The sequence below is a fragment of the Anaerococcus provencensis genome (assembly GCF_000312365.2).
Classification (GTDB): Bacteria; Bacillota; Clostridia; order Tissierellales; family Peptoniphilaceae; genus Anaerococcus; species Anaerococcus provencensis.
On record NZ_HG003690.1, the window covers coordinates 1 to 44,267 of the forward strand.

Sequence of the window (44,267 nt, forward strand, 5' to 3'; positions counted from 1 at the left end):
GCAGTTTATTTATTGCTTCTTTTTACTGACTCTCCCGTAAACGGGTCATAGTATTCCTTGATACTTATTTGATCCGCATAATAGTCTTCTTTTAGTTGATTTTGTATATATTCTTTTATCATTTTCTCATTTCGCCCTACTGTATCCACGTAATAACCTCTACACCAGAAATGTCTGTTTCCATATTTATATTTTAAGTTTGCGTGTCGATCAAATATTATTAGTGAACTTTTTCCTTTTAGATAACCCATTATTTCTGAGATACTATATTTTGGTGGTACTTCTATAAGCATATGGACATGATCTGGGCACAGCTCCGCTTCTATTATGTTTATTCCTTTTCTTTGACATAGTTCTCGTAGTATTTGACCTATGTCTTTTTTTAGTTTCCCATATATTTCTTGTCTTCTAAATTTAGGGGCAAATACTATATGATATTTACATCTCCATTTTGTATGTGATAAACTATTGTTGTCCAATTTATTCTCCTTGTTTTTATTGTGCATGTGGTTATCACAATTATATTACAAGTGAGAATTTTTTGGTCTTGAAGCTAAAGCTTAATTCCTCCACCTGCACAGCAGGTGGTTTTTTGTTTCGCTCACATCCGTTCGCTCAACTCACTTAAGTGAAGCAATAAAAACGCAGTTAAAGCAAAAAACTCCAAATACAAACATTACTGAATCCCCCAAAAAAGGAATAGCAAATGTATCAGGAGCCATTGTTATTTAACCCTTTGCAGGAGCTGTTCTTAAATAAACTAAAAGAAATTAATAATTAAAGGGCCTTATGCTAATTTTCTGCTAATCGGCTCTTTTAGGATAATATTATTAAATATAAATCTTAATAAAAAAAGTTTAACTTAAAATTAGTGGGTATAAATATATATGAAAAGAGCGAGTAAATAGGAGGCTTATAATGAAAAATAATTTAAAGAAAGCTCTGGCTATAGCATTAGCTGCAGGAATGATTTTTCCCGTAAACAACTCATTTGCCGACCAAGGTGAAAAAGCCGACAATAAAGAAAAAACAAACACGGAAGAACCAATAAATGTTGGTAAGAGAGATTGGAAGTATACAAACTATAAAATAGCTTATAAATTAGATGGCAAAGATTGTCCACTAGATACAATAATAGCAGATCTTATTCCTGGATCCGGATATGACTATCACCTAGTAAATCTAGATGAATTCGAAGGTGCCGTTAAGGATACTAATTTTGACTTTGAAATCATAGGAGAAGATGAAAACGAAATCGAAATAAAAAAGACAAATTCAAGTGATACAAATTCATACAAAATAGGAAAACAAACACACGATGGCAAGAAATACATAGATTTACTAGATTTTGTTCATAAGTTAGCTTTTAGAGCCTATTCTTTGGAAAATAATTATCAAAACTATGAAAATATGGTATTTGTCTTAAAATCTGATAAGAGTGATATAGCTAGTCCAAGCCTTGACGAATTTAAAAAAGAAGTGCAAAAGCACGATTATACAGTAATTTTCCCATACAAAGCTATTAAAACAGAAAATCCATCAGTTAATAACTATAAAATTTTAGCTATGGAAAAATATATTGAATATTTGAAGAAACAAGAAAATTACGATGTAGGTGTAATTGGACTTGTTACAGATTACGAAAATTTCACCAAAGATGACATCAAAAATTTATACGGTTCTAAAGGTCCACAGTGGACAGTTTTTGGTCAAACTGATGAAATCAACAAATATATAAACGAGAAGAATGGAAATTACGACCCAAGCTATCGTTTTTACGAAATTTATATGATGGATAAAGATTTAAATATATTAGGTGAGCCTTACCAAAACTATAGAGAGAAGATTTCAGATATCTACCTTAACCTTGGAAACCATGAAGAAAAAACTAATCCAGAATTAGACCAAGTAATAGATGATATAGCAAGTGCTAACTTCATTGACTATACAGTAAATGGCAAAACACCTAGTGAAACTGATATTAAAGACTATAAAAAAGCAAATACAAAAAAAATTATAGAGAATTTAAAATCATCTTTAGATGAGAACAGAGTTAAATGCGAAGCTGCAAAATTGTTATTAGATAAATATCCAAAAACAATAAAAAGCGTTAAGGATAAAGTCAAAAAATTAATTGATGAATCAATCAAATATCAAAAACAAGCAGAAGAAACTATAATAGAACTAGAAAAAAGTTTATAAATTAAAAAAAGGAGCTGTTGCAATCCTGGCAACAACTCCTTTTAAATTTATTCTTCCTCATCTGATAGGTAAGAAACAACTACATAACGTTTTGGTTCTATGCCTTCTGAGTGGCTAGTTACATTTGCATGTTTGCTAATTTCTTCGTGAGCTAGTCTTCTTTCGTAGGAGTTCATGTATTTTAAGTTCCAAGATTTCTTGCTTCTTTGAACCTTTCTTGCTGTGTCTGCTGCAAGTTCTACAATTTTTTCATCTCTACGTTTTTTGTAATTATTGATATCTACATTTACTCTGAGGTTGTTTGCCCTTGAATCAATAGATTTTCTAATCAAAAGCTCTATGGCATCTAGGGTTTGGCCGCCTCTACCTATGGCAATGCCTGTGTCATTTTCATCAACCTTGGCATCAAGTTTGATGATTGATCCTTCTAAGTTGCCATAAACTGTAGCATTTTCAAAGTGCATTTGCTCTAAGATTTCTTCTAAAAATTCCTTGGCCTTGTAGTACTTATCAATGTCAGATTGTTGTTTTTCTTTGGCAATATTCACCTTATGAGAATCTGCACCTGCAGTAAATACTCTTGCTATTGACTCATCTTTGCTTTCTTCATTTGATCCTTCTATTGAATCTTCTGCTAAATCTTCACTAGATTCTTCTATAGATTTCTCTTCTTCAAAAACTGGTTCTGGACGTCTTTCTATCTTGTAGCCATCCTTTGTTATTGAGTCAATATTGTGGTCTAAAACTTGGGATAAGTCTGGATTTTCCTTTTTTCTTTTGATGAATTCTCTTGGTAAGAATTGATTTTTTGAAGTCTAGAGTATTCTCCTAAGTCTTCTTCTTCGCCTCTGATACTTTTTATAGAATCTTCAAAGGCATCAGAATCATATTGGTAGTCTTCCTTTTGGCTAGGAATTTCTTGCTCTTCATCACTTTTGTAATTTGCAGAAGCTTCGTTTTTGTAATACTCTGATCTTTTAGAAATATTGTAAGATTCGTCATTTCCTTTAGAGCTATCTCTTTTGATTTCTTCTTCAAAATCAAAAAGACTTTCTTCTACACTTTCATCATAGATTACTTTTACAACAGCATCCTTGCTGCCAAGACCCAAAAATCCAGCAGATCCTTCTTCTATGACTTCTATTTCAACTTCTGATCTGTCTTTACCAATTTCATTTAAGGCTAAGCTAATAGCTTCTTCTTTATTTTTTGCTTGTTTTATTATTGACTTTTTCATCTTTTACCTCATCTAATTGTTTTGGTTTTTTAACTGTGAAATGCATTATTACCATAATTATAAGTCTGATAAGAGAACTCATTGTATAGTAAAGTGGAAGACCAGCTGGTAGTCTGATAAAGGTCATAAAGAAAATTAGTGGCATAAATAAGAAAGATTTATTCATGGCACTCATTGGTCCTTCACTCATTTGAGGGTTAGTCTTCATTGAAAATAGGGTTACCAAAAATTGGGATATACTTGTAAGTAATGGCAAACCGAACCATAGTGGGTCTGCAAGTGTTAGATCTGGTACCCAGTAGAAATCTCTTCTAAGATTTTCTATGCCCTCAGGGAAGACAAAGGTTTTTGTATCGTTCATAACTCTAAATAATCCAAAGAGGATTAAAAGTTGAAAAATCATCATAAGACAAGATGAAATACCTGGATTGACTCCCTCTTCCTTATATAGCTCTTGCATCTTTTTTTGCATGATCTGTTGATCGTAGGAATATTTCTTTTGGATTTCATCCATCTTAGGTTTTATTCTTTGAGTTTGTTCAGCCTGCTTTTGGCTGGAAATTGTAACTGGTATTGTGATTAGGGAAACTAAAAGAGTCATAATAATGATTGCTATGGCATAATAAGAAATGTTTTCTGGTTCTACACCGGTTGCTGATAGCGAATCATATATCCACCTCATTAGCTTGCCCAAAATGCTAGCTAAAAAATTTATCATAATCTCTCCATATAATATAAATTAAGGGACAGGGTCATATCCACCCTTGGAAAAAGGATTACATCGTAAAATTCTCCACACAGACATCAAAAATGCTTTTACAAATCCATACCTTCTAAAACACTCAATAGCGTAGCTAGAACAGGTCGGATGATATTTGCACTTTCCAAAGCCAAGTTGTGGAGAAATGTAGTTTCGATAAAATATAATGATTTTTATAAAAATTTTATTTAACATAAAAAATCTTATTCTTTTTAAATGCTTTGCTAAGTACGTGACCTAGAGATTTCTTAAGTCTGATGTAGTCAAATTCTGTGACATGCTTTTTTGGAATGATAACAATATCAACTCCATTGAGATTTTTGTAATTATTCCTTACTATATCGCGTAGTTTTCTCTTAAGTCTGTTTCTTTGGTTGGCCTTACCAATCTTTTTGCTTATAGAAAAACCAAAGCGGGGATGGGAGAGGCCATTGTTTTTGATCAATACAGTAAAGTCTCTATTAAAAAAAGCTTGATTCTTTTTGTATACTCTCTGAAAGTCAGTATCTTTTCTTAAACTTATTCGCTTTTCCATCTATGTCCTTAAATCTAAGTAAAAAAGCAAAACTTATAGCTTATAAATTAAGCTGAAAGTCTTTTTCTGTTTTTCTTACGTCTAGCTTTAATAACGCGTCTGCCACCTGGTGTTGACATTCTTTTTCTAAAACCATGATCTTTAGCTCTTTTTCTTCTATTTGGTTGATAGGTTCTTTTCATTATTACACCTCCTCATAAATTTTGACTCATATTATTATATGTAGAAATAGCTATTCTGTCAAGGTTTTTTAGCTCTTTTGATCCTAAATTAACTAAGAATATTTACCATGAATAAAAATTCTAGGATTTTCCTTATAAATATACCAAATATCAGAGAATTCCCTTATATTTTTTCAATGTGGATAAATAATTTAGGAAATTTTTTTATCAACAATTTTTGAACACTTATCCAAATGAAAAAAAATTAATATATGTGAGTATAAAAAAATCAAAATCCCATTATATGGACAAAGGCAAAGTAAAATTATAAAAATCATAAATAAATACACAGACTTATCCACATATCAACAATAATAAATCTTAATTAATAATTTTCTTGGGGAGTTTTCCCAAAACTTATTAACAAGATGTGGATAACTTGTACAAATCTCTATTTTAGAGTATAATTTGAGGTGTAAAAATATATGGAAAAGCCAGTTTTTGCTTTTCATAGGTTATATTTTTGTGGAAAAGTTTTAATTTTTTTATTTTTCTCGATTTTTTATAATTTTAATCTCATAAAATAGAGCTTTATTTAAAAATTTTCGACTTATCCACAATTTAATCCACATTAGTGGATAAGTCCTATTATTTGGTCTAATCCTTTAAATATAGGTCTTTATACTTGTGGAAAGATTTTTAATAAGAAAGGCTTGATGATGATCAATTTAGAATACATTACAGATGAATTAAAAAATGAAATGAAAATGAATATTCCAGATGAGAGTCAATATTACACATGGATAGATATTTTAAAACCATTAAATCTCTATGAAAATACTCTGTATTTGGAAATACCAAAGTCCAATATGATTTTCGTTTACGATAAGATATGGACCCCGTCCCTCCAAGAAAGCTTGGATAGGATTACAAAAGATGAGCCTGGCCACTATAAGGTCGTGGTTGTTGCAAGGGATTCTGATTCATATTCAAGGATCTTGACCTTGGGCAATAACTTTGATGACGATGGACAAATGAGGATAAAGGGAGTAAACAAGTATCCAAAGCCACTTTTGGATAGGAACTATACCTTTGAAAACTTCATCCAAGGCAAATCCAACCAATACGCCCTAGCTGTTGCCAGTGCAGTTACTGAAAATATCATAAATGGCCACCCAAATAAGGTCTATAACCCTCTATTTATATATGGAGATTCGGGCCTTGGCAAAACTCACTTGATGCAGGCCATAGCCCATAAGATCCTTGAAGAGCGTGACGACTTATATGTCATGTACATATCTAGTGAACGCTTTACCAATGAGCTTATAGCAAGTATCCAGCCAACGAGCAGGTCCAAAAACCAAAATTTAAACCAAGAATTTAGGGACAAGTACAGGTCAGCAGATATCCTCCTTATAGACGACATCCAGTTTCTATCTAATAAGGAAGGTACACAAACGGAGTTATTCCACACCTTCAATGACCTATACTATGCTGATAAGCAAATAGTCCTATCATCAGATAGGCCTCCTCTTGAGATCAAAGACTTGGAAGATAGGTTACTTTCAAGGTTTTCTTGGGGCATTACCGTTGATATTCAAAAACCAGATTTTGAGACTAGGGTTGCCATACTTCAGAAAAAATCTGATGAATTAGGTGCCTTTATAGACAATGAAATATTGACCTATATAGCTGAAAATATCGATACAAACATTAGAGATTTGGAAGGTGCTTTATCAACAGCCATTGCCTATGCCAAGGGAGATGGAAGAAATACCATAAACCTTGAAGATGCGACAAAGGGCATCAATACAAGGTCCATCAACAAGAGAAAGCACATCAATATAGGCGATATACAAAAAAAGGTAGCAGAGAAATATGCTATAAAAGTTTCCGACCTAAAGGGCAAGAGCAGGAAAAAGGAAATAGTAAACCCAAGGCATATAGCCATGTACCTATCAAGAGATTTGACCGATTCATCCCTTGTTACTATTTCAAATGCTTTTGAAAGAGATCATACTACCATCATGCATGGCATAGATAAGGTAAAAGATCAGATGGAAAGCGATGAAGATTTTAAAACAGAAGTAGAAGATTTGAGAAATTCTTTGACTGACTAAGGGCAAAATGTGCATAACTTTTGGGATAAGCTTGTGGATAAGTAAATTTAAAATTTATAAAAATAATCTCAAAATAATATGTGGATAAAGTCCAAACTTATCCTTGGCTTATCCACAGGATATTTTGTATAAGTAATGGCTTGATATAAAGATTTGCTTGACTTTTCCACATATATACAGGCCCTACTACTAATACTACTAAATATATATAGTTATATGAGGAGACACCATGAAATTTGAAGTTAAACAAAATGAGCTGATAAATGCTATCAATATTGCCAATAGGGCAGTATCAAAAAACACCAATATACAAATTCATGAATTAATATACTTTGAAGCAAAAGAAGATAGACTCTCACTGACTGCTTTTGATGGAGAAATCACAATCAAGACCTTTATAGAAGCAAGAGTAATAGAAGAAGGTGAGATGGCCTTAAAGGCAAATCTATTTACTAATATCATTAGAAAACTTCCTAATGACATTGTAAAGATAGAAAGTAAGGATGGCAAAATATCTATAAGAAGTCAAAATTCAAACTTCAACCTCCTTGCCTTTGAGTATTTTGAAAAACAAGACCTAGAATTGCCAGATACATCTCCACTAGAGATATCAAATGATAAATTAAAAAGATCAATCCTTCAAACAGAATTTGCTACAAGCTTAGATGAAACAAAGCTAGCTCTAACAGGAATTCTATTTGAGCTAAAAGATGCTAGCCTAAATATGGTGGCCCTTGATGGCTACAGGGTAGCCCTAAAGAAAAACTCCATGGACTACCAATCAGAATACGAAAATAGCGAATTTATCATACCAAAGAGATCTCTTATGGAATGGTCTAGGATTATAGCTGATGATTCTATTACAAAAATATATAAAAATGAAAATGACTTAGTTTTCCAAGCTGAAAACACTACTATGTATTGCAGAGTAATAGATAAAAACTATATAGACTACAGAAATATCATAAATAAAACATCAGAAACGAGTGTTATAGTTGACAAGGCTAAGCTAGTATCTGCCCTAGACCGTGCCCAAGTTTTGTCAGATCCAGGTAGGGCAAATCTTATTAGAATAGAAATAGCTGAAAACCACATGATTATCAAATCAAATTCTGAAATAGGGGATGTAAAAGAAGTTATAGAAATAGACCAAGAAGGACCAGACCTTAACATAGCCTTCAATGCAAGATATATGCAAGAGGGTGTCAGAGCCTTTGACAGTGACAAGATCAAACTTAACTTCAAATCTTCCCTAAATCCATGCTTGATAGATCCAGTTGACAGCAAATACGAAGATGAAGAATTTACCTACCTAGTTCTTCCAGTAAGACTAGCAAATTAGGATAAAACTATGGAAGAATTAGAATTTCAAACAGAAATGATAACATTAAAAGATTTGCTAAAAGTTACTCAACTTCTCCCATCGGGTGGTATTGCAAAAGCAGTCATCAAGGATGAGGGAGTAATAGTAAATGGAGAAGATTGCTTTGTTCCGGGCAAAAAACTCTACAAAGGCGACTGGCTAATCTTTGATGATGTCAAAATTACTATTGTATAATGTGGATTAAAAATATTAGCTTAGATTCATTTAGAAATTATGATAAGGCAGATGTAGGATTTTCTAAGGATATAAATATCTTTATAGGCGATAATGCCCAAGGCAAGACAAATTTGCTAGAATCCCTCTACTATTTGGCCAATGCTACAAGCTTTAAAAAGATTAGAGATAAGGACATCATTTCCTTTGATAGGGATAATATGTCCCTTGAGGGCATTATTAGAAAAGATAAGTATTTTAAACACGTTTACATAAATGTTGACCAAAACAATAAGAATATCTATGTAAATGAAGTAAAATATGAGAGGAACAAAGACTTAAAGGCTCTCTTTTCCTTGGTGCTTTTTACACCGGAAGACTTGCTTATAATAAAAGAGGGACCAAATTTAAGGCGAGACCTAATTGATGATATAATAATAAGTGTAGATTTTTCCTATAAGCAGATCAAAAAACAATATGATAAGCTTATTTTTCAGAGAAATAAACTTTTGAAAAACCAAAAAAGTCCATATTTTGAGGACCAAGTAGGAGCCTTCGACAAAAATCTTTGCCGCTTTGGCTATAGGATCTACAAGAAGAGGGCTAAGATTACTGAACTTATAGGAAAATTTGCCAATGACTATCATGATTTGCTCTCAGAAGGCAAAGAGGATTTAAAAATAAACTATAGACCTGATATCATGGCCACTAGCCAAGAAGATTATTATCAAAAGTTTATAAAATCCTATGACCTAGACAAAAAGTATCAGACGACCCAAGCTGGCATCCACAAAGATGAGATAGAAATCACCATAAATGATAAGCTAATCAAAAATTTTGGATCTCAAGGCCAGCAAAGATCAGCAATACTAAATATAAAACTAGCCCAAGTAAGATTGATAAGGGAAGTGACAGGTGATAAATCTGTCATTTTATTTGATGATGTTTTCTCAGAACTTGACGAAAAAAGATCCCATTTCCTCTTAGAAAACCTAGAGGGCTACCAGACAATTATAACAGCTACCAATACCAAGAGCTTGGATATGGTGGATGAATCTTCCCTTAGATACATTAAGAATGGCAAAATATACCAAAGCTTGAGATAAGGGAGATTTTAGAAAGGAAAATTATGACAGAAAATAATTACGATGCCGGTAATATTAAGGTCTTAGAGGGACTAGAGCCAGTTAGACTAAGACCTGGTATGTATATAGGCTCAACTAGTGAAAAAGGTCTACACCACCTAGTTTATGAAGTTGTAGATAACTCTATAGACGAGGCTCTTGCCGGCCGTTGCGATTACATAAAAGTGACCGTATCAGAAGATAATATTATAACAGTAGAAGATGACGGATCAGGTATACCAGTAAAAGAACACCCACAAACTCACAAATCAACCCTAGAGACTGTTCTTACAGTTCTTCACGCTGGTGGTAAGTTTGACTCATCAGCCTATCATTTTTCAGGTGGACTTCATGGTGTAGGTGTTTCTGTAGTAAACGCCCTATCAGAATACCTTATAGCAGAAGTCAAAAGAGATGGCCACCTATATCGCATGACCTTTGAACGTGGAGTTGCTACAAGTGATTTGGAGATCTTGGGAGAAACTAACGAAACTGGTACAACTATAAGCTTTAAGGCTGACCCAGAAATCTTTGATACAACAGTATATGACAAAAAGACCCTAGAACGCAGATTCCGTGAAATGGCCTTTCTAAATTCTGGTGTGCAAATAATCTTTGAAGATCAAAGAGATGAGTCTTCTCAAACATTCAAATATGACGGTGGAGTTAGTGAATTTGTTGGTTACTTAAACCGCAACAAAGATGCTATAATGCCTGAAATCCCACACTTTATTGGAAGCCAAGAAGATACAGAAATAGAAATTGCCTTCCAATACACAGACTCATATTCTGAAAACATCCTAACTTTCGCAAATAATATCCTTACTCCAGAAGGAGGTACCCACCTATCAGGCTTTAGGTCTGCCTTAACTCGTGGAGTCAATGACTATGCTAGAAAGTATAAGTTTATCAAAGAAAACGAAGAAAATCTCCAAGGTGAAGATGTCAGAGAGGGTATGACAGCCATAGTATCAGTAAAGATATCAGAACCACAATTTGAGGGTCAAACCAAGGCAAAACTTGGTAACTCTGAAGTTCGTGGGGCTGTGGATAGCTTCTTCTCATCCAAGCTAGAAAGCTTCCTTGAAGAAAATCCAAAAGTTGCCCAAACCATCCTTGACAAGGCTCTCCAATCAAGAAGAGCAAGAGAGGCTGCAAGAAAGGCAAGGGACTTAACTCGCAAGCGTTCTATACTTGATAGCGCAACACTTCCAGGAAAATTAGCTGATTGCCAATCTACAGATATTGCCGAAAACGAAATATTTATAGTCGAAGGTAACTCAGCTGGTGGTTCAGCAAAGGGTGGACGTGATAACCGCATCCAAGCTATACTTCCTCTACGTGGTAAGATTCTAAATGTAGAAAAGGCAAATATCGACCGCATATTAAATTCAGAAGAGATTAAGGCAATGATCACAGCCTTTGGTACAGGAGTTGGTAAGGAATTTGATATATCAAAACTTCGCTACGGCAAGATAATCATCATGACAGATGCCGATGTCGACGGTGCTCACATCAGAACCCTACTATTGACATTCTTCTATAGATATATGAAAGATTTGATAGATGATGGCCATGTTTATGTTGCTCAACCTCCTCTATACAAAATAACCCACGGCAGGTCTGAACGTTATGTATACTCAGATGCCGAAAGAGATAGGGTCATAGAAGATATCAAAGGCGAAAACTACAAGATCAACCGCTACAAGGGTCTTGGTGAGATGAATGCTGAGCAACTTTGGGAAACAACCATGAATCCAGACAACAGGATATTGCTTAGGGTCTTAGAAAATGAAGAATCAACAAGTACAGACGACACCTTTAGCCTACTTATGGGAGAAAAGGTAGAACCAAGACGTGAATTCATAGAAGAAAACGCCAAATACGTAAATAATATTGACGTATAGGAGGCAAGATGACTGAAATTAACAATGAACACAATATTATAAATGTAGACCTAGAAGAAAAGATGAAGGATGCCTACCTGGATTATTCTATGTCTGTAATAGTATCTCGTGCACTTCCAGATGTACGTGATGGACTAAAACCAGTACATAGAAGAATCCTCTATGGTATGGAAGGTCTAGGTCTTGATCCAAACAAACCAACCAGAAAATCTGCCAGAGTAGTTGGTGAGGTAATGGGTAAGTATCACCCTCACGGCGATACAGCTCTTTATGATGCCCTAGTACGTCTTGCCCAAGATTTCTCAACCAGATATCCCCTAGCCCAAGGCCAAGGTAACTTTGGTTCTGTAGATGGCGATGATCCAGCGGCTATGCGTTATACAGAAGTTCGTATGTCAAAAATCGCCAAGGAAATGCTAAGGGACCTCAATAAAAATACAGTAGACTTTGTACCAAACTTCGACGAAGAAGAAAAAGAACCAGTAGTCCTACCATCAAGATTTCCAAATCTTTTGGTCAATGGCTCTAACGGTATAGCTGTAGGTATGGCTACAAATATGGCTCCACATAACCTTAATGAAGCCATAGATGCTTCTATAGCCTACATGAGAAACCCTGAGATAAGCATCCAAGAACTAAACAAAATCATCAAGGGGCCAGACTTCCCAACAGGGGCAAAGATCCTCGGCAAAAAAGGAATCAAGGATGCCTACGAAACAGGTCGTGGTAAGGTTAAACTTCGCGGTATAGCTAGTATCGAACCTTTCAAGAAAAACCGCGAGAGAATCATAGTTACAGAGATTCCTTACCAAGTAAACAAGGCCAAACTCATACAAAAGATAGCTGACCTTGTAAAAGAAAAGAGAATAGATGGTATATCTGATATCCGTGATGAATCAGATAGAAAGGGAATGAGGATTGTAATTGAAATTAAACGCGATTACAATGCCAATATTGTCCTAAATAACCTTTATAAATACACCCAACTAGAAACAACATTTGGTATCATAAACCTTGCTTTAGTTGATGGTATACCAAGAATTCTAACCTTAAAAGAATTGATCAAATACTATATCGACCACCAAAAAGATGTAGTTACCAGACGTACACAATTTGACCTAGACAAGGCAAAGGCTCGCAAGCACATAGTAGAAGGTTTGATAATCGCTATAGATAATATCGACGAGATTATCAAAATCATCCGTTCTTCCTATGATGACAATGAGATTAAGGCAATATTTTTAGAAAGATTTGGCCTAACAGACCTCCAATCTCAAGCTATCCTAGATATGAGATTGAAACGTCTATCAGGACTAGAAATTGAAAAACTTAATGCAGAAAATAAGGAACTTGAAGAGACAATTACCTATCTCCTATCAATTCTAAACTCAGATGAAAAGCTTATAGACCTAATAGAAACAGAGTTAAATGAGATTAAGGAAAAATATGGAGATGAACGTCGCACCAAACTTGCTCCAGATGAAGGTGAAATAGATATAGAAGAGCTTATAGAAGAAGAAGATATACTAATCACCCTTACAAATGATGGATACATCAAACGCCTACCAGTAGATACCTACAAGGTACAAAACAGGGGAGGCAAGGGAATTTCTGCGGCAAATACCAAGGAAGATGACTATATCAAACGCATCATGACTACAAACACTCACGAAGACTTACTATTCTTCACATCCTTTGGTAGGGTCTATAGCTTAAAGGGCTACGCAATCCCAGAAGGATCTAGGACAAGCCGTGGTCAAGCTATAATCAATATTCTATCCCTAAACTCAGGAGAGAAAATAACTGAGATTATGCCATTATCTGAGCTAAGTGAAGAAGATCAGATTGTACTTCAAACACAAAATGGTAAAATTAAGAAAACTGATGCCGATAACTTCACATCTATCCAAAGAAACGGAATCATAGCCATAGGCCTTGAAGAAGGCGATAAACTAATATCTGCCCGCCACATAGAAAAAGAAGAAGAACTAATAATATCAACTAAAAACGGTATGACTATCCAATTTAACACCGAAGATGTGAGAAGTATGGGCCGCCAAGCTCGTGGAGTCCGTGCTATAAAACTAGCCAAAGATGACGAAGTAGTAGCAATGAACATCAGAGGCGAGGAAACCTACCTACTAGTCGTAACAGAAAATGGCTTCGGCAAGAAGACATCATTTAACAACTTCAAAAACCAAAACAGGGGCGGCAAGGGAATCAGATGCCACAAGGTAACAGAAAAAACAGGCTTTGTAGTAGACACTATCCCAGTAGATATAGACGAAGATATAATGATGGTTTCCTTAAGAGGTGATATAATAAGAATTAGAGCAAAAGATGTCTCTATAACAGGAAGAAACACCATGGGAGTCACCCTCAAAAATATGAAAGATGACAAAGATAGAATAGTATCAGTAACCAAATACGACGATGGCGCATACGATGTCCAAAGAGAAGATATTAAATAGGGGAAGAAGATGTTTGATAAAGAAATAAAAATTGAAGATGATATTCAGACAGTAAAACTTGTTGGCGACCTAGATGTGTATTCAGAAGAAGACTTCAAAGAATTCATAGAAGAAAAAATAGATGTCAACAAGGACCTAGTATTTGACCTAAAGGACCTAGACTATTTAGACTCAACAGGCCTTGGTATGTTTATGCTTATCTACAATAAGCAAAAAGAAAATGGCAAATCAGTAAAAATAATAAACACAAAAGAAAATATCAAAAAATTATTCAAAATAACTGATCTATCCGATCTATTTGATATGGAGTAAATAATGGATAAAATTACCATAACAATCCCCGCTCGCAAAATCTATCTAAAATCCATAAGATTGTTTACCGCTTCCCTTGCAAGTGATCTAGGATTTAATATAGAAGAAGTTGAAGACCTTAGAGTTGTAGTAAGCGAGGCTATCAACTACAAGCTAAGCGATGAGGACGTAAAAATAGAATTTTTGCCAGAAGATAAAAATCTTCAAATCAAAGTTATAGGCAAGGACAAGAGCCTAGACGAACGTGCACTCAAAATGCGTGATTTAATTTTAAAAGAACTTGCAGATGAAGTTGAAATCACAAGTGGAGAAATTAAAATCATAAAAAGGGCAAACTAATGACAAAGCAAAAAGATCTAACTGATCAAGAATACAAAGAGCAAATCAAGAAGAAATTTGAAGAGTATTACCAAACTCGTGACAAAAAACTTCGCGATGAACTAATAGAAGAGCATATGTATATAGTAGATATCCTATCCAACAAATACGTAGGAAAGGGCATTGAGAGAGAAGACCTCTACCAAGTAGCAAGCCTTGGACTAATCTATGCAGTAGAAAGATTTGACCCAAGTAAGGGCTACGAATTTTCATCATTTGCAACACCAACAATAATGGGTGAGCTCAAACGCTACTTTAGAGACAAGGGTTGGGTCATCAGAGTCCCAAGAAGAATTCAAAACCTCTACAAAAAAATAAATAATGCCAAAAAAGTCCTACCCCAAGAACTGCAAAGAACCCCAACAATAAAAGACATAGCAGACTATCTGGGAGAAGACGAAGAAACAATACTAGAAACCATGGAAGCAAGCAAAGTATACGCTCCACAAAGCCTTGATATGAAATACCAAGTCCAAAAGGGAGAAAACTCCATAGACTTGGCCGATATGATAGGAGAAGAAGACAGAAACTTCGACTCCATAGAACTATCAGATCTTATAGAAAAATCAACAGCAAGGCTAAACGATTTGGAAAAAGAGATCCTAGAACTAAGATACTACGAGGGCAGAACTCAAATAGACATAGCCAACACCCTAGACATCTCCCAAATGACAGTAAGCCGTATAGAAAAAAAGATCTTGCAAAAATTCACCATGGAACTAGAAAAAATGGAAAATATCTAAGAAACCACACCAAGCGATTAAGCTATGGTGTGGTTTTTAATACAAACAAGTAGTAGAAAGAGAAAATCAAATGGCAGAATATGATTACATAGGAAGTGAAGTAAAAAGAATTAGAAAAGAAATGGGAATTTCACAAGCTGAACTCGCAGAAAAGTCCAGTGTTTCTATTGATACACTCAGGAGGCTTGAGAATGGATATACCTTGCCTAGATTAGATTCAATTGTTCCAATCTTTAAAGTTTTAGGTATAGAGTGGGAATTACTACTTAAAACAAAAAAAGGATCATCTTGGCAAGATGTACAGAATATTTTAGAGAAAGCAAGCCAAGAACTTGATCAAAATAATTTAGATAATGTTTCTGAATATATTAGTCAACTTATTTATTACAGAGATACATTACCTACTAGCTATAAAATCAAATTAGACCAGTATCTATTGTTTTTCCAAGCTTGTTTGTCAAGATCTAAAGATAAAAATTTAGTATTATATAAAAAATATTTAGAAGATGCACTGAGCTTAACTAAAAAATCAGAAGATTTATTAAGTGAGAGCTCAAATTACAATGAACTAGAAATAAGAATTCTTCAATCTCTATCTGAATATTATATAGATATAGAAGATAATGAAAAAGCGTTTAACATATTAAATCATTTAAAAGAAGTAACACCAACAGAATCAAAACTATTTCCAAAGATTTGTTATAATTTGGCTAGGTATTACTATATTGAACAAAAATATAATGATACAATACTTTTGTGCAAAATTGGCTTAGAAGAAGGATCAAAAATAAGTAATTATAATAGCTTTCCTTTGCTATATTATATGATAGGAATATCTAAATATAAAATTGGAGAACTTGACTATAGATTTTATTTAGATTCCTCATTAAAACTGTGTGATTTATTATTAAAAAATGATTTAAAGAAAGTTCTAATTTTAAGTATTGATGAAATTTTACAAGAATAATACCTGCTTAGACCTGCACAAGTGCAGGTTTTATATTATGGAGAAATTATTTATAATTATATCAAGATATCTAATTAAACTGACAAATTAATCATGATTAATTGAAAAGCTAATATTAATAATTTATCGTACATGGCGGATATGGGTAAGTTTAGTGACTTAGAATATTGTGAAAAGGATCAGCTGGTAATAGAATGAAAATCTTATTAAGAAATTTTTTATATGTAATTTTTTCTATATTATATTTTTTTGGATGAGGGGCAATTTGTTAAAAAGTAGTGGGCGTGTATTGCCAACTAGCAAATTATGCTTGTATCAGATAAACACCTGTATGTATATCTAGAATTACAAATTAAAATTATGAAATATATATAATATGAAAAATATGCATGCAATTATTATTGTTTGCATGTTTTTTATTTACCGATTAAAATAAAGTTAAATAATCACATTAATGAGCTATCTAATGGTAGGTACAGAAAGAGAAGCTAATGATAAAAAACAGTACTTTTAAAATATTCAAGATAATTAAGTCTTATGGACAATATTTTTTTATATTAAGCTTTGTTTTGGAAATAATATCTGCTTTGATTTTTCCCCTAAGTTTACTACTTATGGAAAAGTTTGTTAATACAAGTATAGATTATTTCCTAACAAGGGGTAATTTAAATTTACTTATTAGATATTTACTCTTATTTTTAATTACATTTTTTCTAGTTTCAAATTTTGACTTATTTACAAATAGAGTGGACATACACTTGCAAAGAAATATAAAGAAAAATATTTCTTCTGAAATTACGGATAAATTCTATAATATCACTTATGAATGCTTTGAAGATTCAAACTTTAATAATACTTTAAAAAGGATGCAAAATAATCCTGATGAAAAAATTTTTGATATATACAAATCTTATATGTCTATTATTAAATCGCTAATAAGTATTGTATCAGTTAACATTATAATATCAAAGATTTCACCAATATTTTCTTTAACCTATAGTATTCTTATTGCAGTTATATGTTATTTTGACTTTATGGCTATGAACGAGATGAATACTATGTTCAATAATCAATCTTATTCAGAAAGAGAATCAGACTATTTTAAAAAATTACTATCAGATAAACACTCTTTAGTTGATCTTAGAGTTTATAAAGCTATTAATTTTATATATGAGAAATTTTCTAAGGCTAATAAAGATAAGATAGATGAAAGAATTTCTACTAGTATAAAAAATCAAAAATATTATATTGCTAGCAATATTTTAATTAGTATATGGGTCATAAGTATTCTTTATATGGTGTATAAAAATATAATGGATGCGTATATTAATATAGGTCTTTTCGTAGCTGTAATTACAAGTATAGATCAAATTTTATCTTTAAGTGAAAACATATCCTATGATTTTTCATTTATATCTCAAAATATTTTAAATTTAGAACATTTTGAAAAATTCATGTCTCAAAAAGAAGAGGATGACAAAGTAAGTCAAAGTAAAATAGACCCCTCTTTTATTGAATTTAGGAATGTTAGTTTTACATATCCAAATACTAAAGATAAGGTTCTAGATAATATTTCTTTTAAAATAGATATGGATAAAACTCTTGCTTTAGTAGGGAAAAATGGATCTGGGAAATCAACCATTATAAAACTAATTTTAAAACTATATAAAGCTGATAGTGGAGAAATCCTAATTGGTAATAGAACTATAGATGATATTTCCAGAAGTCAATTACAAGATTTATTTTCTGTAGTATTTCAAGATTTTTCAAAGTATGAGATTACTGTTAGAGAAAATGTAGCCTTATCAGATATTAGCAAGATAGATGATGATATGAAAATAAGGAATTGCCTAGATAGTTTTAAGCTTAGCGAGTTAGGTAATCTAGATCAAAATCTTGGAAAAATAAGGGAAGACGGTATAGATTTGTCATTTGGTCAATGGCAGAAATTAGCACTTGCTAGAGCTATTTTTAAAAAAGCACCATTTACAATATTTGATGAACCTACTTCAAGTCTTGATCCTATATCAGAAAATAAAATGTATGAAAATCTTCATATTTTAAGTTCAACGCATGGATCAGTTTTTATATCTCATAGACTGGCATCATGTAAAATGTGTGACAAAATTATTTTGATTGATAATGGTAAAGTAAAGGAATACGGCAGTCATAAAGATTTAATTTATCAAAATGGCTTATATAAGAAAATGTACGAAGAGCAAAGTAGCTGGTATGGGGAAAGTGATAGAAATGTTTAAGAAATTACTAAAGACAATATTTACATTTATTCCAATCGCAAGTCTTCTTGTAACAATAAATTTTATCATTGAAGCACTAGTTCCAGTTAGTATAACTTATATAATATCTAAACTGGTAAGTTCAATAAACTTATATTTTAATAATAATTCAGGGATTGATGATATAAAATATTGGATGTGTATCTTTGTTGGCGTATTTATTATAAAGGGGATTAATAGCTCTATTTATAGTATTAGTTTAAATGCTTATTTGTTTGAAAAACTAAATAATATTTTGGAAATCAATTTGGTTAGAAAAGCATCAAAAATTAGCATCTTATCATATGAAAATCCAGAAGTTTTAAATATAAAAAGGAGAGCAGAGTCTGCAGTAGAAAATGAAGTTATATCAATGGTATATTATAAATTTTTAGAAGTTTTTAAAAATCTTATAATATTTATAAGTATGATTGTAGCTTTATCTACCTTTGATTATAGGCTAAGTTTTATTTCAATTATTGCAACAATTCCTCATTTTATAAATAGATTAGTTAGAGGAAAAGAGTTTTATAAGATTAAAGAATTCCAAAGTGAAGATGAGAGAGAAAAGAATTACTTATACTCTTTAATAGCAGGTAAAGATACTAACAAAGAGCTTAAAGTATATGATAAAGAAAAATATATAAAGCAAAAATATATGAATGCATTATTTAAGCTTGAAGATGAATTATGGAAATTTAAGCTTAATGATAATAGAAACTTCGCTTTATGTGAAATCTTAGTGATTTTAGGTTTTGGTATATCCTTAAGCCTATCTTTAAAACTAATGGTTGATGGAGCTATAAATGTAGGGCAATTCTCAGCTCTTATTTTAGGGTTAGAAAATCTAAGTGAGGCTAGCAAGAATTTTTTAATAAATGTTGGAGCCATACCATCATCATTATTATTCGCCAATAATTATTTTGATTTCTTGGAACTAGAAGAAGAAGATCTGGACGAAGGATATAAACTAGCTGAAATTAGATCAATTGAATTTAAAAATGTTAGTTTCACTTATCCGAATACAATAAAAAAAGCAATATCAAATGTAAGCTTTGAAATTAATAATGGAGAAAGCATAGTAATAGTTGGAGAAAATGGATCCGGGAAAACAACTATTAAGAATTTGATACTTAATCTATATGATAGTTACAATGGAGACATTTTAATAAATGATATTAACATTAAAGAGATGTCTAAAAATTCATTATATGCCCTTACAAGTACAGTTAATCAAAATATAGTAGATTATAAATTAAAGGCAGATGAATCCATACTATTAGAAGAAACAGATGGAAAAAATAATAAAGAAATCGATGATAATTTGTCATATCTATCCCTTGATCACCTTAAAGATAAAGAAGGATATAAAAGATTGGGAAAAGAATTTAATGGATTAGAATTATCTACTGGACAATGGCAAAGATTGGCATTAGCTAGATCTAATATAACAAATAGTAAATTAAAATTATTTGATGAGCCGACATCTTCATTAGATCCATTAGAAGAAAATAAGATATTAAAAGACATAATAAAACAAAGCAAAAAAGATCCATTAGCTATATCAATAATAATTTCTCATAGATTAGGTCTTGCTAAGTTTGCTGATAAAATTCTAGTTATGAAAGAAGGTAAATTGGTAGGAGTTGGAGATCATAACACTCTGATAAAAAATAATCCAGAATATATAAGACTTTATAATTCCCAATCAAAATGGTACAAAGATTAAATTGTAAGCATAAACAGAAAAATTTTATTTTGCATAGTTATTTATAATGGTTGAATTAAAAACAACAATCAAAACAAGGTTTTCAATATTCTAATACCATATGTTATAATATAAACAAGAGTTTATAGTTTAAGTTAGGTGGAAAAAGTAAGTTGGATAGATTATTTTTATTACCGGAGAATAGATAATGAAAAATTATATACGAAAATTAAAAGCTCCCATTATAATACAAATCATATTTACTTTATTGTACTCAATTACTGTTGCTATTTTTCCTCTTATTAATAAATATTTATTTGATCATATTTTAGAAGAAGGTTTAAGTCTTGTTTTTAAACTTATAGGTCTTTATGTATTATTGATTCTTCTAAATTTATTCTTTCAATACATATCTAGGTTATACGAGTGGAAAGTTTCTAAGTTATTTTTTGTAAAGATTAAAGATGATTTGTTTAAGCATATTTCTTCTTTAGATATCCACGAATTTAATAAAAGAAAAGTTGCTGATTACTTGGTGATTTTTACTGAGAATGTGGAAGCAATAGACGAGGATTATCTAAGTGCCTACATAGATCTCTATAAATCTATCCTTAATATTATAGTGTTTTTAACAACCTTGCTAGTTTTTGTGGATTATAGGATAAGTATAGTTGTCCTATTATCTTCTGTCTTAATTGTATTTATACCTAAAATATTTAAAAAGAGATTGTCATTTTTAAGAGGAGAGCAAATAGCAAGCATAAAGAGATACTTTGATAAGGTTCTTGACTTATTATCTGGTAAATCACGAATCAATAGAGTAACTTTTAAAAATATTAATAACGAGCATAGGTCATATCTTACTGATAGTGAGGACAAAAGATATAAGTTTGGTAAGTTTAAAACTATTTCAGATTTAGCAGGAGCTTTTGGTATATTTCTAGTGGAATTTAATACCTTTGTTATAGTAGCCATACTTCTGGCTCAAGGGAAAATCACTGTTGGAGTTGGAATAGCAGCTTTTGGATACACTACTAGTTTTCTAGATCCTATTAATGATATTCTAAGTTGCATAAATCTTATAAATTCTACCCAAGAATTAGTTGATGAAACTATGGATTTCATTAATGGAGACCTAATAGAAGAAAAAGACAAATGGGAAGATAAAAAAGTCGATAGACTAAGCTTAGAGAATTTATCTATAAGTTTTGATAATTTTTCCTTAGATAAGGTAAACTATGTATTTGAGAAAAATAAAAGATATGCTATTCTCGGACATAGCGGATCTGGCAAATCTAGCCTATTAAAACTCATTGATGGAAGCCTAGAAGCAGAAACTGGGCAAATTTATATAGATGGGAATCCTATAGATGATTTGGACGAATACATATTTTCACTCAAACAATATGAGTATCTATTTAGAACAGATTTCATAAACAACATTAGTATATTCAAAAGCATGGAAACTGACACGAAATTAGTAAATAATTTCTTGATGGCCCTAAATGAAAAGATGAGAAACAAAATCATAAATTATGAGGATATAAATAAGCTAAGTGGAGGAGAAAAGCAAATTATAGGCATAGTACGTATGCTAGTAGCAGATAGACCAATAATACTTTTAGATGAGCCCTTTGCTAGTATTGACCACAAAACAAGCAAGATAATAAAAGATTATCTTCTAAACTTACAAGATAAGATAATAATTGAAATCACCCATGATTTATCAGAAGAAAACCTATCAAGATTTGATGAATTGATACATATGGATGAGGGGAAAATAATAGTAAGTGAAAAAATATAAAAACTTCTAAAGTTGCGATACAAATCGTGGCTTTTTTGTTTCATGTGAAACAATAAACTAATATAATAGTACCAAAGGGGGACTTATGATAGTAGAAATGACAGCAGACCATATAGGGAAAATAAACAAGAATTTTGCCGACCAAGGTTGGGATGAGAGAACTGACATTTTAAATACATATTTACAAGAACAAAACAAGGGAGATCGTATAGTTTTAGTATATGAAAATGATGACCAAGTGAAGGGATATATCACTCTAGTAAAAAATCCAAGTTCAGGTCCATTTAAGAACACAAAAATCCCAGAAATCAAAGACTTTAACGTCTTCGAAAAATATCAAAATAAAGGTATAGGTCAAGAACTTTTGGACGCTATAATCAAAAAAGTAAATGGTCCACGAGTAGGTATTGGAGTAGGACTTAATCCAGACTATGGCAAAGCGCAGAGAATGTACATCAAAAACGGATTTATCCCTGATGGCAAAGGAATTTACTACAAGGGTGAAATTGTAAAATCTGGAGATACTTGCATTAATGATGACGATTTGACTATGTATTTTACAAAAAGGATTAATTTTTGAGATATTATTAACGTAATCTTTCTTAATTTCAAATTAAATGACAATTTATAATTAAAATTTTTCGACATTTTAGGTGTTGATTAATATATCTAAAAGTTATATAATGTAAAGGAAAGGTTTTCTCTTTTCAAAAATTATTAACGGAGGTATTAATAAATGAGACATTTCAAGAATGTTATAGTGCGTATTCCTGGAAGAGGAATAAGTGAAGGAATTACTTCAAATCCTGAATTAGGTAAACCAGAGTATGAGAAAGCTCTAGTTCAACATGAGCATTATGTTGAAGCTTTGTCAAAATGTGGTGTTAAGGTAAACGTTCTACCACCTAATGATGAATTCCCTGATTCTTGTTTTATGGAAGATACAGCATTATGTACTGATAAGTGCGCTATCATTTCTAGACCAGGTGCAGAAACTCGTCGTGATGAAACTCAACTAGATGATTTCCGTAAATTACTTTCAAGCTTTTATACAAATGTTCATGAAATTAAAGAACCTGGTATGGTTGAGCCTGGAGACATTATGATGGTTGGAGATACTTTCTACATAGGAAAATCTGCAAGAACAAATGATGAAGGTTTTGCTCAAATGAAAGAAATTCTGGAAAGTTATGGAAAAACAGTAATTCAAGTTCCACTTGAAGAAGTTTTACACTTAAAAACTGGAGTTAATTATCTAGAAGATAACAACTTATTAGTTGCAGGTGAATTTGTTGATAATCCACTTTTTGATTCATTTAATAAAATAGTAGTTGATGAAGAAGAAGCTTATGGAGCAAACTGTATTTGGGTAAATGGAACTGTAATTGTCCCAGAGGGTTACCCAAAAGTTCAAGCGGCAATTGAACATCTAGGATATGATGTTCTAGTAGTTGATACCTCAGAGTATAGAAAAATTGATGGTGGCTTAAGCTGTCTATCATTAAGATTCTAATTATTTATAAATTTAAAATAGTGGGAAAAAGAAATGTAGAAATAACAGAGTATTTTTTTCACTATTTTTAATAAAGTTACAAGGAGAAAAAGATGGCTGAAAATAATTCAACCCAGCAAAAAGTTAGTTTATTAGGTCTTGTAGCTCTAACTGTAACAACAGTAATAGGAGCTGGCGTATTTAACTTACCAAGGGATTTGGCAGGTTCTTCCGCAGCTGGGCCAGCGCTATGGGCTTTAGTATTAGCAAGTATTGCCTTTGCTATATTTGTATACTGCTTAAAGTATCTGCAAGATCATTATCCACACCTAGATGCAGGTATATTTAGTTTCCCAGAACAAGGTTTTGGAAAATTCGTTGGATTTTTATCCTGCGCTGGTTATTGGTTATCTATTGTTGTAGGGAATGTATCTTTGGGTGTATTATCTGTAAGTTCATTAGGATATTTTATCCCTGCTTTTAGAGGAGGAAATAATGTCGCTTCTCTAATATTATTATCAGTTATTTTGTGGGTATTTTATTTCATTTGCATTTCAGGTGCAAAAAACGCTTCAATATTTAATACAATAGTATGGATAGCAAAAATGATACCTATAGTAGTATTTGTCGTAGCTTTGATAGGGGCTTTCAACATAGACATTTTTAAATCTGGTCTATGGGAAAATGCTTTTGCATCAGAAGGAATGCCTACATCGACAGGTGGGCAAATATCTGCAGCTTTAGCTTCAACTATTTGGGTGTATGTTGGTATTGAAGGAGCCTTAATATATTCAGCTCGTGCTAAATCAAAATCTGATGCGTCTAGGGCAATTGTTATATCTTATATAGTTATTGCAGTTACTTACTTACTATTAATATTTTTAACATTTGGTGTGCTATCCCAAGAACAAATCGCAAATACAGATGTTCCTGCATTAGGAGGAATATTGGAAAGTGTAGTTGGAAAATGGGGTGCTGTAGTAATGAACTTTGGCATTGCTTTATCAGCTGCAGGTTGCTGGTTTGGTTGTTGTTTATTTACAGGTGAAGTATTGGACGTTGCGGCTAAACATCAAATCGTTCCAAAAGCTTTTGGAGAAGAAAATGAAGTAGGACAACCTAAAAAAGCTTTACTAGTTTCTACAATAATTCAACAAATATTTTTTGTTACTATAATTATAAATGAATCCATTTATAATGTTATGGCTCTATTTGCTTCTAGTACTATGCTTGTTCCATATTTCACAGTAAGTTTAGCAATGATAAAAGAATCCATGAAATTTGATGGCGGATTTAAATTTAATTCCTTATTGGGTTGTTTATCAACTATTGCTATGGCATATTTAATGTACTCAACAGGCTGGAAATATATCATAATAACTGCATTGCTCTTTGCTGCTTGTATAATAGTTTACTATTTAGCTAGAAAAGAATATGGACAACAATTCCTCACAAGTAAGGAAAAAATTATTGCAATATTAATAATTATTCTTGCAATAATAAGTTTAGTATTGATATTTAATGGTACTATTGATCTTTCTACTATGTAAATATAATAGTAATTTTAGTAGTTAAGTTAATTAAGGAGATTAGTATGTCATATCCTAAAGTGGTAATAGATAGTAATAAGCTTAGAAATAATGCTAAGAATATTTTAAATATGTGTAATGATGATGGCATTGAAGTCGCTGGAGTAATTAAGGGAATAAATGGACTAGATGAAGTTATAAAAATATTAATAGACGCAGGTTTTGATACCTTAGCTTCATCAAGATTGTCACAATTAAAAAAAGTTAAAGAAATAAATCCTGATATTAAAACATTTAATTTAAGAATACCTATGTTAAGTGAAGTAGATGAACTTATCGAATGTTCTGATATAAGCTTAAATTCATCTTTACAAACTTTAAGAGAACTAAATAAAGCCGCTAATGAACAAAATAAAACTCATAGTGTTATTTTAATGGCTGAATGTGGTGATCTTAGAGAAGGTATCTATGATGAGAAAGAATTAATAGATACTGCAGTTGTTGTAGAAAATGAATTAGAAAATCTTCATTTACTAGGTGTAGGAACAAATTTGGGATGTTATGGATCAATAATGCCAACTGTAGAAAAAATGAACGAGCTTATCGAAAAAGCCAACAAGATAAATGAAGCAATTGGGCGCAAATTAGAAGTGGTTTCAGGAGGAGCCTCAACTAGCATACCTTTAGTAGCTAAAGGCAAAATGCCTGAAGGGATTACTCATTTGCGTATAGGTGACGCACTATACATTAGTGATTTAGATGATTGTTTTGATTATAAAGTATTCACAGATGAAGACGAGGCATTTACTTTAGAAGCTGAGATAATTGAAGTAAAAGATAAGCCTAGTCATCCAGTAGGAACAATAGCTGTGGATGCATTCGGAAATAAAAAGGAATACGAGGACAAAGGTATACGTCGAAGGGCATTGATTGCTGTAGGTAGACAAGACCTTGGTGATTGCATGCATTTGAGACCTTTAGATAGTGAAATTGAAGTAATTGGTGGTAGTAGTGATCATACTATTTTAGATATTAGTGAATGTAAAAATGAATACAAGTTAGGAGATATTTTAAAATTTCACCTAATGTATGAAAATTTGTTGATGACTAGCCAATCAGAATATATTGAAAAAGAATTTATATAAAATAATTAGGAGGATATTATGTTAGAATTTAAAAATATTATTGTAAGAAAACCAAGTAAGTCTATGATAGAGGGTATTAGTACTGGTATGTTTAGTGAGGATAAACCTATTTATGAGGATGCTATCAACCAACATGCTGAATACGTAAAGACTATTGAAAGTTTGGGTCTTGAGGCTCTTGTTTTGGAAGCTTTGGAAGAATATCCTGATTCTTGCTTTGTTGAAGACCCTGCTGTTGTTTTGAAGGAATGTGCTATTATTACAAATTCTCCTAGAGAGAGCAGAAATGGTGAAAAATTTGAGATAGAGCCAGCTATCAAGAAATATTATTCAGATGATCAAATATTCTATATAGAAGCTCCAGGTACAATGGAAGGTGGAGATGTTATGGTTGTTGATAAACATATTTACATCGGCCAATCTGATAGAACCAATGCTGAAGGTGCTAAGCAATTTAGCGAAATAGTTGAAAAATATGGATATACAACTTCTACTGTTCCTGTAACAGAAGGCCTACACTTGAAAGACTTTGCTATTTATCTAGAAAATAACAATATGCTTGTAAGCGAAAAGATGAACGAAGAAGAAGCTTTCAAAGACTTCAACCGTTTTGTAGTTCCAAAAGAAGAACTATATGCTATTAACAGCCTATATATCAACGGCACCGTCCTAGTACCAGATGGATTCCCAAAGACACTTGAACACATCAAATCTCTAGGATATCCTGTTAAGGTTGTTAATACTGATGAATTTAAGAAAATAGATGGTAGTTTGACTTGCTTATCATTGAGATTCTAAGTTAAGAACTGATATTATTGTTTTTGAACTGACCCCCAAAAGTTAGACCTAAAAACTAACTAAGAGAGGTCAGTTTTTTTATTTTAAAGTACTATAGATGTGGGAGCTAATATGAAAACTTATACTAATAAATTTCACAATAAACATACATATTTAAATATAGAAAATTCAGAGATATCCACTATCAATGATTTTGATTATTTGCTTGATGAATACAAAAAGCCCCTACAAGTAGGAGTGGATTCTGATAATGATAATTTGATTGATCTATTGGTAAAAAATGATTTTATCTTAAAGAGAAAGTGCTATGAAATCGAAGCTACCAAGGATGATCTTAAATATCCCATTGAAAAGTCGGATATTTGCCAATGTCAATATGGGAGTTTGGAATACAAGAAATGTTGCCAAATTCTTTATGATTATTACGCTCTAGTTCACTATGATATTAGTCCACTAACTGCAAGTTTTGATGACTTTGTAAGTACTCTTCCCAAGGAAGCAATCTATATGAGAGAAGATGGGGTCATAACAATTTGTGCCTTTGTAGAAGAAAATGAAATTGCCTACCTAGCTAATAGCAAATCCGATTCAAAAATCAGAAGAGTATTCCTCAATGCCTTATTAACTTTCCTTTTTGACAAATATGAAGAAATATTCTTTGAGGCTGACGACACAGACTACTTTGCCACAGAATTAAAGGATATGTTTGACATAAATATTAAAAGCTCTTACGATACTTATATCAAATATTATAAAAAGCATGAGGCTAATAAGTTTTCCTAGTCTCATGCTTTTGTATTATTGATGTGATTATTAGCTCGAATGTTTTGTAAGGAGAATTTACAGATAAAAAATAATAGAACTCTTATAGACTTATCTCCGCTATTTTGTTAGTGAGTTGCTCGCCTAGAAATATTATATCTTCTTTAAAAAATCTAATTATTCAGCCAACTTTTTATAGGCTTTTTTATTTTTTTCTAAAAATTTATCTGAAATTTTCTTTAGTTCATCTTCAGATATATATTCTTCTTCGACTTCTTCATAAGGAACCATTATATATTTAGGTGCATTATTTTTTAAAATAACTGCAGAGCCTTTTTCATCAACTAATCTTGCTACTTTGGAAAAATTTTGATTGGCTTCTGTTATAGAAACCATTGTTTTTTTATTCATTTTTAATCTCCTTACTTTCATTCTACTACAAATTAAATATATACTATTATACATCCTATAAAAAATGTATTGCAAATTGCATTACATATAATATGATCTTTATAAGGAGATGAGTTTATGAGCAAAACTGATACTATAAATGTAAGAATTGAACCAGAAATTAAGAAACAAGCTGAGGAAATTTTGGCAAAGCTAGGCATACCTGTTTCTACTGCTATCAATATGTACTACAGGCAAATAGTTGAGAAGAATGGGATTTCTATGGAAGTAAAGCTTACTAGACCTAAATTACCTGTTGTAGAGGATATGAGTGAGGAAGACTTACTTGAAGAATTATCAAAAGGTTATAGAGATATAGAAAATGGGAATTATAGATCGGCAGAGGATGTATTTCGTGAACTTAATATGAAATTTAAATGACCTAAATAAAAAGTAAGGCCAATGATGTATGAAGTAAATTCTAGTGGTGAATTAGAATCTTCAATGCAAAACAAGATTATTTTATAGCAATAGAAAATTTGTAATTTAAAAGGGGCTTTTAGCCCCTAATTTTTATTCACCTGGATACATGGTTGATGCACCTGGGTACATCTTGCCTAGTTCGTCAAATATTAGTCCTATATCGCCAAATCCTGTTTCTTCTAGCCTATCCATGGCACGGGTGTAGGCCTTGTCTATATCGTCGTTTGTCATTTGATTTACTATAGAAGGACTAAATTCGTAATATTGGACCATTGCTGCTTTTATGGCATCGTAGTCTGTTTGGCTTGAGCCAAATCTTCTCATAGTTGGTTTCTTAGGTTTTTCGTCTTCCTCTTTTGAAGTGTCAGAAGTATCTTCTTCTGAGTCGGTACTTTCATCGCTTTCTTCTTCTGGTGAAAGTTTGTTTAAAAATAAGATGTCCGCAGCTCTTTTTATATAATCGTCAAAGTATAATTCTTCATTTTCCATATAGGCAATCTTTAGAGCTTCTTGGATGTAATAATCATCTGTTGCCCAAACCTTATCTGCTGGATAGCCCCAAGTTCCCATCAAAGTTCTCTCGTAGTTGAACCTATCTGTAAGCTCTCCTTCTACAGCAGCTTCTTGGTTGTATTTGGCTGCTATAGAATCTAGAGGGAATTTGCTAGATTGGTATGGGTTTTCATTTGCTAATTCTTGGAATACAAAGTCTTTTTGATCCCAGTAGCCAGTTTCTTCTGATAGTTCTTTTGCTTTTTCTACTACTGTATCAATTTCCTCATCAGAAAGCTCATCGGCAAAGTCTTGGTCAAATTCACCAAATTCGACTATCATATCTCTCCACTTATCATAGTCGATTGTGTCAACTTCTTTTTCTGTGACAGTTTTTTCTTCACCTTTTTTATCTTCTGCTGTAGATTCTGTATTATTATCCTCGAGAGCTTGAGATATTTCTTCATCATTTGCTACATTTTGGACATTTTTTGCTTCTTTATTGTTACAAGCACTTAAAGCAGCTATTAACGCAAGGCTTGCTAGTATTTTTTTGTAAGTCATATGGCCTCCTTAAGTTATTATAATTCTATCACGTTTCTTTATTTTTTTGTAGTTAAATACATATTTGTAATTATTTTTTAATTTTTTTGGGTAAAAAATATAAATTACGCAAATATTTGTAACTTTTTTGTTGCAATTAGATTCTAAATGGTTTATAATAGGTCTGTAAACTAAAAAAATAGACTTATTGTAATTATATTGTAATAAAAGTGAGGTAATAAAATATGAAGAAAATTAATAAAACATTATTGCTTGCCTCAACATTATTTGTATCTCAAGCTGTAACTCTTTCTGAAAATGCATATGCTGATGAAGGATACGATCTGAATGTTGAACTAAGCACTGAGGAAAGTTCTGATGCTAGCTTAAATGATCAAGTACAACCAATCAGCCAAGATCAAGTAGATAGCTATGAAGATAGCAATGAAGATATCACTCTAAGTAGCCAAAGCCTTGATGAAAATGAAGCTATCTCAGAAAATAAAGAGCTAGAGCCAGAGCTAGAATTAAAAGAAAAAGAAGAAAATACAAGTATCGAAAAAGAAGAAAATGAAGAAGCTGAAACTAGGCAAGAAGAATTAACTGATGAAATCAACGATGAATCAGAAGAAAAAGAAGAAAGAAATGACCTAGTTTACTACGACGATACAAATCTTGACGAAATTTTAACAATGATTGACGATGTTGATGCTAAAACAAGCGAAAATAGTCAATCCCTTGATAATAAAGCTACTGATAATCAAAATACTGAAGATCAAACTATTACAGAAGAAACAAATATTGATCAAAAAGTTTACTATGCTCCAAAGGCAACAGGTGTTATAGTTGAGGAAAAGAATACAACAAAATATTACGAAAACAATAAGTTAGTTACAAATGCACAAGTCATAGTTAATGATAGATTCTACAATATCGATAGCAAGGGTAATGCTACAAATCCAAAGGCTTACTGGACAGTAATGGGAGCAAACCTATATTATTCAGATGAGACAGGTCATATTGTAAGAGGTATCAAAGAAATCAAAAACAAAAAATACTATTTTAACAATGACGGTATCTTACAATTAAACAGACTTCTAGTAACAAATGAATCTCATTATGATATTGGAAGCGAAGGCGAAATGATTGCACCAAGAAATAAATGGGTGACAATTAACAATAAAAAATACTATAACGACAATAATGGAAAATTATTAAAGGGTATAGCTAAAATCGCCGATAAAACATATTACTTTGACAATTATGGAGTTTTAAAAACAAATAAAAAAGTTCTAACAGAATCAAGATTCTACACAGTGGATGGAAATGGTATAGCAACCAATAGAAAGAATTATTGGTTCAACCTTGGTGGCAAGACATATAGAACAAATAAAAACGGCTCTATAATAACGGGTCTATTTAACGAGGGAAAAAATACATACGTATTTGACGACCAAGGCGTATTATTCCAAAATACTTCTATAATTGCTGGTGGAAAATACTATAATATAGACAAGAACGGCCTAGTTAAAAATCCTAAGAATTCATGGGTAACATACAATGGTAAAAAATACCACACTAACGAAAACGGATATGTAAAAGAAGGCGTGTGGAAGATAGATGACAAATACTACTATTTCACATCAAATGGTCTAACAGCTAACAAGACAATTACACAACAAGGTGTAGTATACAAGGTAGATGAAAATGGTGTGGCTACAAAAGAAGACAACAACATACCAGGCGAAAAATCTGTTGATAAAGTTATGGAATGGATGTTCAATGCCAGAGCTAACAAGCTAACATACAATATGGGTGCAGGTAGAAATTCAGCCAGCCAAGCAGACTGCTCATCAGCCGTATATAGGTCACTAATATATGGTGGATTCCTAGATAAGAACGCATGGGTAGGCAATACCGAAACCTTATTCCAAATGGGAGCTAAGGGTAAGGTAATGTATGAAGTAGAAGAATCTGACATCAGGTATGGTGACATCTTCGTAGCAGGTACGCCAGGTGGATCTGCAGGAGCAGCAGGCCACACTGGATTTATCCTAAACCCAACAGATGATACAATCATTCATATGTCCTACAGTAAAAACGGTGTAGCAATAACACCTCGTAAGGGCTACATGGGCGATTCTAGAGGACTTCCAGTAAAATACTTTAGACTTGTAGGTGGAAGCTCTGCAAATACCTATCTTAATAAGAAATAATATAATCATATCAATACACTCTAGGAGTAATTCTTAGGGTGTATTTTTTTGTAAAGCTTTACTTATGTAAAAGATTGAAGATAAATATTCATTTATATTCATAAATTTACAAAAATTGATAATATTTATATTTATCGTATACTATAAGTCGTAGGAAAACAATTTAAGGGAGATATAATAATGAAAATAAAAAAAGTATTTTCATCTGTAATGGCCCTAGGCCTTTCTCTAACCCTTGCTTCCTGTGGAGGATCAGACACTGACTCTGTCAACCCAAGCGAAGATGTACAAACAAGCAAGGAAAGTACAGATGAATCAACTGATAGCCAAGAAGAAAATGACCTTGACCAAGATGCCAAAGAAGATTTGGATAACTTTGAAAGCCAAACATCAAACGACACCCTAGTAGTTGGTGTTGGATCAATGAATGGTGATTTCATCCAAGGATTCGGTAATGATGCCAATGACGTTAAAACTCGTAGACTTCTAGGTATAGAGGGCAACAATGGTTTTTCAACCTATGTCCAAGATGAAAACGGACAATGGCAATGGAACAAGGCAGTTTTAGCTGAAGAACCAACAAGTGTAAACAATGACGATGGTTCAATGACAGTAACATTTAAGCTAAAAGATGATGTTAAATGGTCAGACGGAGAGCCACTTACAGCTGATGACTTCTTATTTTTGACACTTTTACAATCTGATTACAACTACATTTCCATGACTGGTTCACTACAAATAGGTGACGATGGACTAGTAGGTTATGAGGCCTTCCACAATAACCAAGCAGATGAACTAGAAGGTCTAGAAAAAATAGATGATTATAGCTTTAGTGTGACTATAGATGCAAAAGAACTACCATACTTTGACGTTCAATCCCTATCAAATGAGGGAGCTAGACCACTTCACTACATTGCACCAAACCTTCAAGTAGCTGAAAATGGTAAGAGATTAGAAGTGAAAGATGGCTATGAAGTAACAGAATCTGATAAAGAAGAGTTTATCCAATCAGTAGATACAAGAATTGGCAAACTAAATGAAGAATTTGACGAAAATTATCCAGAAGTGCCAGAAGATGGCAGCGAGGAAAAGGAAGAATACGACCAAGACCTCAAAGATCGTGATGAAAAAATAGCCGAACTTGAAGCAAGCAAAGAAGGCGACATAGACCCAACTCGCCTACTAATCGACAAGGCTGCTATCTTTGAAACAGAAGAATATAGATTTAAGCCAGAAGTTACACCAGGGCCATATAAGTTCGAATCATTTAAAAACAATATGACAAAACTTAGCCTAAATGAAAATTATCCTGGCAACTTCAGAGGAGATAAGGCGACAATTCCAAATATCATCCTCCAAGTAATAAACGACAATATAGCTGTAGACCTACTAGAAAATGGAGATATAGACGTTTGGGAAGATGAAAATAAAGGTGGAAAAATCGACCAAATGAGAAAGGCTGCCGATGAAGGCAAAATTCAAATAGGATCTTTTGAAAGAAATGGTTATGGTAATATCACATTCCTAACAGATAGGGGACCAACCCAATACAAAGAAGTTCGCCAAGCTATAGCTTACCTAATGGATAGAAACGAATTCGTTGCATCCTATGCAGGTGGATACGGTGTTGTAACTAATGGTATGTACGGCCAAAGCCAATGGATGTATAAGGAACGTGGAGCTGATGTTGAAGGCGAAATGATTAACTATACTCTAAATATAGACAAGGCTAATGAACTATTAGACCAAACTCCATACAAATACGAAAAAGACGGAAAAACACCATGGGATAAGGCAAAACTAGAAGAAAACTTCAAGGGAGACCTAGAAGGATTTGATTACTATAGATACGATGAAAATGGCAAGAGATTGGTAGTAAACCAATACGGTTCAGACCAATCACCAATCACAACCCTTATCTCCAACCAACTACCAATAAATGCAGCCCAAGCTGGTATGGAATACAATGTAACATCTGGTTCCTTCTCAACTCTAATAGAGCTATACAACTATCCAAAAGAAGACCCAGACTATACAGCATTTAACATGGGATCAGACTTTGGTGTGCCATTTGACCCATGGCTATATTACTCACAAGAAGGTCCATTTAACAAGACAAGAACAAATGACCCAGAAGCTGACAGAATCACAGAAGATTTGAGAAAAACAGATCCATCTGATGTAGAAGGCTTCCTAGACAAATGGGTAGAATTCCAAATTTGGTACAATGACTACCTACCAGAAATCCCACTATACTCAAATATCTACCACACAGGATACTCAAACAGAGTAAAGGGATTTGATATCATGAGTCCAGTATGGCACCTAAACGACCAAATCAATGCCATAACACTCGGAGAATAATATCAAGTAGCAAAACAATAGAATAAAGAAATATTTCCTCACTACTTAATAGTTGATGAGAAATAAACTGATCTCCAAAAGTTAGAAGTAAAACTAACTTGAGGAGGTCTTTTTTATGGTAACATAAATAAAATCCCAAAAATAAAAACAAAAAATCAGGAAATACCAGTAAAAACACCCAAGTTGCCCTATAGTTGCTAGCTTTTTATCAAAAACGTCCCTACAATAGAAAAAGGAGGTCTTATGATTGGAGAAAAAATTAAAGAAAAAAGAAAAGGATTAAATCTTACTCAAGAATACTTGGCTAAGGAATTAAATATATCAAGGCAAGCCGTATCAAAGTGGGAAAAAGGACTTTCCGAGCCTTCCATGGATAATCTTGTTAAATTATCTGAAATATTTGGAGTTGATATGGCATACTTCAAAAATGATGGCGAAGATAATAAGCCCCCTATATCAAATATTTTTTGGGATTTCTTATATGCGGCTATTGGGCTTATTTTCTATTTACTATATTACTTTGGGATAATGGAGGGAGGCTTAAACAAAGATCCAAGGCAAATGCCATTTTTAATACTGACAGTTTTTTTAGCTATTTCAGTTATAGCTTTCCCTCAAGCTGTGAAAAATATGGGGGGAAAATTAGATGAGATTGATTATTTCATATTTTCAAAATTAATCTTACCAGTGATTTTTATAATATCACCTTTTATAGTTTTTTATTATATTTTTAAAAAAGAAAAATCTAATTAGTAAATATCATAATTGACTCATTTATAGTAATTTTTTCTGTAAGTGATTATAATAACAAACTTTTAGCAGAAATTTTCAAAAAAAGCAAAAATTTATTTTCGTATATATAAGATAAAAATGTATAAATGAAATATATCGGACTAAAGCGAAAAACATAACAATCACTTTAGCTAAGTGCTGGAACGCCTACGTTTACTACATTATTAGAATAAAGTTTTATTCATAATTATTTGAGAGTGATACTTAAAGCCTGAAAAACCAACCGTTATAATGTATAAGTATGCAACAAGATAAATAATAACAGCTTTTTTCTATTGACAAAAATTGAAATATAGATTAAAATTTACTTAACATAAAATTAATGGAGGGTATACTCGTGAAAATTAAAAAAGTATTTTCTTCCCTAATGGCACTAGGCTTGGCAGCAACTCTAGCAGCTTGTGGAGGAAACACTGATTCAGCAAATACTGAAAATGATAAAGCTGAGCAAGCAACAACTGAAGATACTGCAGCAGAAGATAACGCTGAAGAAACAACAGATGATGCTAGCGAAGATAATGCAGAAGAAACAACTGATAATGAAGACGAAAATACTGAGGAAGATGCTGAAGCAAGCGAAGAAGTAGAAAACTTTGAAGCTCAAACTGCTGATGACACTCTAGTACTTGGTCTTGCTGACATGAACGGTGACTTCTTAGTTGGTTGGACTAACAACACTAACGACGTTGTTGTAAGAAAATTACTTGGTATCGAAGGTAACTCTGGTTACGCTACTGTAGTCCAAGATGAAAATGGTCAATGGGTAAATAACCCGACCGTTCTTGATGGAGAACCAAAAGTTACTGAAAACGAAGATGGTTCAAAAACATATCAATATAAGATCAAAGAGGACCTAAAATGGTCTGATGGTGAGCCAATTACAGCAGATAACTACCTATATGGTAACTTAATCTTTACTCACCCATCATATATACCTGTAACAGGATCTACATCAATAGGTGTGCTGACTCACTAAAAGGCTACGAAGCTTACCACACTGGTAAAGATGCAGACGGTAACGATGTTGACTTCTTTGAAGGTCTAAAGAAAATCGATGACTACACATTCGAATTTACTATTGATAGCGAATTCTTACCATATTTTGAAGAAGCAGCTCTAGCTTCAGCTGACCCATTCCCGCTTCATGCAGTAAGTGAAAACCTAGTTCTTAACGAAGATGGTACAAAACTTGTTGCAAAAGATGGATATGAACCAAGCGAAGAAGAAATCCAAAAATATAAAGACGACCTTCAAAAACAAATCGACAATCTAAACGCAGACTTTGAAGAAAACGTAGAAGAACCAGGAGCAGATGCTTCTGAAGATGATAAGGCAGCTTACGAAGAAGAAAAAGCAGCTCATGATGAAGAAGTAAAAATCCTTGAAGACAAGATGAATGGCGATGTTGACCCAAGCTTGCAATTAATCGAACAAGCTATGCTTAACATCTACAATGAATATAGGGTTAACCCAACAGTTACAGCTGGACCATATATGTTTGATGAATTCAAAAACAACATGGTTAAACTATCTCTAAACCCTAACTATGCAGGAAATGCTAAGGGTGACAAGGCAACAGTTCCACATATCATAGTACAAACAGTAAACTCAAATATAGCTGTAGACTTACTAGAAAATGGCGATATAGATATTTGGGAAGCAGAAGCAGACGGTGGTAAGATTGACCAAATGAGAGCTGCAGCTGACGCTGGCAAGATCAAATTCAACGAATTTGAAAGATCTGGTTATGGTAACCTTACATTCTTAACAGATAGAGGATGCACACAATACAAAGAAGTTCGTCAAGCTATCGCTCACTTAATGGACAGAAACTCATTCGTACAATCATATGCTGGTGGTTACGGTGTAGTAACAAACGGTATGTACGGCCAAAGCCAATGGATGTACAAGGAAAGAGGAGCTGACCTAGAAAGTGATCCTAATATGATCAACTATCAATTAAACCTTGATACAGCTAACGAATTACTTGACAAGACACCATTTACATTTGAAGCAGATGGAAAAACTCCATGGGATAAGGCAAAAGCTGACGAAGAATTCGCTTCAAATGCTGATAATTTTGATTATTTTAGATACGATGAAAATGGTAATAGACTAGTTGTAAACCAATATGGTTCTGATGAATCTCCAATTACAACACTAATCTCTAACCAACTTCCAAACAACGCTAAACAAGTTGGTATGGAATATAACGTAACAGCTGGTAACTTTGCAACATTATTGCAATATTACGTATCTCCAGCAGAAGATGCAGAATATACAGCATTTAACATGGGTACCAACTTTGCACCAATATTTGACCCATGGTATCAATACAACTCAAAGGGTAGTGATAACAAGACAAGAACAAATGATCCAAAAGTTGATGAAATCACAGAAAAACTACGTAGAATCGCTCCAGATGATAAGGAAGCATTCCTAGACGAATGGATGAAATTCCAACTTTGGTACAATGACTACCTACCAGAAATTCCTCTATACTCTAACCTATTCCACACAGGTTACACAAACAGAGTTGAAGGATTTGATATCAATACGCCAACATGGCAATTTGCAGATCAAGTTAACGCAATTACAATAGCTAAATAGTTATCGAAAATCTCTTAAAACTAAAAGGGCTCACCTAGGTGAGCTTTTTTAGTTAATGATAATGTATAATTTGGTAGATTTATTAGTTTATTTGCATAAATATATAGATATTCAAAATGAGGATAAATAAATAATTATACATAAAAATGATAATTATTTCTTATTATTATATTAATAATATTTGACAAAGTTGGGCCAATATATTAATATATAACTTATAAAAAATGTTATTTTGGGGTTTTTAACCTATTTGATTTTTACTAAATAAATACATAGAAATTATTCAATTGATAACGATTTAGTAAATATAAAAAAATCAATTATATAATAAAATAGGAAGGGAAATTATGCTCCGTTATATAGTAAAGAGAATTTTAAACATGATACCAGTTGCAATAATCATATCTATATTGCTATTTACTTTCTCAAAAGCTATGCCTGGGGATCCTATCAAGGCCATGATGCCACAAGGAACTCGTATGACTAAGGCACAAGAAGAACAGCTTTATGAGACACTTTCTGAACGTTATGGACTAAATAAGTCCTATCCAGAGCAATACGTTAGATGGTTAGGCAGAACCCTTAAAGGTGACTTTGGTGAGTCAATTAGAGTTAGACGTGATGTGAAAGAATATTTAAAAGAACCACTAAAAAATACAATATATCTTAATATTGGTTCTACTATTATTTCCTTTATACTATCGGTACTGATAGGTATAAGGTCGGCCACCCATAGGGGAGGGGTCTTTGATAGGACCTTCCAGACTTTAACACTGGTTGGTTTGTCTATTCCAGTATTCTTCATAGGACTTATTGCAATTTATATTTTTGCATTTAAACTTAAATGGTTCCCAGCTAATGGTATGCCAAGGACCAACGAATTTGGTGAATGGGTGAGATATTTGTTCTTACCAACACTTACGCTTACTATAGGTTCTCTTGCAGGGCTTTCTAGGTATGTTAGAAACTCAATGCTTGATGCCCTAAACCAAGATTATATTAGAACAGCAAGATCTAAGGGTCTTAAGGAAAAGACTGTTATCTATTCACATGCCTTTAGAAATGCGCTTATTCCAGTTGTTACAGCCCTAACATGGGCAGTATTAGGTATGTTCTCTGGTTCTGCTATTACTGAGAGGATCTTCTCATATAGAGGAATTGGTAACGAACTTATTTCTGCAGTTATGGCCCAAGACTACAATATTATATTAGCCCTATCAATGTTTTATGCAGTACTTACACTCTTAGGAAACTTGATAATGGACGTAGCCTATGCGCTAGTTGATCCAAGGGTTAAACTAGACGCTTAAGAGGGGTAATATGAACAAGACATTTAACAAATCATTAAAATCATATAAGAAGTTTTTAAAGTCATATTTCCTTAGAGGCTTTACATTTGCAGATGGTTTAGATGAAAACGAAACTAAAAAAGTAGAAGATAATAGACTTGATCCAGAGATGAGAGAAAATCTCAACGGACCAAATTCAAATATAGGTACAAGTGGAGATCCTTCCACAGAAAATAAGGACCTAAAAGAAGAAGCCATCCTTTCACCAGGTCAAGTAGCACTAAGAAACTACTTTAGAAACCCACTTGGTGTTATTGGACTTATAATGTTTATAGCTATAATACTAGTTATATTTATAGGCTCTAGAGTCCTACCTTTTAACCAATACTATTCACAAGGTAACCTTACTAACGTTGCTCCAGGTGGGGCATATATGAATTTCCCTGGTGAAATGGAAAAAGAAGGTACAAAGAAGATATCAATGGGTAATACCTTTGCTGTTGGCCTTACAAACGAAAACAATGTTTATGTTTGGGGATCAAACAACGAAGACAATATTACATCCATACCTGATAAAGTAAAAGAAGGCCTTGCTGGCAAAGAAATCAAAGATGTGGCAGCTGGTGATAGACATATCCTTGTAGCTACAGAAGATGATGAGCTTTATGGTTGGGGTAACAACTCCTTTGATCAAACAAAGATTCCGCCAATGCAAGAAGCTCAAATCAAAGAAGAAGGTATAGAAAAAATTGGTGCTGGTGTTCAATATTCAGCTATAGTTACCAAAAAGAAAAACCTTGTAGTTTGGGGTTCAACTATGGCCAGCCGTTTGAACATGATTCCATCAACAGTTCAAGGCCAAGTCGAAGACTTTGATACTTCACCAATCAATATGATTGTTGCAAAGACAGATGGAACAGTTCAACTTATAGGTGTAATGGGTGCAGAAAACCAAACAGCTATGCCAAAAGAATTGACTGATGGCTCAGTTTTTGTCAAAAAAGTTGCCCTAACATCAAGCTCAGCTGCGGCCCTTGATGACAAAGGAAAACTATATGTTTGGGGACCATCTAGAGCTGGTATTTCTGGCAATAATGTTCCAGAATTTGAAGCTCCAATAGTAGATATCCAAGGTGGAGATTCTACCTTTACTGCCCTTGATGAAAACGGCAAGATCTATACTTGGGGTTTAGATAACTACGGTGAACTAAATGCACCAGATGGTGAATTTGATCAAATATACGCATCCTACTTTAACCAATACGCAGTTGACAAGGAAGGCAAGATCAAAACTTGGGGACTTAATGGATTTAGATTTGGTTCTGATGACCAAGGTCGTGATATCTTCACAAGACTAATCCACGGTGGTCGTATGACTATGATTATCGCCTTAATCTCTACAGTACTTCAAGTAGTTCTTGGTGTACTTATAGGTATGATTTCAGGTTTTGCCGGAGGACGTGTGGACAATATCTTGATGAGAATGTCAGAAATTATTGCATCATTCCCATTTTATCCAATGCTTATATCCCTATCAGCACTATTGCCACCAGGAGCTAGCCAAACTCAAAGAATCACCATGGTAATGGTTCTTCTAGGTTTGTTAGGTTGGACAGGACTTGCCCGTCTAGTACGTGGACAAATCCTTGCAGAACGTGAACGTGATTACATTACTGCAGCTCGTGCCCTTGGTGTTAAGAACTGGTCAATTATGATGAAACATATTTTACCAAATATCCTTTCAATCGTTATAGTAAACGCAACACTAGGATATGCTGGTAACTTACTAACAGAATCTGGTTTATCATTCTTAGGTTTTGGTGTACAAGAACCTACTCCATCATGGGGTAATATGTTGACAGCAGCACAAAGCTCTGATGTACTAAACATCTACTGGTGGAGATGGATATTCCCAGTACTTGCAGTATTCTTAGCATCTTTCTCTGTAAACCTTATAGGTGATGCTATGCGTGATGCTATAGACCCAAGAGCAAATGAGAGATAGAGGTAAAGATGAGATTACTAGAAATAAATAAGCTTCACACATATTTCTCCACAAGAAAAGGCCTAATCAAAGCTGTAAATGGAGTTTCATTTACTATCGATGAAGGAAAAACCCTTGGACTTGTAGGTGAGTCTGGTTCTGGAAAAAGCCAAACAGCCATGTCTATCCTAAGGCTGTTTGAACCTAACCAAAAGATCTATGAGGGAGAAATCTTATACAAAGGCGAAGATTTAACAAAATATAGCACAAAACAAATGGAAGAAATCAGGGGAAATGAAATCTCCATGATTTTCCAAGAGCCAATGAGCTCACTAAACCCAGTATTTACTGTTGAAAAGCAAATCTCAGAAGTTTTGATTCTTCACAGACATATGTCAAAGGCTGAAGCAGCCAAAAGATGTGAGGAGCTTCTTGCATCTGTTAAGATTCCTAACCCACATATTGTTGCAAAACAATATCCATTTGAACTATCAGGTGGCATGAACCAAAGGGTTATGATTGCTATGGCCTTAGCCTGTGAACCAAAGCTACTAATAGCCGACGAGCCTACAACAGCTCTAGACGTAACAATTCAAGCTCAAATCCTAAGGCTAATGAATGACCTAAAGCATAGACTTAACACTTCTATCCTATTTATCACTCACGACCTTGGGGTTATCAATCAAATGGCAGATGAAGTAGCGGTTATGTATTCTGGACAAATAGTAGAACAATCTCCAGTAGAATTTATCTTCAAAAGAGATATTACAGACTACAACCACCCATATACAGTAGCCCTACTAAACTCTATACCATCTATAACAAGTGATAAGAATGAGAGATTGGACATTATACCAGGTTCAGTACCACACCCACTAAACCTACCAAAGGGATGTAAATTTGCCGACAGATGTAAATTTGCTACAGAAAAATGTATCAATCAAATGCCTGAACTTGTTTCTGTAAATGAGAATCAAAGAATCAGATGCCATTATCCAAATAGAAAGGAAAGGGAAAATGGGAACAACTAACGATAAAAAGGTCTTATTCAAGATAAGAAACCTTAAAAAATATTTCCCTTTAAAAAAGAAATCTATATTTGATAAGGGACCAAGAGACTATGTCCATGCCAACGAATCTATCACAATAGATATCTACGAAGGTGAAACCCTAGGCCTAGTTGGAGAATCTGGTTGTGGTAAATCTACATTTGGTAGAACTCTTTTACAAATCTACGAACAAACTGAAGGAACCACCCTATATTATGGCAAAACAATAGAAGATATTGCTCCAGAATATATGGGCAAAATGATCAAAAATATACCAGGCCAATATCCAAACTATGCCAAAGCAAAAGAGGAATTGGATGCTATATACACTGAACTAGAAGGCGCAAGTACTGACCAAGCGCGTGCAGAAATAAACGAACGTGCTATGTTAAAACGTCACGAAATCGAAGAAAAATACACCAATATGGTAAGAATTGCTGGTGGTTTACTAGCAAGTGATGACCTATCAAAGGTATCAAGCCTCCTAGAAGACTACTACAAAGCATTAAAAGAAAGAGCAGTAGTCCTAGCAGACATAGAAGACTTCGAAGACAAACTCAAAATGAGATCTCGTGATTGGGACTCTTACCACAAGGCTTTGGAAGCTGACAACAAATACAAAGAACTAACCACAAAAAGAGCAGAACTTTCAAAAAAAGTTGGCGAAAAATTAAATATTGTCGACGAATATAGACAAAGCTTAAGCTCAAAAGAAGGATTCGAAGAATTAGAAGCCCTCAAAGATAGTGGTATAGACTTATCTGAACTAAACTCAGAAGAAATGAGAAGGATGAGAAAAGACCTACAAATGATCTTCCAAGACCCATACGGATCCTTGGATACAAAGATAACTGTAGGAAACATCATCGGTGAAGGCGTACTAGGACACGAACTATTCAAATCCAGAAAAGAAGCTGGATACAACGAATACATCCAAGAAACCATGGAAAAATGTGGACTAGCACCATACTTCCTCCACAGATACCCTCACCAATTCTCCGGTGGGCAAAGACAAAGAATTGGTATAGCCAGAGCCCTTGCCCTAAAACCAAGCTTTATAGTTTGTGACGAGGCAGTAAGTGCCCTAGACGTATCAATCCAATCACAAATTATAAACCTACTCCAAGACCTAAAAGATCAAAATAATCTAACATATCTATTCATCACCCACGACCTATCAGTAGTAAAATACATCTCTGATAGAATAGGTGTAATGTACCTTGGAGTATTAGTAGAACTTGCAAGCACAGAGCAAATCTTTGACAAGCCTCTACATCCATACACCCAAGCCTTACTACAAGCCATACCAAGAACTGACGTGGACCAAGGCCAAGAACTTGCAGTCATAGAAGGGGACATCCCATCAGCAGTTCACCCACCAAAGGGTTGCCGTTTCCACACCAGATGTGAGTACGCTATGGACATATGTAAGACCTATGAGCCTGAGCTCAAAGATTACGACAATGGCCACTTTGTAGCTTGCCACTTGATGGAAGTAAGCGAAGAAGAAAAGCAAAAAGCTTACGAAAAGAACAAGGCAGCAAAAGCAAAACAAGAATCAGAATTAGAAGAGATGAGTGCTCTATGAGAAAGCCAATAGATAGGTTTTCTGACAAATCAAATGAAGAAATCTATCAAAAGGAATCCTTGCTAGAAGACGACAATCTAGAAAAATACGACAGACTAGCAATGTTCCTTGCCGCTATAAAAGTACTCTTCCCAGCCCTACTAATAGTAGTAGGCCCGATCTTGCTTTTTGCAATATTATTATAAACGAGAAAATCCTATGATTTAGAAAAAGATCATAGGATTTTTTGGTATGACGGGCATGTCATCAATCTGTGGTGAAAGTCCACGAAGGGCGTAGTTGCCAGCGAACCTCATAGCAATTCCCAAGGCTTGTACCGTGAGGTACAGGCGAGAAGAAGGGATAGCAAAATTGTAGCCTGACGAACAGAAACCTAATACTAAGGCTTGCACGGTGGACAAGCGAACCAAAAGTCGTGAAGTCCAAAAGGCAACCGTAAACCATGCAAGTAGATTAGGCAGGTAGACAAGGAAAGATTGATGGCTTATCCCGTGAGGTC

At 33.4% G+C, this 44,267-nt stretch carries 41 protein-coding genes; 31 read left to right on the forward strand and 10 right to left on the reverse strand.

Annotated features, from left to right (window positions below; all coding sequences use genetic code 11):
- Positions 1 to 5: 5 nt before the first annotated feature.
- Positions 6 to 479 carry an IS200/IS605 family transposase gene (gene tnpA / locus BN38_RS08805; RefSeq protein ID WP_044564935.1) on the reverse strand — a complete coding sequence of 158 codons (474 nt, stop codon included), beginning with the start codon at positions 477 to 479 and terminating at the stop codon, positions 6 to 8.
- A 439-nt stretch (positions 480 to 918) separates the two neighbouring features.
- Between tnpA and BN38_RS08810 the strand changes: the two genes are divergently transcribed.
- A complete protein-coding gene (locus tag BN38_RS08810) occupies positions 919 to 2,202 on the forward strand; it encodes a hypothetical protein (protein WP_044567032.1) in 1,284 nt (427 codons plus the stop codon).
- Between the two features lie 47 nt (positions 2,203 to 2,249).
- Here BN38_RS08810 and BN38_RS08815 read toward each other — a convergent pair whose 3' ends face one another.
- From BN38_RS08815 to rpmH, 6 genes are all read right to left on the reverse strand, one after another.
- Complete coding sequence (locus BN38_RS08815; RefSeq protein ID WP_049944485.1) at positions 2,250 to 2,750, reverse strand: Jag family protein; 501 nt, start codon at positions 2,748 to 2,750, stop codon at positions 2,250 to 2,252.
- Between the two features lie 191 nt (positions 2,751 to 2,941).
- Positions 2,942 to 3,439 carry a Jag N-terminal domain-containing protein gene (locus tag BN38_RS10800; protein ID WP_049944486.1) on the reverse strand — a complete coding sequence of 166 codons (498 nt, stop codon included), beginning with the start codon at positions 3,437 to 3,439 and terminating at the stop codon, positions 2,942 to 2,944.
- Positions 3,405 to 4,157, reverse strand: a complete 753-nt coding sequence (locus BN38_RS08825) for a YidC/Oxa1 family membrane protein insertase (RefSeq protein WP_044567034.1) — start codon at positions 4,155 to 4,157, stop codon at positions 3,405 to 3,407. Before BN38_RS08825 ends, BN38_RS10800 begins: the two co-directional genes overlap by 35 nt.
- A 21-nt stretch (positions 4,158 to 4,178) precedes the next feature.
- Positions 4,179 to 4,394: a membrane protein insertion efficiency factor YidD gene (gene yidD, locus BN38_RS10965; RefSeq protein WP_073998672.1), complete on the reverse strand. Its 216-nt coding sequence runs from the start codon at positions 4,392 to 4,394 to the stop codon at positions 4,179 to 4,181.
- The gene (gene rnpA / locus BN38_RS08830; protein WP_044567036.1) at positions 4,384 to 4,734 is read right to left on the reverse strand and encodes a ribonuclease P protein component; all 351 of its coding nucleotides are present in this window, start codon (positions 4,732 to 4,734) and stop codon (positions 4,384 to 4,386) included. Before rnpA ends, yidD begins: the two co-directional genes overlap by 11 nt.
- A gap of 47 nt (positions 4,735 to 4,781) precedes the next feature.
- The gene (rpmH, locus tag BN38_RS08835; protein ID WP_044567037.1) at positions 4,782 to 4,916 is read right to left on the reverse strand and encodes a 50S ribosomal protein L34; all 135 of its coding nucleotides are present in this window, start codon (positions 4,914 to 4,916) and stop codon (positions 4,782 to 4,784) included.
- Between the two features lie 698 nt (positions 4,917 to 5,614).
- Between rpmH and dnaA the strand changes: the two genes are divergently transcribed.
- The 19 genes from dnaA (at position 5,615) to BN38_RS08930 (ending at position 27,989) form a co-directional block, all read left to right on the forward strand.
- Positions 5,615 to 7,015, forward strand: coding sequence for a chromosomal replication initiator protein DnaA (gene dnaA, locus BN38_RS08840; protein WP_195890902.1), 1,401 nt, complete (start codon positions 5,615 to 5,617; stop codon positions 7,013 to 7,015).
- A 229-nt stretch (positions 7,016 to 7,244) separates the two neighbouring features.
- Positions 7,245 to 8,357 (forward strand): DNA polymerase III subunit beta, encoded by a 1,113-nt coding sequence (dnaN, locus tag BN38_RS08845; RefSeq protein WP_044567038.1) that lies wholly within the window; start codon positions 7,245 to 7,247, stop codon positions 8,355 to 8,357.
- A gap of 9 nt (positions 8,358 to 8,366) precedes the next feature.
- On the forward strand, positions 8,367 to 8,573 hold the full coding sequence (locus BN38_RS08850; protein ID WP_044567040.1) for an RNA-binding S4 domain-containing protein: 207 nt from the start codon (positions 8,367 to 8,369) through the stop codon (positions 8,571 to 8,573).
- Entirely contained in the window at positions 8,573 to 9,658 is a 1,086-nt protein-coding gene (gene recF / locus BN38_RS08855; RefSeq protein ID WP_044567042.1) for a DNA replication/repair protein RecF, read from the forward strand. Before BN38_RS08850 ends, recF begins: the two co-directional genes overlap by 1 nt.
- Positions 9,659 to 9,681: 23 nt before the next feature.
- Positions 9,682 to 11,583: a DNA topoisomerase (ATP-hydrolyzing) subunit B gene (gene gyrB / locus BN38_RS08860; RefSeq protein ID WP_044567044.1), complete on the forward strand. Its 1,902-nt coding sequence runs from the start codon at positions 9,682 to 9,684 to the stop codon at positions 11,581 to 11,583.
- 8 nt (positions 11,584 to 11,591) lie between these two features.
- A complete protein-coding gene (gene gyrA, locus BN38_RS08865; RefSeq protein ID WP_044567045.1) occupies positions 11,592 to 14,054 on the forward strand; it encodes a DNA gyrase subunit A in 2,463 nt (820 codons plus the stop codon).
- Positions 14,055 to 14,063: 9 nt separating this feature from the next.
- Positions 14,064 to 14,366: an STAS domain-containing protein gene (locus tag BN38_RS08870; RefSeq protein ID WP_044567047.1), complete on the forward strand. Its 303-nt coding sequence runs from the start codon at positions 14,064 to 14,066 to the stop codon at positions 14,364 to 14,366.
- Between the two features lie 3 nt (positions 14,367 to 14,369).
- Positions 14,370 to 14,705, forward strand: a complete 336-nt coding sequence (locus BN38_RS08875; RefSeq protein ID WP_044567049.1) for an ATP-binding protein — start codon at positions 14,370 to 14,372, stop codon at positions 14,703 to 14,705.
- Positions 14,705 to 15,487 (forward strand): SigB/SigF/SigG family RNA polymerase sigma factor, encoded by a 783-nt coding sequence (locus BN38_RS08880; RefSeq protein WP_044567051.1) that lies wholly within the window; start codon positions 14,705 to 14,707, stop codon positions 15,485 to 15,487. The genes BN38_RS08875 and BN38_RS08880 overlap by 1 nt, the downstream gene beginning before the upstream one ends.
- A 70-nt stretch (positions 15,488 to 15,557) precedes the next feature.
- Entirely contained in the window at positions 15,558 to 16,454 is an 897-nt protein-coding gene (locus BN38_RS08885) for a helix-turn-helix domain-containing protein (RefSeq protein ID WP_044567052.1), read from the forward strand.
- Positions 16,455 to 16,945: 491 nt separating this feature from the next.
- Positions 16,946 to 18,712 (forward strand): ABC transporter ATP-binding protein, encoded by a 1,767-nt coding sequence (locus BN38_RS08890; protein ID WP_044567054.1) that lies wholly within the window; start codon positions 16,946 to 16,948, stop codon positions 18,710 to 18,712.
- Positions 18,705 to 20,459: an ATP-binding cassette domain-containing protein gene (locus tag BN38_RS08895; protein ID WP_044567057.1), complete on the forward strand. Its 1,755-nt coding sequence runs from the start codon at positions 18,705 to 18,707 to the stop codon at positions 20,457 to 20,459. The genes BN38_RS08890 and BN38_RS08895 overlap by 8 nt, the downstream gene beginning before the upstream one ends.
- Positions 20,460 to 20,646: 187 nt before the next feature.
- The gene (locus BN38_RS08900; protein ID WP_044567059.1) at positions 20,647 to 22,242 is read left to right on the forward strand and encodes an ATP-binding cassette domain-containing protein; all 1,596 of its coding nucleotides are present in this window, start codon (positions 20,647 to 20,649) and stop codon (positions 22,240 to 22,242) included.
- A gap of 85 nt (positions 22,243 to 22,327) precedes the next feature.
- Positions 22,328 to 22,822, forward strand: a complete 495-nt coding sequence (locus BN38_RS08905) for a GNAT family N-acetyltransferase (RefSeq protein WP_044567061.1) — start codon at positions 22,328 to 22,330, stop codon at positions 22,820 to 22,822.
- Positions 22,823 to 22,978: 156 nt separating this feature from the next.
- Positions 22,979 to 23,755: a dimethylarginine dimethylaminohydrolase family protein gene (locus BN38_RS08910; protein ID WP_044567063.1), complete on the forward strand. Its 777-nt coding sequence runs from the start codon at positions 22,979 to 22,981 to the stop codon at positions 23,753 to 23,755.
- A 92-nt stretch (positions 23,756 to 23,847) separates the two neighbouring features.
- A complete protein-coding gene (locus tag BN38_RS08915; RefSeq protein WP_044567064.1) occupies positions 23,848 to 25,284 on the forward strand; it encodes an amino acid permease in 1,437 nt (478 codons plus the stop codon).
- Positions 25,285 to 25,328: 44 nt separating this feature from the next.
- Positions 25,329 to 26,408, forward strand: a complete 1,080-nt coding sequence (locus tag BN38_RS08920) for an alanine racemase (protein WP_044567067.1) — start codon at positions 25,329 to 25,331, stop codon at positions 26,406 to 26,408.
- A gap of 18 nt (positions 26,409 to 26,426) precedes the next feature.
- Complete coding sequence (locus tag BN38_RS08925; RefSeq protein WP_044567069.1) at positions 26,427 to 27,206, forward strand: dimethylarginine dimethylaminohydrolase family protein; 780 nt, start codon at positions 26,427 to 26,429, stop codon at positions 27,204 to 27,206.
- Positions 27,207 to 27,317: 111 nt separating this feature from the next.
- The gene (locus BN38_RS08930) at positions 27,318 to 27,989 is read left to right on the forward strand and encodes a hypothetical protein (protein WP_049944487.1); all 672 of its coding nucleotides are present in this window, start codon (positions 27,318 to 27,320) and stop codon (positions 27,987 to 27,989) included.
- Positions 27,990 to 28,145: 156 nt separating this feature from the next.
- Here BN38_RS08930 and BN38_RS08935 read toward each other — a convergent pair whose 3' ends face one another.
- On the reverse strand, positions 28,146 to 28,379 hold the full coding sequence (locus BN38_RS08935; protein WP_230197768.1) for a type II toxin-antitoxin system Phd/YefM family antitoxin: 234 nt from the start codon (positions 28,377 to 28,379) through the stop codon (positions 28,146 to 28,148).
- 117 nt (positions 28,380 to 28,496) lie between these two features.
- Between BN38_RS08935 and BN38_RS08940 the strand changes: the two genes are divergently transcribed.
- Positions 28,497 to 28,799, forward strand: coding sequence for a type II toxin-antitoxin system RelB/DinJ family antitoxin (locus BN38_RS08940; RefSeq protein ID WP_044567073.1), 303 nt, complete (start codon positions 28,497 to 28,499; stop codon positions 28,797 to 28,799).
- Positions 28,800 to 28,931: 132 nt separating this feature from the next.
- On the opposite strand, the gene BN38_RS08945 is transcribed toward BN38_RS08940, so the two are convergent.
- Complete coding sequence (locus BN38_RS08945) at positions 28,932 to 29,897, reverse strand: hypothetical protein (RefSeq protein WP_044567076.1); 966 nt, start codon at positions 29,895 to 29,897, stop codon at positions 28,932 to 28,934.
- Positions 29,898 to 30,121: 224 nt separating this feature from the next.
- Here BN38_RS08945 and BN38_RS10805 point away from each other — a divergent pair, with 224 nt between their 5' ends.
- The 10 genes from BN38_RS10805 (at position 30,122) to BN38_RS08990 (ending at position 43,953) form a co-directional block, all read left to right on the forward strand.
- Entirely contained in the window at positions 30,122 to 32,092 is a 1,971-nt protein-coding gene (locus tag BN38_RS10805) for a peptidoglycan amidohydrolase family protein (protein WP_049944488.1), read from the forward strand.
- Between the two features lie 180 nt (positions 32,093 to 32,272).
- Positions 32,273 to 34,456, forward strand: a complete 2,184-nt coding sequence (locus tag BN38_RS08955) for an ABC transporter substrate-binding protein (RefSeq protein ID WP_044567078.1) — start codon at positions 32,273 to 32,275, stop codon at positions 34,454 to 34,456.
- Between the two features lie 243 nt (positions 34,457 to 34,699).
- Complete coding sequence (locus BN38_RS08960) at positions 34,700 to 35,209, forward strand: helix-turn-helix domain-containing protein (protein WP_044567081.1); 510 nt, start codon at positions 34,700 to 34,702, stop codon at positions 35,207 to 35,209.
- Between the two features lie 376 nt (positions 35,210 to 35,585).
- Positions 35,586 to 36,224: a hypothetical protein gene (locus BN38_RS11595; protein ID WP_326544535.1), complete on the forward strand. Its 639-nt coding sequence runs from the start codon at positions 35,586 to 35,588 to the stop codon at positions 36,222 to 36,224.
- A 284-nt stretch (positions 36,225 to 36,508) separates the two neighbouring features.
- Positions 36,509 to 37,858 carry an ABC transporter substrate-binding protein gene (locus BN38_RS11600; protein ID WP_326544537.1) on the forward strand — a complete coding sequence of 450 codons (1,350 nt, stop codon included), beginning with the start codon at positions 36,509 to 36,511 and terminating at the stop codon, positions 37,856 to 37,858.
- 347 nt (positions 37,859 to 38,205) lie between these two features.
- The gene (locus tag BN38_RS08970; RefSeq protein WP_044567083.1) at positions 38,206 to 39,168 is read left to right on the forward strand and encodes an ABC transporter permease; all 963 of its coding nucleotides are present in this window, start codon (positions 38,206 to 38,208) and stop codon (positions 39,166 to 39,168) included.
- A gap of 10 nt (positions 39,169 to 39,178) precedes the next feature.
- Positions 39,179 to 41,152 carry an ABC transporter permease subunit gene (locus BN38_RS08975; RefSeq protein WP_044567086.1) on the forward strand — a complete coding sequence of 658 codons (1,974 nt, stop codon included), beginning with the start codon at positions 39,179 to 39,181 and terminating at the stop codon, positions 41,150 to 41,152.
- A gap of 8 nt (positions 41,153 to 41,160) precedes the next feature.
- Entirely contained in the window at positions 41,161 to 42,162 is a 1,002-nt protein-coding gene (locus BN38_RS08980) for an ABC transporter ATP-binding protein (RefSeq protein ID WP_044567088.1), read from the forward strand.
- Positions 42,149 to 43,768, forward strand: a complete 1,620-nt coding sequence (locus BN38_RS08985) for an oligopeptide/dipeptide ABC transporter ATP-binding protein (RefSeq protein WP_044567090.1) — start codon at positions 42,149 to 42,151, stop codon at positions 43,766 to 43,768. Before BN38_RS08980 ends, BN38_RS08985 begins: the two co-directional genes overlap by 14 nt.
- Positions 43,765 to 43,953 (forward strand): hypothetical protein, encoded by a 189-nt coding sequence (locus tag BN38_RS08990; RefSeq protein WP_044567094.1) that lies wholly within the window; start codon positions 43,765 to 43,767, stop codon positions 43,951 to 43,953. The genes BN38_RS08985 and BN38_RS08990 overlap by 4 nt, the downstream gene beginning before the upstream one ends.
- Before the next feature lie 18 nt (positions 43,954 to 43,971).
- On the opposite strand, the gene BN38_RS11430 is transcribed toward BN38_RS08990, so the two are convergent.
- The coding region (locus BN38_RS11430) for a hypothetical protein (protein WP_230197769.1) at positions 43,972 to 44,267 on the reverse strand (296 nt) is incomplete at its 5' end.

What these genes read in the sequence shown, in the direction of transcription:
- BN38_RS08825 (WP_044567034.1), bottom strand. Translation starts at nt 4,157, where the DNA reads ATGATAAATTTTTTAGCTAGCATTTTGGGCAAGCTAATGAGGTGGATA.
- BN38_RS08915 (WP_044567064.1), top strand. Translation starts at nt 23,848, where the DNA reads ATGGCTGAAAATAATTCAACCCAGCAAAAAGTTAGTTTATTAGGTCTT.
- BN38_RS08940 (WP_044567073.1), top strand. Translation starts at nt 28,497, where the DNA reads ATGAGCAAAACTGATACTATAAATGTAAGAATTGAACCAGAAATTAAG.
- BN38_RS08850 (WP_044567040.1), top strand. Translation starts at nt 8,367, where the DNA reads ATGGAAGAATTAGAATTTCAAACAGAAATGATAACATTAAAAGATTTG.
- BN38_RS08905 (WP_044567061.1), top strand. Translation starts at nt 22,328, where the DNA reads ATGATAGTAGAAATGACAGCAGACCATATAGGGAAAATAAACAAGAAT.
- yidD (WP_073998672.1), bottom strand. Translation starts at nt 4,394, where the DNA reads ATGTTAAATAAAATTTTTATAAAAATCATTATATTTTATCGAAACTAC.
- dnaA (WP_195890902.1), top strand. Translation starts at nt 5,615, where the DNA reads ATGATCAATTTAGAATACATTACAGATGAATTAAAAAATGAAATGAAA.
- BN38_RS08895 (WP_044567057.1), top strand. Translation starts at nt 18,705, where the DNA reads ATGTTTAAGAAATTACTAAAGACAATATTTACATTTATTCCAATCGCA.
- BN38_RS08980 (WP_044567088.1), top strand. Translation starts at nt 41,161, where the DNA reads ATGAGATTACTAGAAATAAATAAGCTTCACACATATTTCTCCACAAGA.
- BN38_RS08870 (WP_044567047.1), top strand. Translation starts at nt 14,064, where the DNA reads ATGTTTGATAAAGAAATAAAAATTGAAGATGATATTCAGACAGTAAAA.
- BN38_RS08880 (WP_044567051.1), top strand. Translation starts at nt 14,705, where the DNA reads ATGACAAAGCAAAAAGATCTAACTGATCAAGAATACAAAGAGCAAATC.
- BN38_RS08875 (WP_044567049.1), top strand. Translation starts at nt 14,370, where the DNA reads ATGGATAAAATTACCATAACAATCCCCGCTCGCAAAATCTATCTAAAA.
- BN38_RS08930 (WP_049944487.1), top strand. Translation starts at nt 27,318, where the DNA reads ATGAAAACTTATACTAATAAATTTCACAATAAACATACATATTTAAAT.
- BN38_RS08890 (WP_044567054.1), top strand. Translation starts at nt 16,946, where the DNA reads ATGATAAAAAACAGTACTTTTAAAATATTCAAGATAATTAAGTCTTAT.
- gyrA (WP_044567045.1), top strand. Translation starts at nt 11,592, where the DNA reads ATGACTGAAATTAACAATGAACACAATATTATAAATGTAGACCTAGAA.
- BN38_RS08985 (WP_044567090.1), top strand. Translation starts at nt 42,149, where the DNA reads ATGGGAACAACTAACGATAAAAAGGTCTTATTCAAGATAAGAAACCTT.
- BN38_RS08955 (WP_044567078.1), top strand. Translation starts at nt 32,273, where the DNA reads ATGAAAATAAAAAAAGTATTTTCATCTGTAATGGCCCTAGGCCTTTCT.
- recF (WP_044567042.1), top strand. Translation starts at nt 8,573, where the DNA reads ATGTGGATTAAAAATATTAGCTTAGATTCATTTAGAAATTATGATAAG.
- BN38_RS08960 (WP_044567081.1), top strand. Translation starts at nt 34,700, where the DNA reads ATGATTGGAGAAAAAATTAAAGAAAAAAGAAAAGGATTAAATCTTACT.
- gyrB (WP_044567044.1), top strand. Translation starts at nt 9,682, where the DNA reads ATGACAGAAAATAATTACGATGCCGGTAATATTAAGGTCTTAGAGGGA.
- BN38_RS08970 (WP_044567083.1), top strand. Translation starts at nt 38,206, where the DNA reads ATGCTCCGTTATATAGTAAAGAGAATTTTAAACATGATACCAGTTGCA.
- BN38_RS08900 (WP_044567059.1), top strand. Translation starts at nt 20,647, where the DNA reads ATGAAAAATTATATACGAAAATTAAAAGCTCCCATTATAATACAAATC.
- BN38_RS10800 (WP_049944486.1), bottom strand. Translation starts at nt 3,439, where the DNA reads ATGAAAAAGTCAATAATAAAACAAGCAAAAAATAAAGAAGAAGCTATT.
- BN38_RS08975 (WP_044567086.1), top strand. Translation starts at nt 39,179, where the DNA reads ATGAACAAGACATTTAACAAATCATTAAAATCATATAAGAAGTTTTTA.
- rnpA (WP_044567036.1), bottom strand. Translation starts at nt 4,734, where the DNA reads ATGGAAAAGCGAATAAGTTTAAGAAAAGATACTGACTTTCAGAGAGTA.
- BN38_RS08810 (WP_044567032.1), top strand. Translation starts at nt 919, where the DNA reads ATGAAAAATAATTTAAAGAAAGCTCTGGCTATAGCATTAGCTGCAGGA.
- BN38_RS08935 (WP_230197768.1), bottom strand. Translation starts at nt 28,379, where the DNA reads ATGAATAAAAAAACAATGGTTTCTATAACAGAAGCCAATCAAAATTTT.
- BN38_RS08920 (WP_044567067.1), top strand. Translation starts at nt 25,329, where the DNA reads ATGTCATATCCTAAAGTGGTAATAGATAGTAATAAGCTTAGAAATAAT.
- BN38_RS08945 (WP_044567076.1), bottom strand. Translation starts at nt 29,897, where the DNA reads ATGACTTACAAAAAAATACTAGCAAGCCTTGCGTTAATAGCTGCTTTA.
- BN38_RS08885 (WP_044567052.1), top strand. Translation starts at nt 15,558, where the DNA reads ATGGCAGAATATGATTACATAGGAAGTGAAGTAAAAAGAATTAGAAAA.
- rpmH (WP_044567037.1), bottom strand. Translation starts at nt 4,916, where the DNA reads ATGAAAAGAACCTATCAACCAAATAGAAGAAAAAGAGCTAAAGATCAT.
- BN38_RS08910 (WP_044567063.1), top strand. Translation starts at nt 22,979, where the DNA reads ATGAGACATTTCAAGAATGTTATAGTGCGTATTCCTGGAAGAGGAATA.
- BN38_RS08990 (WP_044567094.1), top strand. Translation starts at nt 43,765, where the DNA reads ATGAGAAAGCCAATAGATAGGTTTTCTGACAAATCAAATGAAGAAATC.
- dnaN (WP_044567038.1), top strand. Translation starts at nt 7,245, where the DNA reads ATGAAATTTGAAGTTAAACAAAATGAGCTGATAAATGCTATCAATATT.
- BN38_RS08925 (WP_044567069.1), top strand. Translation starts at nt 26,427, where the DNA reads ATGTTAGAATTTAAAAATATTATTGTAAGAAAACCAAGTAAGTCTATG.
- BN38_RS10805 (WP_049944488.1), top strand. Translation starts at nt 30,122, where the DNA reads ATGAAGAAAATTAATAAAACATTATTGCTTGCCTCAACATTATTTGTA.